At 69.5% G+C, this 57,671-nt stretch carries 42 protein-coding genes and 1 pseudogene (1 of these 43 running past the window's edge); 17 read left to right on the top strand and 26 right to left on the bottom strand.

Going from position 1 to position 57,671, the window contains the following annotated elements; all coding sequences use genetic code 11:
• From AB0K21_RS34770 to AB0K21_RS34745, 6 genes are all read right to left on the bottom strand, one after another.
• Positions 1 to 1,078: the 5' portion of a GAF domain-containing protein gene (locus AB0K21_RS34770; protein ID WP_343966210.1), read on the bottom strand. The gene continues 623 nt to the left of window position 1, outside the view; the window shows 1,078 of its 1,701 coding nt (coding positions 1-1,078); it begins with the start codon at positions 1,076 to 1,078; its stop codon lies beyond the left edge, outside the window.
• Positions 1,079 to 1,147: 69 nt separating this feature from the next.
• Entirely contained in the window at positions 1,148 to 1,702 is a 555-nt protein-coding gene (locus AB0K21_RS34765) for a hypothetical protein (protein ID WP_343966208.1), read from the bottom strand.
• A gap of 172 nt (positions 1,703 to 1,874) precedes the next feature.
• Entirely contained in the window at positions 1,875 to 2,726 is an 852-nt protein-coding gene (locus AB0K21_RS34760; protein WP_343966206.1) for a universal stress protein, read from the bottom strand.
• A 183-nt stretch (positions 2,727 to 2,909) separates the two neighbouring features.
• Positions 2,910 to 3,947 (bottom strand): zinc-dependent alcohol dehydrogenase family protein, encoded by a 1,038-nt coding sequence (locus tag AB0K21_RS34755; RefSeq protein ID WP_343966204.1) that lies wholly within the window; start codon positions 3,945 to 3,947, stop codon positions 2,910 to 2,912.
• A 59-nt stretch (positions 3,948 to 4,006) separates the two neighbouring features.
• Positions 4,007 to 4,873 (bottom strand): universal stress protein, encoded by an 867-nt coding sequence (locus AB0K21_RS34750; RefSeq protein WP_364155884.1) that lies wholly within the window; start codon positions 4,871 to 4,873, stop codon positions 4,007 to 4,009.
• 76 nt (positions 4,874 to 4,949) lie between these two features.
• Entirely contained in the window at positions 4,950 to 5,837 is an 888-nt protein-coding gene (locus AB0K21_RS34745) for a universal stress protein (protein WP_343966200.1), read from the bottom strand.
• Between the two features lie 295 nt (positions 5,838 to 6,132).
• Here AB0K21_RS34745 and AB0K21_RS34740 point away from each other — a divergent pair, with 295 nt between their 5' ends.
• Both AB0K21_RS34740 and AB0K21_RS34735 read left to right on the top strand, forming a co-directional pair.
• Positions 6,133 to 8,235 carry a glycoside hydrolase family 65 protein gene (locus AB0K21_RS34740; RefSeq protein ID WP_343966198.1) on the top strand — a complete coding sequence of 701 codons (2,103 nt, stop codon included), beginning with the start codon at positions 6,133 to 6,135 and terminating at the stop codon, positions 8,233 to 8,235.
• Positions 8,236 to 8,343: 108 nt separating this feature from the next.
• Positions 8,344 to 8,985, top strand: a complete 642-nt coding sequence (locus tag AB0K21_RS34735) for a response regulator transcription factor (RefSeq protein WP_343966196.1) — start codon at positions 8,344 to 8,346, stop codon at positions 8,983 to 8,985.
• 12 nt (positions 8,986 to 8,997) lie between these two features.
• On the opposite strand, the gene AB0K21_RS34730 is transcribed toward AB0K21_RS34735, so the two are convergent.
• Positions 8,998 to 10,698 carry a GAF domain-containing sensor histidine kinase gene (locus AB0K21_RS34730; RefSeq protein ID WP_343966194.1) on the bottom strand — a complete coding sequence of 567 codons (1,701 nt, stop codon included), beginning with the start codon at positions 10,696 to 10,698 and terminating at the stop codon, positions 8,998 to 9,000.
• 139 nt (positions 10,699 to 10,837) lie between these two features.
• Between AB0K21_RS34730 and AB0K21_RS34725 the strand changes: the two genes are divergently transcribed.
• Complete coding sequence (locus AB0K21_RS34725) at positions 10,838 to 11,713, top strand: universal stress protein (protein WP_343966192.1); 876 nt, start codon at positions 10,838 to 10,840, stop codon at positions 11,711 to 11,713.
• 190 nt (positions 11,714 to 11,903) lie between these two features.
• Here the strand turns inward: AB0K21_RS34725 and AB0K21_RS34720 are convergent, their stop codons facing one another.
• Both AB0K21_RS34720 and AB0K21_RS34715 read right to left on the bottom strand, forming a co-directional pair.
• The gene (locus AB0K21_RS34720) at positions 11,904 to 12,452 is read right to left on the bottom strand and encodes a dihydrofolate reductase family protein (RefSeq protein ID WP_343966190.1); all 549 of its coding nucleotides are present in this window, start codon (positions 12,450 to 12,452) and stop codon (positions 11,904 to 11,906) included.
• Positions 12,453 to 12,556: 104 nt separating this feature from the next.
• Positions 12,557 to 13,153, bottom strand: coding sequence for an NAD(P)H-dependent oxidoreductase (locus tag AB0K21_RS34715; protein ID WP_364155880.1), 597 nt, complete (start codon positions 13,151 to 13,153; stop codon positions 12,557 to 12,559).
• 149 nt (positions 13,154 to 13,302) lie between these two features.
• Here AB0K21_RS34715 and AB0K21_RS34710 point away from each other — a divergent pair, with 149 nt between their 5' ends.
• Positions 13,303 to 16,563, top strand: a complete 3,261-nt coding sequence (locus AB0K21_RS34710; protein WP_364155878.1) for a BTAD domain-containing putative transcriptional regulator — start codon at positions 13,303 to 13,305, stop codon at positions 16,561 to 16,563.
• 152 nt (positions 16,564 to 16,715) lie between these two features.
• On the opposite strand, the gene AB0K21_RS34705 is transcribed toward AB0K21_RS34710, so the two are convergent.
• Genes AB0K21_RS34705 through AB0K21_RS34690 form a run of 4 tightly spaced genes read right to left on the bottom strand, consistent with a single transcriptional unit; the run spans position 16,716 to position 19,150 of the window.
• Entirely contained in the window at positions 16,716 to 18,002 is a 1,287-nt protein-coding gene (locus AB0K21_RS34705; RefSeq protein ID WP_343966182.1) for an ArsB/NhaD family transporter, read from the bottom strand.
• Entirely contained in the window at positions 17,999 to 18,460 is a 462-nt protein-coding gene (locus tag AB0K21_RS34700; RefSeq protein WP_030914291.1) for a CBS domain-containing protein, read from the bottom strand. Before AB0K21_RS34700 ends, AB0K21_RS34705 begins: the two co-directional genes overlap by 4 nt.
• 44 nt (positions 18,461 to 18,504) lie before the next feature.
• Complete coding sequence (locus AB0K21_RS34695) at positions 18,505 to 18,771, bottom strand: hypothetical protein (protein ID WP_343966179.1); 267 nt, start codon at positions 18,769 to 18,771, stop codon at positions 18,505 to 18,507.
• A 34-nt stretch (positions 18,772 to 18,805) separates the two neighbouring features.
• Positions 18,806 to 19,150, bottom strand: a complete 345-nt coding sequence (locus AB0K21_RS34690) for a hypothetical protein (protein WP_343966177.1) — start codon at positions 19,148 to 19,150, stop codon at positions 18,806 to 18,808.
• 171 nt (positions 19,151 to 19,321) lie between these two features.
• On the opposite strand from AB0K21_RS34690, the gene AB0K21_RS34685 reads away from it, so the two are divergent.
• Both AB0K21_RS34685 and AB0K21_RS34680 read left to right on the top strand, forming a co-directional pair.
• On the top strand, positions 19,322 to 20,323 hold the full coding sequence (locus AB0K21_RS34685) for a HAMP domain-containing sensor histidine kinase (RefSeq protein ID WP_343966175.1): 1,002 nt from the start codon (positions 19,322 to 19,324) through the stop codon (positions 20,321 to 20,323).
• Positions 20,320 to 20,970: a response regulator transcription factor gene (locus AB0K21_RS34680; protein WP_030914300.1), complete on the top strand. Its 651-nt coding sequence runs from the start codon at positions 20,320 to 20,322 to the stop codon at positions 20,968 to 20,970. Before AB0K21_RS34685 ends, AB0K21_RS34680 begins: the two co-directional genes overlap by 4 nt.
• A gap of 49 nt (positions 20,971 to 21,019) precedes the next feature.
• Here the strand turns inward: AB0K21_RS34680 and AB0K21_RS34675 are convergent, their stop codons facing one another.
• The gene (locus tag AB0K21_RS34675; RefSeq protein ID WP_343966170.1) at positions 21,020 to 22,021 is read right to left on the bottom strand and encodes a hypothetical protein; all 1,002 of its coding nucleotides are present in this window, start codon (positions 22,019 to 22,021) and stop codon (positions 21,020 to 21,022) included.
• A gap of 3 nt (positions 22,022 to 22,024) precedes the next feature.
• The gene (locus tag AB0K21_RS34670; RefSeq protein WP_364155874.1) at positions 22,025 to 22,531 is read right to left on the bottom strand and encodes a CBS domain-containing protein; all 507 of its coding nucleotides are present in this window, start codon (positions 22,529 to 22,531) and stop codon (positions 22,025 to 22,027) included.
• A gap of 405 nt (positions 22,532 to 22,936) precedes the next feature.
• On the opposite strand from AB0K21_RS34670, the gene AB0K21_RS34665 reads away from it, so the two are divergent.
• Positions 22,937 to 23,608, top strand: a complete 672-nt coding sequence (locus AB0K21_RS34665; protein WP_364155872.1) for a pyridoxamine 5'-phosphate oxidase family protein — start codon at positions 22,937 to 22,939, stop codon at positions 23,606 to 23,608.
• 150 nt (positions 23,609 to 23,758) lie between these two features.
• Positions 23,759 to 24,784, top strand: a complete 1,026-nt coding sequence (locus tag AB0K21_RS34660) for a sporulation protein (protein WP_364155870.1) — start codon at positions 23,759 to 23,761, stop codon at positions 24,782 to 24,784.
• A gap of 89 nt (positions 24,785 to 24,873) precedes the next feature.
• Here the strand turns inward: AB0K21_RS34660 and AB0K21_RS34655 are convergent, their stop codons facing one another.
• Entirely contained in the window at positions 24,874 to 26,373 is a 1,500-nt protein-coding gene (locus AB0K21_RS34655) for an MDR family MFS transporter (RefSeq protein WP_364155965.1), read from the bottom strand.
• Between the two features lie 147 nt (positions 26,374 to 26,520).
• On the opposite strand from AB0K21_RS34655, the gene AB0K21_RS34650 reads away from it, so the two are divergent.
• Entirely contained in the window at positions 26,521 to 27,117 is a 597-nt protein-coding gene (locus tag AB0K21_RS34650) for a TetR family transcriptional regulator (RefSeq protein WP_343966161.1), read from the top strand.
• A gap of 75 nt (positions 27,118 to 27,192) precedes the next feature.
• Here AB0K21_RS34650 and crcB read toward each other — a convergent pair whose 3' ends face one another.
• The 3 genes from crcB to AB0K21_RS34635 are packed head-to-tail and all read right to left on the bottom strand — an operon-like array spanning position 27,193 to position 28,372.
• Positions 27,193 to 27,567, bottom strand: coding sequence for a fluoride efflux transporter CrcB (gene crcB / locus AB0K21_RS34645; protein WP_343966159.1), 375 nt, complete (start codon positions 27,565 to 27,567; stop codon positions 27,193 to 27,195).
• Positions 27,564 to 27,905, bottom strand: a complete 342-nt coding sequence (locus tag AB0K21_RS34640; RefSeq protein ID WP_343966156.1) for a DUF190 domain-containing protein — start codon at positions 27,903 to 27,905, stop codon at positions 27,564 to 27,566. Before AB0K21_RS34640 ends, crcB begins: the two co-directional genes overlap by 4 nt.
• The gene (locus tag AB0K21_RS34635; protein ID WP_343966154.1) at positions 27,902 to 28,372 is read right to left on the bottom strand and encodes a CrcB family protein; all 471 of its coding nucleotides are present in this window, start codon (positions 28,370 to 28,372) and stop codon (positions 27,902 to 27,904) included. Before AB0K21_RS34635 ends, AB0K21_RS34640 begins: the two co-directional genes overlap by 4 nt.
• Positions 28,373 to 28,619: 247 nt before the next feature.
• Between AB0K21_RS34635 and AB0K21_RS34630 the strand changes: the two genes are divergently transcribed.
• The 4 genes and pseudogenes from AB0K21_RS34630 (at position 28,620) to AB0K21_RS34615 (ending at position 39,203) form a co-directional block, all read left to right on the top strand.
• Entirely contained in the window at positions 28,620 to 29,534 is a 915-nt protein-coding gene (locus AB0K21_RS34630; RefSeq protein WP_343966152.1) for a DMT family transporter, read from the top strand.
• Positions 29,535 to 29,598: 64 nt separating this feature from the next.
• Positions 29,599 to 31,171 (top strand): annotated as a pseudogene (locus AB0K21_RS34625) (IS1182 family transposase).
• A 488-nt stretch (positions 31,172 to 31,659) separates the two neighbouring features.
• Positions 31,660 to 38,511, top strand: a complete 6,852-nt coding sequence (locus AB0K21_RS34620; protein ID WP_343966150.1) for a DNRLRE domain-containing protein — start codon at positions 31,660 to 31,662, stop codon at positions 38,509 to 38,511.
• A 92-nt stretch (positions 38,512 to 38,603) separates the two neighbouring features.
• Positions 38,604 to 39,203: a hypothetical protein gene (locus AB0K21_RS34615; protein ID WP_343966148.1), complete on the top strand. Its 600-nt coding sequence runs from the start codon at positions 38,604 to 38,606 to the stop codon at positions 39,201 to 39,203.
• A gap of 337 nt (positions 39,204 to 39,540) precedes the next feature.
• Here AB0K21_RS34615 and AB0K21_RS34610 read toward each other — a convergent pair whose 3' ends face one another.
• The gene (locus AB0K21_RS34610; RefSeq protein ID WP_343966146.1) at positions 39,541 to 39,840 is read right to left on the bottom strand and encodes a transposase; all 300 of its coding nucleotides are present in this window, start codon (positions 39,838 to 39,840) and stop codon (positions 39,541 to 39,543) included.
• 424 nt (positions 39,841 to 40,264) lie between these two features.
• Entirely contained in the window at positions 40,265 to 43,162 is a 2,898-nt protein-coding gene (locus AB0K21_RS34605; RefSeq protein ID WP_364155865.1) for a BTAD domain-containing putative transcriptional regulator, read from the bottom strand.
• Positions 43,163 to 43,370: 208 nt separating this feature from the next.
• Here AB0K21_RS34605 and AB0K21_RS34600 point away from each other — a divergent pair, with 208 nt between their 5' ends.
• Entirely contained in the window at positions 43,371 to 44,327 is a 957-nt protein-coding gene (locus tag AB0K21_RS34600; protein ID WP_364155863.1) for a M23 family metallopeptidase, read from the top strand.
• Between the two features lie 78 nt (positions 44,328 to 44,405).
• A complete protein-coding gene (locus AB0K21_RS34595; RefSeq protein ID WP_364155861.1) occupies positions 44,406 to 45,839 on the top strand; it encodes an N-acetylmuramoyl-L-alanine amidase in 1,434 nt (477 codons plus the stop codon).
• Between the two features lie 83 nt (positions 45,840 to 45,922).
• Here the strand turns inward: AB0K21_RS34595 and AB0K21_RS34590 are convergent, their stop codons facing one another.
• A complete protein-coding gene (locus AB0K21_RS34590) occupies positions 45,923 to 46,810 on the bottom strand; it encodes a hypothetical protein (RefSeq protein ID WP_343966135.1) in 888 nt (295 codons plus the stop codon).
• 369 nt (positions 46,811 to 47,179) lie between these two features.
• Here AB0K21_RS34590 and AB0K21_RS34585 point away from each other — a divergent pair, with 369 nt between their 5' ends.
• A complete protein-coding gene (locus AB0K21_RS34585) occupies positions 47,180 to 48,004 on the top strand; it encodes a putative protein N(5)-glutamine methyltransferase (protein ID WP_364155859.1) in 825 nt (274 codons plus the stop codon).
• 215 nt (positions 48,005 to 48,219) lie between these two features.
• On the opposite strand, the gene AB0K21_RS34580 is transcribed toward AB0K21_RS34585, so the two are convergent.
• The 3 genes from AB0K21_RS34580 to AB0K21_RS34570 all read right to left on the bottom strand — a co-directional run bounded on the left by AB0K21_RS34580 (position 48,220) and on the right by AB0K21_RS34570 (position 54,110).
• Positions 48,220 to 51,096, bottom strand: coding sequence for an FAD-binding and (Fe-S)-binding domain-containing protein (locus AB0K21_RS34580; RefSeq protein ID WP_364155857.1), 2,877 nt, complete (start codon positions 51,094 to 51,096; stop codon positions 48,220 to 48,222).
• 111 nt (positions 51,097 to 51,207) lie between these two features.
• Entirely contained in the window at positions 51,208 to 52,311 is a 1,104-nt protein-coding gene (locus AB0K21_RS34575; protein ID WP_343966129.1) for an enolase C-terminal domain-like protein, read from the bottom strand.
• Complete coding sequence (locus AB0K21_RS34570; protein WP_343966127.1) at positions 52,308 to 54,110, bottom strand: thiamine pyrophosphate-requiring protein; 1,803 nt, start codon at positions 54,108 to 54,110, stop codon at positions 52,308 to 52,310. Before AB0K21_RS34570 ends, AB0K21_RS34575 begins: the two co-directional genes overlap by 4 nt.
• Before the next feature lie 119 nt (positions 54,111 to 54,229).
• Between AB0K21_RS34570 and AB0K21_RS34565 the strand changes: the two genes are divergently transcribed.
• Positions 54,230 to 55,966: a glycoside hydrolase family 15 protein gene (locus AB0K21_RS34565; protein WP_364155854.1), complete on the top strand. Its 1,737-nt coding sequence runs from the start codon at positions 54,230 to 54,232 to the stop codon at positions 55,964 to 55,966.
• Positions 55,967 to 55,969: 3 nt separating this feature from the next.
• Here the strand turns inward: AB0K21_RS34565 and AB0K21_RS34560 are convergent, their stop codons facing one another.
• Positions 55,970 to 56,974 (bottom strand): SDR family oxidoreductase, encoded by a 1,005-nt coding sequence (locus tag AB0K21_RS34560; RefSeq protein ID WP_343966122.1) that lies wholly within the window; start codon positions 56,972 to 56,974, stop codon positions 55,970 to 55,972.
• Between the last annotated feature and the right edge of the window lie 697 nt (positions 56,975 to 57,671).

Raw genomic sequence — 57,671 nt, 5'->3', positions numbered from 1 at the left:
CGGCCAGTTCCAGGGCCACCGCCGCCTGGGCGGCGAAGGCGTGCAGGGTACGCAGCTCCGACTGGACGAACGGGGTGCGGCCCGAGCGCTTGCCGAGTGACAGCACACCGCGCGCGACACCTGCCGCACCCAGCGGGACGGCCCCCACCGGGCCCATCGGCAGATGATCGGAGAACACGTTCCGCAGTTCGCCGGCCTCGTCCGGATCGTTGACCATGAGGGGCTCGCCGTCGGCGAAGGACCGTCCCGCCAGGGAGCCGGCGACCTGGATCTCCACCTGCTCCAGTTGCCCGGCGTTCTCGCCGTCGGCGATCGCCACCCGCAGCAGCTGCCCGCCCGCCTCCGGCAGCAGGATCGCCACGACGTCCGCGCCGGTCATCTGACGGGCGCGCCTGGCCATCAGGGTGAGGACCTCCTGGGGGTCCGCGCCGGACAGCAGACTGGTGGTGATCTCCGAGGACGCGGCCAGCCACGTCTCCCTGCGGCGGGTCTCCTCGAACAGGCGGGCGTTCTCGATCGCCACGCCGGCCGCGGTGGCCAGCGCGACGACGATCGCCTGGTCCTCCTCGTCGAACTCGCCGCCACCGCGCTTCTCGGTGAGGTAGAGGTTGCCGAACACCTCGTCGCGCACCCGGACCGGCACCCCGAGGAAGGAGCCCATGGGGGGATGGCCCGGAGGAAAGCCGTAGGACTCGGGATGGTCGGAGATGCGCGTCAGGCGCAGCGGTCGCGGCTCCTTGATCAGCAAACCGAGCAGGCCGAGGCCGTGCGGCCAGTGCTCGATCCTGGCGATCTCCTCCTCGCTGAGCCCGACCGGGATGAACTGCACCAGCGTGTTCTCCTGGCCGACCACGCCCATCGCGCCGAAACTGGCGTCCACCAGCCTGGTCGCGGTCTCGACGATGCGGCGCAGCACCGTCTCCAGGTCGAGGTCGCTGCCGACCGCCACGACCGCCTCGAGCAGGGCGTGTACGCGGTCGCGGGTGGCGAGTACCGCTTCGAGCCGGAGCTGTAGCTCCGACAGCAGTTCGTCCAGCCGCATGTTCGGAAGCAGGGGATGGGAGTCGGTGTCTGCCATGTTCGGGAGTCTCGCACCAAGACGGCAAAACGCCCACCCCGATCATGGGGTGGGCGTCTTGGGGCCCGGTCAGCGCAGGAAGGGGTAGTTCCGCACCAGGGAGGTGCTGCTCCACCACCTGCCGATGCCGAGGGTGTCACCGGCGCCCGCCATCGCCAGTCCGGCGAGCACGACGATGTAGACGATGTGGTCGTCCATGAACGGGTTGGTGGCCAGGGGCAGCTCGGCGGCCCACATCAGGATCAGCATCAGGCTCCCGGCGACGGCGGCGATCCGCATGCCGGCCCCCAGGATGAGGGCGACGCCGACCCCGAGCAGGCCGAGCATGAACAGCCAGTCGACCCAGACCTGCCCGGCCAGGCTGGAGAAGAGGCCGCCGAGGGCGTTCTCACCGGTGCCCTTGAGGAACCCGGTCGTTGGACTGCCCCCGGCGATCCAGGCGCGGTCGGCGGGGGTGGCGAATCCCCAGCCGAAGGTCTTGTCGAGGAACGCCCACAGGAAGATCCATCCGATCGAGATGCGCGCGATCGCCCAGACGTAGTCGACCGGACGCGTCGCCGCCGAAGGGGTGACGTTCGTGGCGGACTGCTTGGAGGGAACGTCCCGACCGTGCCTGGTGGCCATGACGGCCCCTTTCGGTAGTTTTTCGCGGTCTCTGTTGTGTCTTCATCACATCGTTTTTCAGGGTCGCCACGCAGTGCCGTACGGCTCGCTCCCGGACTGCGAAGGTCATCGTGTTCATGGGACCTTCGGCCTCTCACCCCGCGAACCCTGCCAGGACCCCGCCGACCCCCTGCTAGGACCTGACGACGGCGACGGAGCAGCGGGCGTGGTGCAGGACACCGCGGCTGACCGAACCCAGGAACAGCGAGCCGAGGGCACCGCGGCCGTGGGAGCCGACGACGAGCAGGTCGCAGGTATCGGAGGCGTCACTGAGGGCCTCGACCGCGTGGGCGCGGCGCACGTCCTCGATCACCTTCACCTCGGGGTACCTCTCCCGCCACCCGGTGAGCCGGTCCGTCACGAGCTTGTCGTGGGCGGCGCGGAACTCGTCCATGTCATAGACGATCTCCGGGGCGTAGATGTGCACCGGCACCTGCCAGGCGTAGAGGGCGCGCAGGGTGCTGCCGCGCAGCCTGGCCTGCTCGAAGGCGTAGGCGAGGGCGGGCTCGCAGGCCTCGGAGTCGTCGAGGCCGACCGTGATCTCGCCGTGTGTCCCGGTCCGGCCCGGACGGACGACGACGACCGGGCAGTGCACGTGGCCGGCGACGTGGACGCTGACCGAGCCGATCACGGCTCCGGCGAACCCGCCGAGTCCCCTGGTCCCCACGACGAGCTCCGTGGCGTCCTTTCCCTGCTCGCGCAGGACCAGCGCCGGCGATCCATCGATCAGCTTGGTGGTCACCTCGATGCCGGGTTGCCGGGAGCGGGCCGTCTCCTCCGCGGCGGCCAGCACCTTCCGGGAGGACTCGGTCACCGCGTCCTCCCACTCGGGGGCGGGGAACTTGGGGATGTCGTTCGGCCAGCGCTGCACGGCGGTGACGATGCGCAGTGGCAGGCCCGTCCGGGCGGCGTCGTCAGCCGCCCACTCGACGGCGGCGGTCGCGTTACCGGAGCCGTCGGCTCCAACAATGATCAGGTTAGACATCGATCCTCCTTATTCCCATAAGACCTTTGCCAAACCTGCCGATCCCAGGGCCGGAAGTCCCTTTCGGCCCGCGTGGCGGCAGGGCCTTTCGTCACCCCGCGGCGAAACCGGACAGCGCCGCGGCGTCGAGGAGAGGCTGCGGGAAACCCCGTCTCCCGGCGCCGGCGACGTCCGCCGACCGGGTCAGCCGCGGGTGAGCACCACCTTGAGCGCCCCGGTCTCCTGGGGGTGGGAGAACACCTCGTAGGCCTTCTCCATGTCGTGCAGCGCGAAGTGGTGGGTGACGAACCTGCCGCCGTCCAGCAGGCCCGCCCCGAGCATGCTCAGCAGCGTCGGCGTGGAGTAGGTGTCGACCAGGCCGGTGGTGAAGGTGAGGTCGCGTGCCCACAACTCCTCAAGGTGCAGGGTGACGGGCCTGCCGTGCACGCCGACGTTGGCGACGTGGCCGCCCGGCCTGACCAGGCGGGCGCAGAGCTCGAAGGTCTCCGGCACGCCGACGGCCTCGATGGCGACGTCGGCGCCCAGGCCGCCGGTCAGCTCGGCGACCTTCCCGGCGGGATCACCGTCCGCGCCGATCACCACATCCGCCCCGAAGCGGGTGGCCGCCTCCAGCCTGGCCTCGGCCAGGTCGACGGCGATGACGCGGCTGGGGCTGTAGAGGCGGGCGGTGGTGATCGCGGCCAGGCCGATCGGGCCCGCGCCCACGACGACCACGGTGTCGCCGGGGGCGACCCTGCCGTTCAGCACACCGACCTCGTAGGAGGTGGGCAGGATGTCGGCCAGCATGAGCACGGCCTCGTCGCCGATCCCCTCGGGCACGAAATGGGTCGAGGTGTCGGCGAAGGGAACGCGTACGAACTCGGCCTGCGTCCCGTCGATGTGGTGGCCGAGGATCCAGCCGCCGCCGCCCAGGCACTGCCCGTAGGAGCCCGTACGGCAGTAGCGGCACCGCCCGCACGCCGAGACGCACGAGACCAGGACGCGGTCGCCTGGCTTCAGCGCGGCCCCGGCGCCGACCTCGGTGACCGTGCCGACCGCCTCGTGGCCCAGGATCCGGCCCGGCTCGACGGCCGGCACGTCCCCTTTGAGGATGTGCAGGTCGGTGCCGCAGATCGTCACCGCGTCGACGCGGACCACCGCGTCCGTGGGCGTCTGGACGCCCGGCTCGGGGACCTCCTGCCACGATCTCCTGCCGGGGCCCTGATAGACCAGCGCTTTCATGATCCACCCCTTCGCCTCTCGCCGCCGTCAGGCGGATGTGGCCCTCTCCGGCCGTCCGGTCAGGTGTGCCGGGGTGTCGTGACGGCGGGTGTCACGACCAGCGGGCAGACGGCGTGCTGCAGCAGCGAGTGGCTGACCGAGCCCAGCAGCAGTCCCGCGAGGTCCCCGCGACCACGTGATCCCACGACCAGCAGATCGGCCTGTGCCGAGGCGTTCTTCAGCACATCCACCGGATGCCCTTGCTCCATCTGCTCGGTGACCTTGACATCCGGATAGCGCTCTCCCCAGCCGGCCAGCGCCTCGGCCAGCAGCCGCCGTTCCCCCTCGGCCGCCTCCTCGGCGGACGTCGGGGCGAACGGCCTTCCGCCGACGACGGGCTGGTTCCAGGCGTGCACCGCCCGCAGGCCGGCACCGCGCAGGGACGCCTCGGCGAAGGCGAACTCGATGGCGGACGCGCCCGCCACGGAGCCGTCGACTCCGACGACCACCTCACCGCCTGGCCGCGCGGGCGTCCTCCGTATGACGGCGACCGGGCAGGCGGTATGCCCGGCCACGCCCAGCGCGACCGACCCCAGCAGCATGCCGGAGAAACCGTCCCGGCCGTGGCTGCCGACCACCAGGAGGTCGGCGTCCTGCGCGGCCTTGATCAGGACGCCCCTGGGGTCGCCCGGCAGCAGCGACGACTCCACCCCGACCCGGCTGTCCTCCTCGCGGGCCCGGTTCAGCGCGTCCGTCAGCATGGACGTGGCCCCGTCGCGCATCCACCGGCCGACATCGGCGTACGGAGCGTCCTCGGTCATCTCCAACGGCCAGGCCACCATGACGTGCACGACGCGCAGCTCGGTGTCGCGTAGCCCGGCCTCCCGCACGGCCCAGCTCACCGCCTCAAGCGCGGCCTGTGAGCCGTCGACTCCCACCAGGATCATGTTGTTCCCCCTTCGAACCTCCGGCCGCCCCCGCGGCAGAAAGCCGGTGCAGGTCTCCTACCCCCGTGGCCTCCGGTCACCCGGATGAGGCGCGCGGCCCCCGGCCGGTGGACCTGGTCGATCTGACGACCGCGACGGGGCCGCGAGCATGGTGGAGAACCTCGCGGCTGACCGATCCCAGAAGGACCGAGCCGACGGCACCGAGGCCGCGAGAACCCACCACGAGCAGGTCCGCCCGTGCCGAGGCGGCCAGCAGTGTCGGCACCGGGCGCGCACGCGTCACCTCCGAGACGACCTCGACCGCGGGAAACCGCTCCTGCCAGCCGGCGAGCCGCTCCTCGGCCATCCGGCGCTGTGCGTACCGGATCTCTTCGGTGTCTTCGGCCGCCTCCGGCGAGAACGCGTGGGGCATCTGCCAGGCGTAGACCGCGCGCAGCCCGCATCCGCGCAAGGCGGCCTGCTCGAAGGCGAACCCGAGGGCGGGTTCGCACTCGGCGGAACCGTCGACACCCACGACCACCTCGCCGTACGCCTCGGCACGTCCCTGCCTGACGACCACCACCGCACCACGTACGTGGCCCGCCAGCCGGACGGGAACCGAGCCGAGCAACGATCCGGCGAAACCGCCCAGGCCACGGTTGCCGACCACCAGTTCGATCGCCGTTTCCGCCTGCCCGCACAGAACGTCGGACGGCGTCCCCTCGATCAGCTCGGTGGTCACCCGGACATCCGGCCTCCGCTCCGTCGCCGCCTTGGCCGCTTCGGTGAGCACCTGCTCGCCGAAGCACGCCAGCCGGCCGGGCCGGGCCGGCGCGGGAAACTCGACAAGATCGTGCGGCCAGCGGTCCATGGCGTGCACGATCCGCAGGGACACCCCCCGGCGGACGGCGTCGTCGACCGCCCACTCCAGGGCCGCGGTGGCGGCGGCCGAGCCATCCGTTCCGACAGCGATCGATTCGGTCATCACTTCCCCCGCTGCCCATCGGATCGCGGCACCTGCGGTTCTCCCAGGGACGATCGTCCCCGGACGTGGGGACCTTTGTCCCCTTTCGCATGCAATGCCAGACCTTCCGACGAAGGTCCCTGCGCCATAGGGCCGATCAGCCCTAAAACCGCCGTGAACAGTGCCGTACCGTGCAGACGGAAGGGGATACTCATGACTCTCCCGGCAGTCAGGGCAGGCCGCTTCGACTCCGCTCCCATCACCGGCGTCGGCCTCGTCACCGATCTGGCACAACCACAACTTCACGGGAGAAGACGTGAACCCCTGGCTCCTCACCTATGACGGCTTCGACCCCGCCCGGGAGGGGGTGCGAGAGGCGCTGACGACGCTCGGCAACGGCTACTTCGCCACCCGGGGCGCCGCGCCGGAGTCACAGGCCGACGGGGTGCACTATCCCGGCACCTACGTCGCCGGCTGCTACGACCGGCTCGTCTCCCAGGTGGCGGGACACCCGGTGGAGAACGAGGACCTGGTCAACGTGCCGAACTGGCTGTTCCTCACCTTTCGCGCCGAAGGCGGCGACTGGTTCGCTCCCGGCACCGCCGAGATCCTGACCTACCGCCACACGCTCGACATGCGCCAGGGAACTCTCACCCGGTTCCTGCGGATACGCGACCCTCAGGGCCGGGTCACCCGAGTGGAACAGCACCGCCTGGTCTCGATGGACGACCCACACCTGGCCGCCCTCACGATGACGATCGTTCCGGAGAACTGGGACGGAGCGCTGGAGATCCGCTCGGCACTGGACGGGCGCGTCACCAACGCCGGAGTCGCCCGCTACCGCGAGCTGGAGGGCCGGCATCTCGTCCCGATCTGCGGGCACGCCGCCCACGGCGTGATCGAACTGCTGACCCGCACCGCCACCTCCCGCGTGGAGATCGCACTCGCCGCCCGCACCACACTGGCCGGCGGGCGCTGCCGCGCCGACGTCGAGGAGGGCTGGGTCGGCGATGACCGCACCGTCGAGGTGAAAGCCGGTGACGAGGTCACCGTGGAGAAGATCGTGGCCCTCTACACCTCCCGCGACAGGGCGATCTCCGAGAGCGAGGCCGCCGCGAGAAGCGCCGTCGTGCGCGCGGGCGGCTTCGCCACCCTCCTCAAGCGGCACATCCGGGCCTGGGACCGGCTGTGGCGGCGGGCGCACGTCACCGCCCAGGACACCGAGGTGCAGCAGATCCTCAACCTGTACGTCTTCCACCTGCTGCAGACGGCCTCCCCGCACATCGCGGAACTCGACACCGGCCTACCCGCCCGGGGCCTGCACGGCGAGGCCTACCGAGGCCACGTGTTCTGGGACGACCTGTTCGTCATCCCCTTTCTCGCCCCGCGCCTGCCCGAAATCACCCGGGCACTGCTCAGGTACCGGTGGCGCCGCCTGCCCGAGGCACGCTGGGCCGCCCGCGCGGCCGGATACGCCGGAGCGATGTTTCCCTGGCAGAGCGGCAGCGACGGCCGGGAGGAGACACCGCGCCTGCACTTCAACCCCCGTTCCGGCCGCTGGCTCCCCGACCGCTCACACCTGCAGCGCCACGTCGGCCTGGCCGTCGCCTTCAACGTGTGGCAGCACTACCAGGCGACGAAGGACACCGCCTTCCTGGCCGGTTTCGGCGGCGAACTGCTGCTGGAGGTGGCCCGCTTCTTCGCCTCACTCGCGACCTGCGAGAAGGGGCGCTACGCGATCCGCGGCGTGATGGGCCCGGACGAGTATCACGACGGCTACCCCGACCACGCCGAGCCCGGACTGGACAACAACGCCTACACCAACGTCATGACCGCCTGGTTGATGCGCCGGGTCCTGGACATGATCGGCCTGGTCGGCGCCGAGGGGGTCGGCGAACAGGAGATCGAACTGTTCACCGCCATGACCCGGCGGATGCGGGTGGACTTCCACGAAGGGGTGATCAGCCAGTTCGAGGGATACGCGGGCCTGGAGGAGCTGGACTGGGCCGCCTACCGGAAGAAGTACGGAGACATCCGGCGGCTGGACCGCATCCTCGAAGCCGAAGGCGACACGCCGAACCGGTACAAGGCCTCCAAACAGGCCGACGTGCTCATGCTCTTCCACCTGCTCGGCGAGGAAGGGCTCGACGAGATCCTGACCGGCCTTGGCTACGAGTGGAACGCCACGATGGCCAAGGACACCGTGGACTACTACCTGGCCCGCACCTGCCACGGCTCGACGCTGAGCGCCGTCGTCCACGCCGGAGTGCTGGCCCGCCTGCGCCCCGGCGCCTCGCACCCCTTCCTGGTCGAGGCGCTGAACAACGACGTGCGAGATCTCCAGGCGGGAACCACCTCCGAGGGAATCCACCTGGGAGCGATGGCCGGGGTGGCCGGCCTGTTCGAGGCGAAAACCTGATCATCCGCCCTCGCCGCCGGCTCAGCACCGAAGACATCCGCGCTCACCGCACGATGGCGGGGATCCTCGTCCTTACCACCGGCACTCCGGGAAGGATAATCTCAGGACATGATTCGCGTGTTCCTGGTCGACGATCACGAAGTGGTACGGCGCGGCGTGGCCGCACTGCTGGAGTCCGAAGGCGACATCGAGGTGATCGGCGAAGCGGGGACCGCCGAGTCGGCGATAGCCCGCATTCCAGCGCTGCAACCGGACGTCGCGGTTCTGGACGTGCGCCTGCCCGACGGCAACGGGGTGGACGTGTGCCGTGAGGTCCGCTCCAAGATGCCGGGACTGGCCTGCCTGATGCTGACCTCCTTCGCCGACGACGAAGCCCTGTTCAACGCCGTGATGGCGGGCGCCTCCGGCTACGTGCTCAAACAGATCCACGGCTCGGACCTGGTCGGCGCCGTACGCACGGTGGCGGGCGGCGAATCGATGCTGGATCCGCAGACGACCTCCGCCATGCTGGCGCGGCTACGCGAACAGGCCGTCAAGAAAGACCCGCTGGCCGCTCTTTCCGACCAGGAACGCCACATCCTTGAACTGATCGGCGAAGGCCTGACCAACCGGCAGATCGGCGAGCGAATGTACCTCGCCGAGAAAACGGTCAAGAACTACGTCTCCAACCTGCTGTCCAAACTGAACATGCAACGCCGCACCCAGGCCGCCGCCCTGGTGACACGGCTGAAGACCAACCACCCCGAATAAGCGGACCTCCGGCTAGGTGAGGGACGCGCTCCAGATCAGGCGGGTCCCCGCCTCCGGAGAGGACTCGACCGAGAAGGAGCCGCCAAGCCGTTCGGCCCGCTCCTTGAGATTACGCAGCCCACTGCGCCTGCACCCCCCTGGCACCCCGGCCCCGTCGTCCACCACGGTGAGAACGAGCCGATCGCCTTCGATCTCAACGGTCACCTCGGCCCTGGAGGCCCTGGCATGCCGCACGATGTTGGACAGAGCCTCCCGCAGAGCGGCCAGCAGGTGCTCCGCGACCCGCTCCGGCACGCCACTGTCCAGCGGACCCTCCATCATCAGGCCCGGCATGAACCCCAGATGGGCCCGCGCGTCCTCGACCAGTTCCACGATCTGCGCGCGCAGGCCGCGACCGCCTTCCTGAAGGGGGGCCTGCAGGGCGAAGATCGTCGAGCGGATCTGCCGGATGGTCCCGTCCAACTCGTCGATCGCGTTGCGCAACCGCTCGGAGGCCTCGGAGCGCTCCACGAACCGCGCGGTGCCCATCAGCGTCATGGCGACGGCGAACAGCCGTTGAATCACCACGTCGTGCAGATCCTTGGCGATCCGGTCCCGATCCTCCAGCAGGCTCAGCCGCTCGGCGTCCACCCGCCTCTCCGCCAGCTCCAGGGCGACCGCGGCCTGCCCGGCGAAGGAGTGCAGGGTGCGCAACTCCGCCTGGCTGAACGGGACACATCCCGGATGCTTGCCCAGCAGCAGCACACCCCGCACCCCTCCGGCCGCGCCGATCGGCACCGCGGCCACCGTACCCGGCGAGACACGGCCGGCGATCACGGTCAGAATCCCCGCCTCGGCCGAATCGGTGACCATGAGCGGCTCACCACTGGTGAAGGCCAGACCGGCGAGAGAGTCGGCGACAGGGGTCTCCGCATGGGCCGCCTGCTCCCCACCCGGCCCATCGGCGACAACCGCGCGCAGGACCTGCCCGCCCTCCTCGGGCAACAGGACCGTGACGAGATCGGCACCGGCCATCCGCCGCGCTCGCCGGGCGATCAACGTGAGCACCTCTCCCGGCTCCGCCCCCGACAGCAGGCTGGTGGTGACCTCCGCCGAGGCCTGCAGCCACATCTCCCGCCGCCGGCTCTCCTCATACAGCCGGGCGTTCTCGATCGCGACACCGGCGGCGGTGGCCAGCGCGGTCACGATCGCCTCGTCCTCGTCGTCGAACTCTCCTCCCCCACGCTTCTCCGTGAGGTAAAGATTTCCGAAAACCTCCTCACGCACCCGGATCGGCACCCCCAGAAACGACCCCATCGGCGGATGTCCGTGCGGAAAGCCGTGCGACTCCGGATGATCACAGATGCGGGCCAGCCGCAGCGACTGCGGTTGCCTGATCAGCAGGCCGATCAGGCCAAGGCCGTGCGGCCAGTGCTCGATGCCCGCGATCTCCTCCTCGCTCAGCCCCACCGGGACGAACCGAACGAGTGTGTTCTCCTCACCGATCAGCCCCAGGGCGCCGTAGGTGGCGTCGACAAGGGAGATCGCGGTCTCCACGATCCGGCGCAGCACGGTCTCCAGATCAAGCTCACCGCCCACCGAGACGACCGCGTCCAGCAGTGCGTGCACCCGGTCACGGGTGGCGAGCACCGCCTCCAGACGCACCCTCAGCTCCGACAGCAGCTCGTCCAGCCGCATGTGCGGTACCAAGGCGCCGGGTTCGAACTCCCCCATACTGCGAAGTCTCGCACCCCGGCACGGAAGATGCGCTCACTTCAAGATCAAAAAGCGCCGGACCAGCGGAGACGTGGTTACACCGTGGGTACATAGCCTCATACGCGCGCGATCCGGCTTCCGTCCCAAGGTGGTGCTCATGGCAGAACCCATCATCGTCGGCGTCGACGGCTCGGACTCCTCACTCCAGGCCGTGACCTGGGCGGCACGAGAGGCCGCCCTGAGGAACGCGCCCCTGCGCCTCGTACACGTCACCCTCCGCTGGGCCTACGACGTCCCCCTCGTCCCGCAGCCCGCCCACTGGGGACCGGCGGCGGAGTCCACCGCCCGGAGGCTGCTGCGCCACGCCTCCGAACAGGCCCGCGCCGCCGCCCCCACCGTGACGGTCGACACCGAGATCGCCGACGGTGCCACCGCGGAGGCGATCATCGCCGCGGCCGGGACCGCACAGATGATCGTCGTCGGCAGCCGGGGCCGCGGCGGATTCGCCGGGCTGCTGCTGGGCTCGGTCAGCCGCGCTCTCGCCGATCGTTCCCCCCGCCCGGTGGTGGTCGTGGGCGAACCCCGCACCGAGCACGGCACCGAGATCGCCGTCGGCGTCACCGGACGCCCCGGCCAGGAAGGCACCCTGGAGTTCGCCTTCCACGAGGCCACGCTGCACGGCCTCCCCCTGCGGATGGTGCACGCCTGGACCCATCCGGCCGTCCGGGCCCCCGGCGACATGCAGCCGCTCGTCTTCGACCTCGAAGGCGTCGGCCAGGAGGAGGCACGCCTGCTGGCCGAGTCCATCGGCGGCTGGCGGGAGAGGTTCCCCGACGTGCCCGTCGTCGAACAGGTGGTACACGAACATCCGGCCAGGGCGCTCATCGACGCCTCGGCCTCCGCCGAACTGGTCGTCGTGGGCGCCCCCGGGCCGGCGAGGATTCTCGGATCGACGGTGCACGCCCTGCTCCCCCATGCCCACGCGCCCGTGGCCGTCGTCCAGCAGGCGCCCCCGCCCACGCGCCGGGCTTGAGCTCTCGCTTCAGCTTGCTGGTTTTATGAAGCTTTTTCCTGCTTTTAGTCATTAAATCCCAGCCAGCGGCTTTACATTGTAGATTAATAAATATGGCCGTTCCACCCGACGGAGTCGGGTGGAACGGCCACCTGGAACCTCAGGCCACCCGGCCAGGAGAGCAGGGCCGTCTCCCCTGGCCGGGTGTCGCTCAGCCGTCGTTAACCGGCCGGTAGGTGAGGATGACGACTCCCGAGTCGAACGTCGCGGTGTCCGTGAGCTCCAGGGTGGCCTCGGTGCCCTCACGGAACAGGCGCTCCCCCTGGCCACGGACGACCGGGCAGAGCCAGATCCGGTACTCGTCGAGGAGACCGTGCTCCATGAGCGTGTCGGTGAGCCGGCCACAGCCCCAGATCAGGATGTTCCCGCCGAACTGCTCCTTCAGCTTGGCCACCTCGGTGACGAGGTCGTCTCCGTGGATGATCGTCGAGTTGTTCCACCCGGCCTTCTCCAGGGTCGAGGAGACCACGTACTTGGGAATGCTGTTCACCCGGTCGGCGTAGGGGTTGCCGCTCATCGACGGCCAGGCCTGCGCCATGCCGTCGTAGGTGGCCCGTCCGAGCAGGAGGGCCTCGGCGGCGAAGACCAGGCCGAGGGCGTACTCGCCGCTCCCCGCGTTCGCGTACTGCATGGACCACAGGTGGGGGTTGTCGATGAAGCCGTCGAGCGTCGCGTAGGTCGAAGCGATGATCTTACCCATTGGTCTCTCCGTGGTTCCGGCGTTCGGCGAACGCGCTGTTGATTCGAAACGCCCCGCGGCCTTCCGCGGCGCGAGGGATCTCCGACGGCTGTGTGCCGCCTGGTTCAAATGGTGTAGGGGCGTTTGGCGCGGGCCTCGCGTAGTGCGTGGGCCCACCAGATCAGCTGGTCCAGAGTGGTCTTGACCGCGGTGTCGCACGGCGCGCCGGCCCTGGGCCAGTTGCCGTCGGCGGCGAACTGCTCCCAGTAGCGGGGCAGCGCGACACCGTCGCGGATGACCACCGCGTGCAGCTCGGTGAACACCTCACGCAGCTGAGCGGCGGCCAGCAGACCGCCGGAGTCGTTGCCGTAGGAGACGAACGCGACGGGCTTGGCCCGCCACTCCGGGTAGAACCAGTCGATGGCACTCTTGAGCGGAGCGGGAAAGCTCCGGTTGTACTCGGGAGTCACCACCACGAAAGCGTCGGCGTCGGCCAGGCGCGGCGCCAGCGCCGCCACCGGGGCGGGCGGCGCCTCGTCCTCGTCCGTGAGCGTGCCGGGCAGGGCGACCTCGGCCAGATCGATCAGGTCGATCTCCAGATCGGCCCGCCTGCGCGCCCGTGCCACGAACCAGGCCGCCACCGTGGGGCCGAACCGGCCGCGACGGGTGCTGCCGACGATGACCGCCACCCTCAACCGGTCACCCTCGTGCGTCTCCGCCATCTCCGGCCTCCTTCGCTCCCGTGTCCGGCTCGATGTGCTCCACCCTGCCGGGAGGGACTTACGGTCTCCTTCTCGCGGGCTTACCGTCGGCCGTTGTGATCGACATAAACCCGGCAGCCGTCCCTCTATGCCGGACTATCGTGTCGATCATGCGTTTTGGGATACTGGGGCCGCTGGCCGTGTGGACGACGGACGGCCGGCCCGTCACGGTCCCCGGAGTGAAGGTCCGCGCCCTGCTGGCCGACCTGCTCCTGCACGAGGGACGCCCGGTGCCCGCCGACCGGCTGATCGACGACCTGTGGGGCGAGGAGCCGCCGGCCAATCCCGCAGGCGCCCTGCAGGTCAGGGTCTCGCAGCTACGGCGCGCGCTGGAGGACGCCGAACCCGGTGGCCGGGAGCTGGTCGCACACCACCCGGCCGGATATCTGCTGAAGGCCGACACCGACGCCGAAGGCTTCCGGTCGCTGGTCACCGAGGCGGGAAGGACCGGCGACCCGCGGACCAGGGCGGCGCTGCTCACCGACGCGCTCGCCCTGTGGCGCGGCCCCGCCCTGGCCGACTTCGCCGACGAACCCTTCACCGGCCCCACCGTCGCGCGCCTGCACGAGGAGTTGCTCACCGCCCACGAAGACCACGCGGAGACCCGCCTCACCCTCGGCGAGCACGCCCGGCTCGCCGCCGAACTGGGCGACCTGCTCACCCGGCATCCCCTGCGAGAACGGCTGCGCGCCGCCCACATGCGCGCCCTCTACCGCTCCGGACGGCAGACAGAGGCGCTCCGCAGCTACGAGGAACTCCGCGACCGGCTCGCCGACGAACTCGGTCTCACCCCCGGCGCCGACCTCGGCGCCCTGCATCGGGCCATCCTCACCCAGGACCCCGCCCTCGACCCGCCGGCGCCCCCTGTCGCGGCCGGCCCGGCCACCAACCTGCCCACCCCTCTCACCCCCCTGATCGGCAGGGACCGCGCGGCCACCGAGATCCGTGCCCTGCTGGGTACCAACCGGCTGGTGACCCTCACGGGGCCCGGCGGAGTGGGCAAGACCCGCCTCGCCGTCAAAGTCGCCGGAAACCTGACCGTCCCCTTTCCCGACGGCGTGTGGCTGGTCGAGCTCGCCTCGTTGGACCCGTCCGGGATGTCGGACGCGGTGTCCCGGCTCGCTGAAACGATCATGACGGTGCTGGACGTCCGATCTCCCCTCACCCCGTCGGAGCCGACATCCCCTCGGGACCGGCTCACCGGCGCCCTGCGCTCCCGGCGGCTGCTCCTCGTACTCGACAACTGCGAGCACCTCGTCGAACCGGTCGCCGAACTCGTCCGGCACCTGCTTGGCGCCATCCCCACGCTGTGCGTCCTCGCCACCAGCCAGGAACCGCTCGCGCTGACCGGCGAGATGATCTGGAACGTCCCACCCCTGGACACCCCCCGCCTCGCCGACACCGACCTGCAGGCACTGCGAAAGACCGGTTCCGTGCAGCTGTTCGTCGCCCGGGCATCCGCCGCCGGCAGAGACTTCGTCCTTGACGCCGACACCGCCCCGGCGGTCGCGACGCTCTGCCACCGTCTGGACGGTATCCCGCTGGCTCTGGAACTGGCCGCCACCAGGGTCCGTGCCCTGGGAGTCCACAACCTCGTCGACCGCCTCGACGACCGCTTCCGCCTCCTGGCGGGCGGGCACCGCGGCGCCCCACCCCGCCAGCAGACCCTGCACGCCATGATCGACTGGAGCTGGCAGCTCCTCACCCCTCCGGAACGTCTCACCCTCCAGCGCCTGGCCGTTCACACCGGCGGCTGCACCCTGCACGCCGCGGAGAACGTCTGCGCCGCCGAGGACCTCGCCTCCGCCGACGTCCCCAACCTCCTGGCACGCCTGGTCGACCGCTCCCTGGTCACCGTCGTCCACGCCGCCGACGGCCCCCGCTACCGTCTCCTGGAATCGGTCGCCGCCTACTGCGCGGAACATCTCCGCCGGACAGGCGAGCTCGAACGCCTGCGGCAACGCCACCGGCACCACTACACCGACCTCGCCGAACAGGCCGCGCCGTACCTGTACGGACACCGGCAGCAACACTGGCTGCACCGCCTGGACGCGGAGACCGCCAACATCCGCACCGCGCTCGACACCGCCCTCGGCGAGAAGGACGCGGCCGGCGCGCTACGCCTGGTCAACGCGATGGCCTGGTACTGGTTGCTGCGTGGACGGCTGACCGAGGCCCGGCGGTCCCTGGCCGCCGCACTGGCCCTCACCGAGGAGACGCCCGCCCCCCGGGCCTCCGCGCTCCGCGCCGGCGCGCTGGCCTGGGAGACCGGGATCGGTTTCCTCCACGGCGACGTCGCGGACCGGGAGGATCGCCGCCGCGCGGTCCTGTCGATGTACGAGGACGCGAACGATCCCGCCGGGCGCGCCAGGGCCGAGTGGTTTCTGGCCCACACCGGCATCGACCTGGGCGACCTGTCGGCCGCGGAGGACCTGCTGGACCGAGCGCTGCCGGCCTTCCGGGCGACCGGCGACCGGTGGGGGACGGCCGCGGCCCTCGCCACCCGGGCCAAGCTCGCGCACGTACGAGGTGACCCGGCCGCGCTCGGACGCGACGGCGAACGGAGCGCGGAGCTGTTCGGCGAGCTCGGCGACCGCTGGGGCAGGCTGGAGGCCACCGGCTGGCTCGGCGCTCTGGCCGAGATGACCGGTGATCTCCAGCGGGCCGACCGGCTGCACCGGGACGGCCTGCACATGGCGGAGGAACTCGGCCTCTGGCCCGAGGTCGCCGGGCGGCTGGCCTGGCTCGGCTGGACCGCCCTGCAACGCGGCGACTACACCCAGGCCAGGGAGACCTGCGAACGGGCGCTACGGCTGGCGGCCGAGCAGGGGCACCGGACCGCGCAGATCTTCGCCACGATGGGACTCGCCTTCGCGGCCCGCAGGGAGGACCTTCTCGATCTCGCCGAGACCCACCTGCGCGACCTGCTGAACGGCGCCCCCGAGCAGAGCGCGGAGGAGACTCCGCCCCCGTACCTACCCATGATCATGAGCGAGCTGGGATTCGTCGCCGAGCAGCGTGGCGACGCCGCCGCGGCCCTCGCCTCGCATCTGAGGTCCATCGACCTCGCGGCCAGGTTCGAGAGCTCCCGGGAGATGCCCGGCACCCTGGAGGGCCTGGCCGGGGCACTGACCCTCGCCGGAGACCACGACGCCGCCGCCCTGCTCCTGGGTGCGGGGGCTGCGGCCCGTGCCTCGAACTCCCCGCCGCCTCCCACCGAACGCGGCGACATCGACCGGATCACCACGCGGGTGCGTGAGGCGCTGGGCGCGGACCGCTTCACCGCCGGCTTCGAACGCGGCGGCACTCTCACCGCTCAGGAGATACGCTCCCTGCTGCCCCCGCCGGCCGTGGCGCGACCGAACCCGTAACGGGGCCCGGCCTCGGATGTGAACGATTTTCACAGATTCACCATGCGAAGCGACGACTCGGAGACGTGGACGACGCCCCCGAGTCGCCGGAGTCTCATCCGCGAAATCCCCGGCCCGCCGCGGGTGGTGGAACCCGCGGCGGGCCGTCGCGATCACATGAAGTAGCGGAGCCAGACGTACGCCCAGGCCATGAGCGTGCTCAGCACCGTCACCACGATTCCATACTTGGTGAACTGCCAGAAACTGATCGGGTGGCCCGTCCGCGCCGCGATGCCGATCGCCACCACGTTCGCGCTGGCCGCCACCGCCGTGCCGTTGCCACCGAAGTCGGCCCCCAGTGCGAACGCCCACCACAGCGCCTGTCCGGTCGCCGCGTCGGGAGCCTGCGCCACGATCCCCTCGACGATCGGTGCCATCGTCGCGACATACGGGATGTTGTCGAAGAACGCTCCCAGCACGCTGGAACCGAACAGCAACGACGTCGCCGCGAGGAAGTAGTCGTCGCCGACCGCCTCGATCGCCCATGTGCCCACCGTCGCGATCACGCCGGTCTCGACCAGACCCGCGACCATCACGAACAGTCCCATGAAGAACACCAGCGTCGGCCACTCGACTTCCGCCAGCACCTCGGAGACCGAGACCCGCGACAGCAGGAGCATCACGCCCGCTCCCACGAGCGCCACGATGGACGGCTCGATGTGCAGCACCGCGTGCAGCCCGAACCCCACCACCACCGCGGCGAGCACCGCCAGGCAGCGCACGAGCAGCTTGGGATCGGTGATCGCCCGCCGCTCCTGCAGTGCCATCACCGCGGCGACGTGCTCGGGGTTGTACTGGAAGGACCCTCTGAACAGCACCTTGGTCAGCAGCACGAAGGCGACGAAGATGACGACCACGATGGGCGCCATGTGCACCAGGAAGTCGTTGAACGTCAGCCCCGCCCTGCTGCCGATGATGATGTTGGGCGGATCTCCGATGAGGGTCGCCGCACCGCCGATGTTGGAGGCCAGCACCTCCGCGATCAGGTACGGCTGGGCCGGAATCCGCAGCCGGTCGCACACGACCACCGTGACCGGCGCCACCAGCATGATCGTGGTGACGTTGTCGAGGAAGGGCGAGGCGATGGCGGTGATCACCATCAGCATGACCATGAGCCGGTAGGGATCGCCTTTGGAACGTTTCGCCGCCCAGATGGCCAGGTAGTCGAAGATCCCTGTCTGTTTGATGATCCCTACGATGATCATCATTCCGAGTAGCAGGAAGATGACGTTCCAGTCGATGCCCTCGTGCTCGGAGAAGAACACCTCGGAGCCCGGTATCAGCCCCAGAACCGCCATCGCGCCCGCGGCGACAAGGACCACTTTGACCTTGTTCGCCTTTTCGGTGGCGATGAAGAAGAACGCGACGAGGAAGATCCCAAGGGCGAGCAGCGCGCTCAAGACTCACCGAGGCCGAAGACGGCCAGGCTGGTGAGCAGCCGCTCCAGGGTGATCGCCCCGGCCAGCGAGCCGTCACGTTCCACCACTGCCACGATCGGGCTGCGTATCCTGGCCATCAGCGCGGCCACCTCGAGCAGGTTCGCGTCCACCGGGACGGTCACCGGCCTGGCGTGCTCGCGCGGCAGGCAGTCACCGACCGTGCGATTGCCCAGGTCCTGCCAGAACTGGTCCGCGTAGGCCTCGTCGATGGTCCTGGCCAGCGCGGGATCCTCCTGGTAGGAGCCGGGCACGGCCAGCCTCAGCACCTGGGTGCCCGGAAGCACCAGCTTGGGCCGCGAGCGGTCGTCCACGATGATGAGCCCGGGCAGGCGGCCGATCACCATGACCCGTACGGCCTTCGCGACGGAGTCACTCGTGGTGACCGTCGGAAGGCTCACCGCGATGTCGCGCGCTTGCATGGCACCTTCCTGTCGGGTGAGATGGCGCACCGCGGGCGGCGTGCTCACGGTGTCCCTCCTGCTATCTCGGCCATCCGCTGTTCGAGAATGGCCAGCCTGTCGTCCACTGACCGGCTGTGCAGAACCTGGGCGATCTGATCGGCCTCGTCCTGCGCCAGTTGGATGGCCTGCGAGGGCTCATCGCCCCCGCCGTATACCAAGATCCGCCGGGATCCGTTCCTGTCCACCATGACCGCCAGGTTCTGGCCGTCTCGGGTGGCGAAGTGGAACAGGACCCCTTCACCGGGCACGGTCGTACGTGTGATGTTCATATCGGTGGTCACTCCCTTCCACTCGAAGCCGCGGTCACGAGGCGAGTCGTTCCGCCCAGCGGATCAGGTCCTCCTGGAGTCGCATCTCGACACGGGTGAGTGCCACGAGCGTCACCTCGACGCCCCAGTGGCAGGTCCCGCCATAGGCGTCGCCGGCGAGATCGACACGCCGGGACAGCCGCGACAGATCGCGCTCCCCGACGTACCGGCGGATCTCGGCCTCGGCCGCGGCCAGCATGGCGGCGCCCGGCGAACCCGGATAGGAGGCGCACGCCGCGGGATCGGTGACCAGCGCCCGGGCGACCGCGTTGACGGTTATCGTGACACCGTCACGGGTGACGGCTTCCAACCAGAGGATGCCGACATCGTTGGTACTCATCGCCTCTCCTGCCTGTTGGTGTCCGCCGCCCCTCCATCCCATCGCCGCCACAGCTCTGTCACCATCAGGGCCAGCACCCATCTGATCAGGGGTGGAACGTGCAGAAACGGCACGAGAAGATGGGAGACGCCCCCCATGGACAAGCCGTCCGGCGGCCGGGAGGCTGATGAGATGAACGAGCGCACCCAAAAGGTGGCAGGAGCACGCAGCCCGGCGCGCATCCTGTTCAAACGCCTGTTCGTGATCAACGGACTGGTCTTCACGGTCGGCACGCTGGTGCTCGCCCTCTCCCCCGCCACCGTGTCCTCACCGGTGCTGCTGACCGAGATCCCGGTGCTGACGGTCGGCCTGGCGCTGATACTGGCCGCCAACGCGCTGCTTCTGCGCACCAGCCTGGCCCCGCTCGAGGCGCTCACGACCCTGATGCAGCGGGTGAACCTGCTGCACCCGCTGGACCGGCTGCCCAGCGACGGCAACGGCGACCTGACCCACCTGATCGACACGTTCAACGCGATGCTGGACCGGCTGGAGGCCGAGCACAGCGCCAGCAGCGCCCACGCCCTGGCCGCACAGGAGGGCGAGCGACGGCGCATCGCCCGCGAGCTGCACGACGAGATCGGCCAGAGCCTCACCGTGGTCCTGCTGAGCCTCAAGCACGCCGCCGACCGTGCACCCGACGAGCTACGCGAGGAACTGCGCGGGGTGCAGGAGAGCGTCCGCGCGAGCCTGGACGAGGTGGGGCAGGTCGCCCGCCGCCTGCGCCCCGGCGTACTGGAGGATCTCGGCCTGCAGAGCGCCCTCAACGCGCTGAGCAGCGACTTCTCCCAGAGCAGCGGCGTTCCGGTGACCCGCAGGGTCGATCCGGAGCTGCCCTCGCTGAGCGAGGACGTCGAACTGGTCATCTACCGCATCGCCCAGGAGGGCCTGACCAACGCGGCCAGGCACGCCTGCGCCTCCCGGGTCGAGCTGTCCCTGACCGCGGGGCCCGGCGGCCTGGAGTTGCGCATCGCCGACAACGGCCGCGGTGGCGTGCGCCAGGACGGGGCGGGGATCCGCGGGATGCGCGAGCGCGCCATGCTCATCGGCGCCCGCCTGACCGTGACCTCTCCTCAGGGCGGCGGCACCGACGTCCGGCTCACCGTGCCGGCCGAGAACGAACAAGGAAGCCGATGAACCCCACCAGGATCCTGCTGGCCGACGACCATGCCCTGGTCCGCCGCGGGCTGCGGCTGATTCTGGACGCCGAACCCGACCTCACCGTGGTGGCCGAGGCGGCCAACGGCGCCGAGGCGGTGGAGGCGGCCGTACCTGAGGCGATCGACCTGGCGATCCTCGACATCGCGATGCCGCGAATGACCGGCCTGCAGGCGGCCCGCGAGATCTCACGGCGCGCGCCCGGCATCCGGCTGCTGATCCTGTCGATGTACGACAACGAGCAGTACTTCTTCGAGGCGCTCAAGGCGGGGGCCTCGGGGTACGTGCTGAAGTCGGTGGCCGACCGCGACCTGCTGGAGGCGTGCAGAGCGGCGATGCGAGGCGAGCCGTTCCTGTATCCGGGCGCCGTCACCGCCCTGATCCGGCACTACCTGCAGCGCGACAGGCTGGGGGAGGCGATTCCGGAGAGCATCCTGACCCCACGCGAAGAGGAGATCGTCAAGCTGATCGCCGAGGGCAACTCGGCCAAGCAGATCGCCGAGACCCTGTTCATCAGCGCGAAGACGGTCGATCGGCATCGAGCCAACATCCTGCAGAAACTCGGCATGCGCGACCGGCTCGACCTCACCAGGTACGCCATCCGCGCGGGCCTGATCGAGCCGTGAGGGCATCGGTGGACCTGGCCGTCCCCGCGGCTCCCTCGCGGCCCTCGGATCAGCCCGGCCCGTCTTCTTCCAGTACGTCGGTGACCGGCCGCCGGACGCCCTCGCTCTCGTCGGAGGTGAAGCCCAGGCGCATGATCATCTGAGGGTGCTCGCCCGACAGCAGTTCCTGCCGCAGGAACTCCCGCAGGTGGAACATCTCCAGCGCCTGGGTGTGGAAGGCCGCGCTGACGTCGTAGGCGGAGGCGTGAAGCAGGACCCGCTGCAACGCCTGGCCCGCCGCGATCCAGTCCTCACGGGAGTCCCCCGGCGTGGTCAGCACCGCCACGGTTCCGGTGAAGGTGGAGTGGAACTGGTCGGCGTCGTCGCCCCAGGGGTGGCCGTGGGCGTAGTCGCGCTGGGCGAAGTGCGGGTGGGTCCGTCTGGGCTCGCGCGGGTAGGCCCGCGCCGGAACCCCGTCCTTGCGGGGGCTTCCCGGCGGCTGGGCCCAGCGGATCATCTCCAGGGTGAACAGCCGGTCCTGGGACTGCACGTCCTCGGCGGCGCAGGTGAGCGCGGCGAGCACTCGGACGGCGGCCTCGGACCTGACCGGCGTCAACCGCGCCCTCTCGGCGTTCGCCTGGCAGGCGAACGCCTCGATGAGACGGTCCGCCACGGGCACCTCGGCGAATCCGGCGCGGTGGGTGCGGCGGCGTTCGATCTCGGCGTGCAGCAGCCGGGTGTGCTCGTCCGGGGCGACGGTCGCCCCCATCCGTACCGTCGCCAGCAGGGCGGGACGGTCGGGGTCGGGCAGCACGCGCACCTGCGGTTCACAGCCGAGCACCCGCAGCGCGAGCCGTACGTTCATCAGGGCGGCACCGCAGCTGATCAGCATTTCCCGGCCCTCGGGATCGCCGAGCCGTAGTTTCCGCTCGCTGTCGGCCCGCAGGGCGATCTCCTCACCGTCGACGGTGAAGGACCACGGTTGGGTGTTGTGCACCGATGGTGCCCACACGGCGGCCTGTACCGCCGTGTGGATCGCCGAGGTGATCTCCTCGTTGGTACGAGCGACCATGACTCAGCCTCCGTCACGGGTAAAGGGATCGTCAGCCCCGCGAGACCTGGGCAGGACGGGGACCAGCCGGAACATCCCCGTCATCAGCTCCGGCGGCTCCTCCTCCTCGGTGATCAGGCCTGCCACGGCCCGCAACACGTCGGTGACGGTCACCATGCCCACCAGCCTGCTGGACTCTCCCAGAACAGGAATCGCGTCGACACCGGCGCCGATCATGGCCGCCGCCGCGTCGGCCAGGCGCGCGTCGAGGGTGGTGTGCGGGCAGCGGTGCTCGGCCAGCAACGAGTGGACCTGAGCGTGCGACTGCTCGACCGGGCCGCCTGACCAGCGGGCGGCGAGATCCTCCTGGGTGAGGACACCGCGCAGGCAGCCGTTACGGTCGACGACCGGCAGGTGATGGACACTCGCGCGACGCATGATCTCCCAGGCCATGAGCGGGGACTCGTCGGGTTCGACGACGACCAGCGTCCGGCTCATCACCCGCGCCACCCTGAGGCTCTGCACGTCCATCACGCCTCACCCCGGGCATGACGTGTCGTCGAACCCGGCATGGCGTCGCCGGCGGCCCACGAGGAAGGTGAGCCTTCCGTGCCCACCACCATCCGCACTGTCATCTGCTCCTCCTCCACCCTCTCCCCTCCATCAGACCGGTTCCCCATATTCTCCGCAGTGGCCGAAAGGCCCGCTCGCCGGGGACTTCCGGCCCCATCTTCGTACCCTGCCCGTGGTGGAATACCGGCTGAGGGGAACATCCTCCGCGGGGGCGATTCGCCCTGAGGCGGCCCGCCGCCCTGCCGGGTACTGTTTTCCTCTCGGAAGAGGGGAGGGGCGGTGGCCGGAAAACCCGCGAAGCCCCTGCACGGTCGGCTTGACGACGCCAGATCTTTGCTCGTTCTGTTCTAGTGGGAGATTTTGATGACCGAACATATGGCAACCCCGGGCGACCTGGGCCGCCGGCTGGCCAGGCGACGTGAGGAGCTGCGCCTGAGCCGCGAGCAACTGGCCGACCGGGCCGGCATCGACCCCGGATATCTCGGCTACCTGGAGGAGGCCGCCGCCTCCCCCACCACCGACACCGTGCGCAAACTGGCCAACGCCCTGGACACCGGCATCGAGGACCTTCTCGGCGCGACGATGAACCTGCCCTCCGGGCACGGCCGCCCCGCCCCCCATGCCCACCTGGAGAAACTGCAGCCCGACGAGTGCCTGCGGCTGATCGCCCCCGGCGGTGTCGGCAGGGTCGCCTTCGAGGAGCCCGCGGGACTGACGATCCTGCCGGTCAACTACGTACTGCACGACAACTCGGTGATCGTCCGCACCGCGGTCGGCGGTCCCCTCGACAGCAACCTGCGCACCGGCGTTCGGGGGGTCGAGTTCAAGATCTCATTCGAGATCGACCGGATCGACGAGACCGCCCGCGAAGGATGGAGCGTGCTCATCCGAGGTGGCGCCCACCATGTCTCCGCCGACGAGCAGGCCGAGGCCGCCGCCTCGGGAGTCGAGCCCTGGGCGGGCGGCGACCGCGAGCTCTACCTCAGGATCGTCCCCAGTGAGATCACCGGACGGCGCATCCGGCACGCTCCGTGACAGCCGGCGGGACGTTCGCCCGCCGCCGGGTCGGCGGCGGGCGGTACCTCCGTTCCACCGGCGCCGGCTGACAGGCGGCCCGGGAACCCAGGCCGCCTGGTGATCGTTTGCTCTTCGGTCATGTTCGACGAACAAACAGGAGAGGAAACCGTGATCTTCAAACGGATGCTGGGAGCCTTCGGTGTCGGGGCCCCGTCGGTGGACACCGTCCTGTCCACTCCGCGCGTGCAACCCGGCGGGCTGCTGCGCGGCGAGGTAAGGATCAAGGGCGGGGACTTCGACGCCGACATCGAGTACATCGCGCTTGGCCTGGTCACCCGGGTGGAATCTGAGCACGGCGAGGGTGAGCAGATCGGCCTGATGGAACTTCACCGTACGCAGGTCTCTGGACCGTTCCGGCTGCGCAGCGGAGAGGACAGGACCGTTCCCTTCCAGTTTCCCGTCCCCTGGGAGGCACCGATCACCGAGATCGCCGGGCAGCACCTGCACGGCATGGGCATGGGGGTGCGCACCGAGCTGGCGATCGCCGCGGCGGTCGACAAGGGCGACATGGATCCGGTCGAGATCGAGCCGTTGGCCTCCCAGGAGGCCTTCCTGCGGGCATTCTCCCAGCTTGGCTTCCACTTCAAGAGCGCCGACCTGGAGCATGGCCACATCTACGGGGTGAGCCAGCAGCTGCCGTTCTACCAGGAGATCGAGTTCTACCCGCCGCCCGCCTACTCCGGGCAGATCAACGAGGTCGAGCTGACCTTCATCGCCAACCCCGGCGGGCTGGACATCGTCCTGGAGGCCGACAAGCGGGCCGGCGGCCACGGTTCCGGCGGTGACGCCTTCGGCCGCTGGCAGACCAGCCACCAGGAGGCGCCGCACCGCGACTGGGCCTCGGAGATCAACGGCTGGCTGGCCGCGCTGTCCCAGTACTCCCATGGCGGCGGCCACTACGGCGGTCACGACCCGTACGCCCACCAGGGCGGTCACCCCGGGGGTCACTACGGGGGGCACCACGGGGGGCACCACGGGGGGCACCACGGGGGGCACCACGGGGGGCACCACGGGGGGCACGGTGGTCCGGGTATGGGGGCGGTGGTGGCCGCCGGCGCGGCCGGCCTGGTCGGCGGCTACGTGGCCGCCGAGTTGGTCGAGGAGATCTTCGAGGACGAGGAAGAGGAGGAGTGACCGTGCCGGGTCCCGCCCGGTGAGCCCCGGCGGGACAGGACGGTGACGGCCCGCCCCGCGACCTCGCGGGGCGGGCCGTCGTCACCCGCTCAGTTCGCCAGGTCCACGGTGTCGCGCAGCTTGACCGGCTTGAGGAAGAGCACCGCGACGACGCCCACCGCGGCGATCGCGGCGGAGATCAGGAAGATGTGCCCGGTGGCGTCGCCGTACGCCGCGCGCACGACGGTCCTCGCGGCTTCGGGCAGCGCCTCAAGGTTGAGGGTGCTGCCTCCGGAGCCGGACGGCCGGATGCCCGCCTTCGCGAAACCCTCGGCGATACCGGTGGCCACCCGGCTGGCCAGCACCGCGCCCAGTACCGAGACTCCGATGGTGCCGCCCAGCGAGCGGAAGAAGGTGATGGCGCCGCTGGCGGCACCCAGTTCCCTCAGCGGGACGACGTTCTGGATGACCAGCACCAGGTTCTGCATGGACATGCCGACGCCGATGCCGACCAGCAGCATCGCGGCCGAGATGAGCGCCAGCGGGGTCTCGTGGTCGATGAGGGACAGGCCGAGGAATCCGAGGGTGAGCACCACGGAACCCGTCACGATGTACGGCTTGACCTTGCCGCTCTGGGACACGAGCCGCCCGGAGACCGTGGAGGAGAGCAGCACGCCGAACATCATCGGGATGGTCAGCAGCCCGGCCTGGGTGGGGCTGTAGCCACGACCGATCTGGAAGTACTGCCCCAGGAAGACCGCTCCGCCGAACATCGCCATGCCCACCGCGAGGCTGGCCACGATGGCCAGGGCGGGGGTGCGCCTGCGGACGATGTGTATCGGCACGACCGGCTCGCCGACCCGTGACTCCACCCAGGTGGCGACGGCCAGGATCAGAATCCCGCCGCCGGCCATGACCGCGGTCTGCCAGGAGATCCAGTCGAAGGAGTTGCCGACGAAGGTGATCCAGATGAGCAGGACGCTGACGCCCGCGGCGATCAGTGTGGCGCCCGCGTAGTCGATCTTGACATTCGGGCGGCGGACCGAGACCACCTTGAGCGTCTTGTGCAGCAGGACGAAGGCGATCGCCGTGAACGGCACGGCGATGAAGAAGCACCAGCGCCAGCCCAGCCACGAGGTGTCGGCGATCAGGCCGCCGAGGAGCGGGCCGCCCACGGTGGCCACGGCCATCACCCCGCCCAGGTAGCCGTTGTAGCGCCCTCGCTCCTTGGGGCTGATCATCGCGGCGATGATGACCTGGACCAGGACCTGCAGGGCGCCCATGCCCAGGCCCTGGATGGCGCGGAAGGCGATGAGCTGGCCGGCGTTCTGCGCGAACCCGCAGGCCAGCGAGCTGAGCATGAAGATGACGATGGAGATCTGAAGGAGCAGCTTCTTGCTGAACAGGTCTGCCAGCCGGCCCCAGATCGGGGTGGAGGCGGTCGCGGCGAGCAGTGACGCGGTGATCACCCAGGTGTACTGGGACTGGGTCCCGTCGAGCGCGCCGATGATCTGCGGCAGCGCCACCGACACGATCGTGCCGCTGATCATCGCCACGAACAGCACCAGAAGCAGGCCGCTGAGCGCTTCGAGAATCTGCCGATGGGTCATCGGCTCCGTGCTTTGCGGCGTGACCGCTTGGGTGCTCACACAACCTCCATGTACGGGTAACTGGAACGGGCCATGACACCATACATGCCCACTGAGAAACTTTGCCCACTGGGCACGTACGGTGTCAGGCGTTAGGCTGTCCGTGTCATGCAGATCACAATGGGGTTGCGCGAGCGCAAGAAGGCCGAGACGCGGCAGGCGGTTCACGAGGCCGCGCTACGGCTGACTGTGGAGCACGGCCTGGACCACGTCACCGTCGAGGCCATCGCCGACGCCGCCAACATCTCACGGCGAACCTTCTCCAACTACTTCGCCGGCAAGGAGGACGCCCTCCTCTACGGCGACGAGCAGCGCATCCGCCTGCTGCTCGAGCGGGTCCGCACCCGCCCCGCCGAGGAATCGGCCTGGCGGGCACTGCGCGGAGCGGTACACGATCGCTACTGCGAAGGGGACGGCCCGGAAAGGGAGTGGGTGGTCCGCGCCAGACTCGCCAAGAGGCACCCCTCGCTCCTGGCCAGGCAGTTGGCCAACCACGCCAACCTCGAACGCGAGCTCGCCCAGGTCATCGCGGAGCGCGGCGGCGACTCTGCGACCGGTACCCGAGCCCGGGTGACGGCGGCCGCCTTCCTGGTCGCGCTGCGCATCGCCACGCACATGTGGACCGAAGAGCAGGAGACCCGGCTGCTGTGCGAGATCATGGACGACGTCCTGGACGAGATGGCCCGGCCTTTCGACCGGGAGTGAGACGCACCGCTCCCGAAGACCCGGCCGTGGGCGGGGCCGGCCGTACGAGGTTCCCCGGCCCTTCGCGCGGGCGGCTCACCCGAAGATCGTCTGGGCGAGGGTGAGACCGGCGAACACCGCTGCCAGGCCGGCGACGATCGAGGCAGCGATGTTGGCCACGGCGAAGAGCACCGCGCCGGTCTCGGCCAGCCTCAGCGTCTCGTAGGAGAACGTCGAGTACGTGGTCAGCGCCCCGCAGAAGCCGGTGCCCAGCAGCGACCATATGCCGGGGCCCACCGCCCCGGACAGCGCGGCCCCGGCCAGGACGCCCAGGATCAGCGAGCCGGCCACGTTGACCGCGAAGGTGCCCCAGGGGAAGACCGTGTCGTGGCGTGCCTGCACGGCCCGGTCGGTCAGGTAGCGCATCGGCGCGCCGACCGCGCCGCCGAGCAGCACCAGCAGCCAGTTCACCTCGCCCGCCCGCCGCGGGGGCGAACGACCTCGACCTCGTCCAGAACGGCCAGGCTCTCGGTGAGCAGGTCGTCCAGCCGGGGCAGGAAGCCGCGGATCCGCTCCTCGGTATCGATGATCACGATGGTCACCGGCAGGTCGTCGGTCATCGACAGCAACCGGGTGGTGTGCACGACCGAGCCGGCTCCGAAACCCTCCACTCCGTGGAAGACCGATGCCCCGGCCAGCCCGGCGGCATGGGCGCGGTGCACGATCTCGCTGTACAGGGGGCGGTGGTGCCAGGTGTCGGTGTCGTCAACGAAGATCGTCAACCGCAGCGCCCGTCCAGGCGGGATCATCGCGCCCTCCTCGCCGCCGGTACCAGAAGCCGCCGGGTGGCCCACGCGCCGGCGACCACCGCGGCCAGGGCCGCCAGGAGCGTCGCCGCCAGGTAACCGAGTGCCAGGCCGGTTCTGCCGCCGGTGACTAGGCGCTCGATGTCCAGGCAGTAGGTGGAGAAGGTGGTGAACCCGCCCAGCACTCCGGTGGCGAGGAACGGCCGCACCCAGACCGGCGCCGTCCACACCTCGGTCAGCGCCACCAGCAGGACCCCGATCAGCAGGCAGCCCGCCACATTGACGCAGAACGTGGTCCACGGGAAGGAGCCGGCCGCGGTCGGCCACAGCAGGGCGGCGCCGTAGCGGGCGCCCGCGCCGATCGCGCCACCGACGGCGATCACCGCCAGGACACCGTGGTGCGAGCGACGCCGCTCGGGGGGATCGACGGGCTCGGTCACTGTCTCGAACCTCGTCTGTTTCGAGCGCATGCCTCTCCCTGCGCGTGGTGTACGCCCGGCATGACCGCGGACACGACCTGTCACGAACAAGGACCGTTGGCGGCGGGATGCCGTGCCGCGGCCGGCATGGATCCTCGGCCCTGCTCAGCCTAGCGCGATCACGTCCCGATCACCGTCACCGCCGCTCAGGACACCGCGCGGCAGGACCTTCGGCCGCCGAAGGTACCCGATGACAGGGATGAGGTCCCATAGGTCACAATGATCGCCGGAGGTGGTGATGGTGATGCGGCGCGGGGTCGCGGCGATCCTGATCTCGGCGGCGGCGTTCGGGCTCATGCCCGTCTTCGCCTCCTTCGCGTACCGCACGGGGATGTCGGTGACGACGCTACTCATGCTGCGGTTCGCGATCGCGTCGGCGCTGTTCCTGGGATGGCTGGGAGTGCGCGGCAGGCTCGGGCGGCTGACCGGACGGCAGTGGGCGACCCTCGCGCTGCTGGGCGGCGGCATGTACGCGGCCCAGTCGCTGCTGTACTTCACCGCGGTCCAGCGCATCTCGCCGGCTCTCGCCGTACTGCTGCTGTACCTGTATCCGGCGCTCGTGTCCGTGCTGTCGGCGGTGGTGGAGCGCACTCGCATGAGCTGGACCGTCGCCGGGCCGATCCTGGTGTCACTGGCCGGGCTGACCCTGGTGGTGGGCCGCCTGGACACCGGCCTCGACGTTCCCGGCCTGCTCGCGGCGACCGGGGCCGCCGTGGCCTACGCCCTGTACATCATCGTGGGCAGCCGGGTCTCCGCCTCGCTGTCCCCCTCGGTCACCACGGCCTACCTGTCGATGTTCGCCACCGGCTCGTTCGCGCTGCTCGGGCTGGCATCGGGCGGGCTGGACCTCGGCTTCGCGCCGGCGGGGTGGGTCTGGGTGACGGCGGTGGCGCTGGTGTCGACGGTGCTCGCGATCGCCCTGTTCTTCGTCGGGGCCACGACGCTCGGCCCGGTACGCGCGTCGATTCTCAGCATGCTGGAGCCCGTCGTGACGGTGCTCGCCACCTGGCTGCTGCTGGGCGGGACCCTGACCTGGCAGCAGCTCGCGGGGGGCACGGTGGTGCTGGCCGGCGCCCTCTGGGGCATCCTGGCGAGTTCGGCCCGCGGCACCTCCCCGGCTGCGGAGAAGACCGCCGTGCAGGCGTCCTCCTAGAAGCCCACTGAAGATCTCGCGTTCTTGCTCCGTCCTGGGAGAGGTCACGCCAGACTTCTTGGTCATGCAGGGTGAGTGGGCCGGAGAACCGATCGGACCGGATGTTTGGGCGACCTGCCGGGAGCTGATCCCGGCAGGAAGCGTGTTCGCATTCCTGGCCTCGCATCGCGAGGCGTTGTTTCCCGGAGCGATGTTCGCGGACATGTATCCGTCCCGAAACGGACGCCCGAGCATGCCGCCGCAGGTGCTGGCCGCCGCGATGGTGTTGCAGACCCTGCACGGGCTGTCGGACTTCGACACCGTCCAGGAACTGCGCTGTGACCTGCGGTGGAAAGCCGCCTGTGGCCTGGGACTGTATGACACCGCCTTCGATCCGTCGCTGCTGACCTACTTCCGGCGGCGGCTGGCCCGCAACCGCCCCCAACCGGATCTTTGATGCGGTGCGTGCGGTCGTGACGGCGACCGGGGCGCTGAAAGGACGACACCGCAGGGCGCTGGATTCGACCGTGCTGGATGACGCGGTGGCCACCCAGGACACCGTCACGCAGCTGATCGCCGCGATCCGCGGGGTGATCCGTGACGTCCCCGGCGCGGGCGAGGTCGCCGCTTCGTGCTGCACCGCCCATGACTACACCGATCCGGGCAAGCCGGCGATCGCCTGGAACGATGAGCAGGCACGCGTGGTGCTGGTGGACGCGCTGGTGGGGGACGCGATCCGATTACTGGCAGGCCTGCCCGAGCAGCCCTTGGGCGAGCAGGGCGCGAACGCGGTCGGCATCTTGGCCCTGGTCGCGGGCCAAGACGTCGAACCCGCCGACGACTCCGACGGCCGGGACGGACGATGGCGTATCGCCCGGCGCACCGTGCCCGACCGGATGATCTCCACGGTCGACCCCGAGTCCCGGCACGTGCACAAGACCCGCACCCACCACCAGGACGGCTACAAGGCCCACCTGGTCGTTGAACCGGAGACCGGCCTGCTGACCGCGGTCGCCCTGTGGCCCGGCGCCGGTGCCGCCCATCACAAGGCGGTGGTGGCTGTGGACCTGCTCGCCGGAGAAGACCGGCCCGTCGACGTCCTTGCCGATGCGGCCTACTCCACCGGTCCTTGCCGGCGGGAACTCCAGCAGGCCGGGCACCGGCTGGTGATCAAACCGGCGCCGCCACGGCCGGCCGTCCCCGGCGGATTCACCCTCGATGACTTCGTCATCGACACCGCCTCCGGCGTGGTCGTCTGCCCCGCCGGTCAACGCGCCACTTTGGGCGGTGACACCATCAAGAAGCGGGCTGTCTTCGGTGAGGCATGCGCGGGCTGCCCACTGCGTGAGCGCTGCACCACCGCCAAGAAGGGGCGAGTCGTGCAGATCACCCCTCACCACGACCTCCTCGTTGCCGCCCGCCGTCAGGCCGCCACCGACCCGGCCTGGCAAGCCGACTACCGCCGGTGGCGGCCCCCGGTCGAGCGCGCGGTCGCCTGGATCGTGGCCCGCGGCAGCCGACGATTGCGCTATATCGGCACCATCAAGAACAACGCCTGGCTCCATACCCGGGTCGCCGCCGTCAATCTCCGCACGCTCATCAACCTCGGACTTGCCCGGACCGGCGATAGGTGGACACTGGCCATCACACCGGTATAGGAACGCCACGCCACGGTCATGCTGTCGCCCCCACCGGGGACATCACAGACCCCCTGGGGGGCATCACAGCAAGATCTTCAGTGGGCTTCTAGGCGACGTTCCTCACCGGAAGTACAGATCCACCCCGGTCCTGGCATCAGGGGCAGGGCCGACGATCCCGGCTTCCCCACAGGGCGTTCGCTACCTCCAATGAGGAACGGAGCACTAGGTGCAAGAACCCAGCTCAGGACGAGGTCGACGTTGCGACCGAGCGGCCTGTCATGCCGCTACTTTACTCTTTCTTTAAGTGATCTTTACTGATAACTTCCTGCCCAAAATGCCAGCTTTGGCAGCCTGTACACCTTGGTGCGGGCTCCTTGGCATGCCTACAGAAAGAGCAACAGTCAGTGACACCAGACGCGGGGCAGCGAGGCTTATCCCTCACAGCCGCACACACGCGACGCCGAGGCTTCCTCGGCCGCGCCGCAGCCATCGGCATCGCCACAACTATGGTGATCAGCCTCGCCGCCGTACCCTCCTGGGCGCAGGAGCCCACCCCGCCACCCACACAGTCACCAGCGGAAACCAGAAGCCCGCAGCCCTCCGGCACCAGCTCAGGGGACAAGGTCCTCGATGCCGCCAAGAGCAAGGCGGCCAGGTCCGGCAAGCGGGTGGAGATCCCGGAACGCAACACCGAGACCACCACGGTGTACGCCAACCCCGACGGCAAGACCGTGCGCGTGGAGCTGTCCACCGAGCCCGTGCGCGTCAAGAAGGCCAACGGTGAGGGCTTCACCCCGATCGACACCACACTGGTGCAGCAAGACGGCGTCATCAAACCCAAGGCCATCAAGGGCGACCTGACCCTGTCGGCGGGCGCGGACACCGTCCTGCTGAAGAGCAAGACCGCTCAGGACACCACCGAGATCGAAGCCCCTGGCGGCAAACTGCCCAAGCCCACGCTGAAGGGCAACACCGCCACCTACCGGTCCGCCTACGGCAAGGGCCGCGACCTGGTGGTGACCGCGAACGCGACTGGGTTCCAGCAGCAGATCACCATCGCCGAACGGCCCACCGGCCCGGTCTCCTTCCGTGTCCCGTTCGACCTGCCCAAGGGCATGTCCTTCGGAAAGAACGCCGCAGGCCGGCCCACCATCATGGGCAAGGACGGCAAGACACTGACCGAGGTGCGACCGACACTGCTGCGGGACGCCAAGGCCGCCGACACAGGCGCCCCGCTCGATGCGGGCAAAACCGGCAAGGCCGCCGTCACCCTCGCCGAAGACGGCAAGACCCTGGTCTTCACGCCGGACGCCGCGTTCCTGGCCGATGCGGCGACGACCTACCCGGTGACGATGACCGCCGCGGCCTCTGACTGGTACGAAGGCCACACCGGCGGTGGCATGGACGCCTACATCAATGATGTCGACCTCACAGACAGCTGGGACACCTTCGCCGATTCCGAGATCGTGGTCGGCAAGTCCTACGCCAGCAACATCGCCAAGCGCTGGCGCGGTTACCTCAAGTTCCCCAACATCCCCGCCGAGTTCGCGGGCAGCACGGTGCAAAACGCCGACCTGCACCTGTGGAACCACCTGTCCAACACCTGCGGTACGTCGGTCGGTTCCGGCATCACAGCGCGGCGGATCACCTCCGCCTGGGATGACATGCTGCTGTACTGGAACAGCCAGCCGTCTGTTACCAGTGCGGGCGCGGACACCGAGTACGGCGCCTACAGCGAAGACTGCAACTACGCCTGGAACCTGACCCACTCACTCAACGGTATTGCCCAGGCATGGATCGACGGTGCCACCAACTACGGCATCCAGCTCACCACAGGTAACGAATCCGAGTTGCGAAACTGGCGGCGCTACGCCTCCGAGGACGCCGGTGGCTGCAGGACCACGCCACTGGAAGACTGCAAGTTCGAACTCCACCCGCCCATCCTGACTGTGGACGTCGAACTTCCATCGCCGCCACTGTTGGACGACGTCTTCATGTTCACCGACACACAGTTGACGACTATGCCTGAGTATGAGGAAGCTCTCGCCATGTCGGGCTATGTGCCTGAGGAGCCTGAGCCGGTCAACGTCACTGAGCAACTGGCCGACAAAATCGCTGGGCAACGTGACGGCCAAGCCAACGTGGTGGGGACGGACGACCTCCCCCCCATAGAGGTTGACCCCGGGGACGACACCGAAGGCATCATCCCAGTAGTGACAGGTGTTGAACCTGCTGACGGCGCCAAGGATGTACCGCTGGACGCGTCAATCAAGGTGACGTTCTCTGAGGCAGTCGCCGATGACAGCGTGACAGTCAAGGACGCCAGCGGCACACAGGTCGTGGGGACGTCGGTCTATGACGACACCCGCACGGTGCTGACCTTCACCCCTGCACAGGCATTGAAGCCGGGCACAACGTACACCGCTGAGGTATCAGAAGCCAGCAACTCGTGGGAAATCCCCATCAGCCCGTATTCGTGGTCTTTTACCACACTTATCCAGTCGGCGGGCCACTGGACCTTCGATGAAGGAGACGGCCGCACGGCTGCGGACTCTTCGGGAAAGCGCCACGATGCGACGCTGAACGACACAGCGACGTGGATCGCCGGCAAGAGCGGGAACGCGGTCTCCAACGTGCCGTCGCAGGCGCGGATCGCCGCCTCCCAGGCGGCGGCCACGCAGGGTAAGACCGTCGAGGTCGCCGACGAGACGACCGCGACCAGCATCACCTACGCCCAGCCCGACGGGAGGACTTACAAGACCGAGGTCACGGCCGGTCCGGTGCGGACCAGGCAGGGCGGCGGCTGGGTGCCGATCGACACCACTTTGGTCGAGCAGGGCGGCAAGCTGCGGCCCAAGACCCTCGCCGAGGGAGCGCTGGTGGAGCTCTCCGCCGGTGGCACGGATCCGTTCGTGAAGATGTCCGCCGACGGGAAGTCGTACGCGCTGCGCTGGCCGACACCGCTGCCCAAGCCGACCGTCAAGGGCAGTGTGGCCACCTACACCGACGCCGCGGGCGTGGGCGCCGACCTGGTGGTGACGGCGTTGCCGGCCGGGTTCCGGCATGAGGTGGTGCTGCGCCAGCGGCCGTCCAAACCGCTGGAACTGCGGATCGGCGTCGAGGACGACGGTCTGACCCTGACCGAGGGCAAGGGCGGCCGGCTGCTGCTGAAGGGCAAGGACAAGAAGCTGGTCGCCGCGGGGACCCGGCCGATCGTGTCGGACGGCAGCGGCAAGGGCCGGCCTGCGTCGGCCAAGCGCGGCCAGGCCGGGACGGACCTGGTCACCAAGAACGGCCGCACCGAGCTGGTGGTCAAGCCGGACCAGACGTTCCTGGCGGATGCCGGCACAACTTACCCGGTGCGTGTGGCCGCGGCGGTCACGCTGCCGCTCGGCGCCGACATCGAGGTCAGCACGTACGACACGGTCGATTCACCTGCGTTCCCTGACAATCAGTACCTCACCGCCGGCACCATGACGGACGGGTTCAAGGCCCGGGTGCATCTGCGGTTCGACACCACGGGTCTGCAGGGCAGCACGGTGACCGCCGCCACGCTGTCGATGAACACCATCGACGCCCACAACTGCGGCGCCGCGCTCGCCAACGGCATCCAGGTCGCCCGCCTGACCGGCGCCTGGGACCCGGACAACCTGTACTGGGCCAACAAGCCCGCCCACTCCACCGAGGACGCCTCCACCAACTTCAAGGGCGTCACCTCCGACTGCGCCACCTACCCGGACAGCATGGACTGGAACGTCACCGGCATCGCCCAGGACTGGGCCGCCGGCGCCGCCGACTACGGCCTGGTGCTCAAGTCGCCCGGCGAGACGAACATCAACAACTACCGGGTGTTCACCTCCTCCGAAGACACCGACTTCAACCTGCCGCCTAAGCTGACCATCACCACCAGCGGACCGGCATCGCAACCGACCGTCTCCGCCCCGGCCATCACACCGGCGCAGACCGTGAACGGCACCACGGTGACGACCTCGCTCACCCCGCAGCTCGCCGCCACCGTCGCCGACACCGCGAGCGGCAACCTCACCGGCCAGTTCGAGGTCGAACACGACCCGGCCGCCACCGGGCAGGGCAGCGGCCAGATCTGGACCGGAGCCTCGCAGACGGTCACCTCCGGCGGCCAGGCCACAATCAACATCCCCGTGGGCACGCTGACCGACGGCTGGAAGATCCGCTGGCGGGCCCGCGCGGCCAACGCCGCCGCCTCAACCACCTCGCCGTGGTCGGCCTGGCAGACGGCCACGGTCGACGTGCCCAACCCGACGGTCGGCGCCTTCCAGGTCACCCCCTCCCAGATGGTCGACGGCATCACCACGGCCACCAGCCTGACCCCCGCCCTGCGTGCCACGGTCACCGACCCAGCCGCGCAACCGGTGCGGGCGGAGTTCGAACTCGAACACGATCCCGCCGCCACCGGGCAGGGCACCGGCCAGATCTGGGCCGGCGCCGTGGACAACGTCGCCTCCGGCACGCAAGCGTCGGCCACCGTCTCCGACGGGAAGCTGACCGACGGGTGGAAGGTGCGCTGGCGCGTCCGGGCCCTCAACACGGTGAGCTCGCCGTGGTCGGACTGGCAGAATCTGACGATCGACGTGCCGGATGCGGTCTCCGAACCGGCCGTCGGGGCGCTGCAGGTCAGCCCGTCCGAGCAGGTGGACGGCGTCACCGTCACCCCCACTCGCACTCCGGCGCTGCTGGCCCAGGTGAGCGACCCGGCCGGCAAACCGCTGCGCGCGGAGGCCGAGATCGAGCACGACCCGGCCGCGCCCAGCGGTCAGGGCAGCGGCCAGATCTGGGCCGGTAGCGCCGACAACGTCCCGGCGGGCACCCAGGCGACCATCACGGTCCCGGCGGACAAGCTGGCCGACGGGTGGAAGGTGCGCTGGCGGGCCCGCACGGTCTCGGCCACCGCCACCTCCGCCTGGTCGGACTGGCAGTCCTTCACCGTCAGCCTGCCCAAGCCCACCGCCACCGACCTGACCATCACCCCGTCCAAGGTGGTGGACGGCGTGACGGTGACCACCACGCTCACCCCCACACTGCAGGCCACCCTCACCCACCCGACCGGCCAAGCGCTGCGCGCAGAAGCCGAAATCGAGCACGACCCGGCCGCACCGCAGGGGCAGGGCACCGGCCAGATCTGGACCGGCACCGTGGACGGTGTCGCCTCCGGCACCCAGGCGAGCATCGCCGTACCGGCGGACAAGCTGACCGACGGATGGAAGATCCGCTGGCGACTGCGCGCGGTCGCTGGCGACGCGGCCTCGGCCTGGTCGGACTGGCGGCAGGTCACCGTCGACGTCACCCAGCCGGGCGAGGAGCCCCTGGCGCAGACCTCCGGGCCGGTGATCCGCACCGACCAGAGCTTCACCGCCGCCGCCTGGCTGCGCTGGAGCGACAAGGACGGCGACTACACCGTCCTTGAGCAGAAGGGCACCCACCAGGCGCCCTTCCGCCTCGGCAACACCCCCGACCACGGGTTGGTGTTCACCTTCACCAGCGCCGACGCCGCCGACGCGACGGTCGAGGGCGTCCTGTCCGAGGTTGAGCCGCCGGTCGACGAGTGGTTCCACCTGGCCGGCGCATACGACGCCGCGGCCAAGACCGCCTCGCTGTACCTCAACGGAACCCTCATCAAGACCGACCCCGTCGGCTTCGCGACGTGGAACGCGGACACCGCCATGAGCCTGGGCAGCAAGGTGAAGGGCGGCCTTGACGATGTCCAGGTCTACCAGCGGCCCCTGGCTGCCAATGACGTAGCCGCTCTCATCGCGAGGACGAACGGGCAGACCGCCCAGAACGTGAACTCTCCGAGCCGGCCCGTGCAGGCCGCCGCTCCCACCGCGAACAGCGCTGCACAATTCGATTACGACCACCTGAATTTGGAGGACTGTCTCCAGACCCCCAAGCATCCGACCATTGACTATGCCCGCATCCAAGAACGCCCGTTCTCTTCCTGCTGGACAACCTGGGTCAGCATGGGAACGTACGAAGCGACCGAGGATGGCGACGGCCCGGACGGAAAGCGGTGGGTCAAGGCCAGCAATAAAGTCGGCACGAGCAAGAGCGGCGGCAGGGCCGGCATACTGGCCTCCATTCTGGAGATGGCCGAGGAAGATACTCTGGACCACCCCAGTGAAATATTCTTCCAGTTCCGTGCCACCTGGGTGCTCAACAGCTACGTGGGGAACAAGGCGGGCACGGAGGTGGCCAACGCAGAAGGCAGCGGCCTGAAGCCGCAGAACATGAAGCTCTTCGTGCGGCTGACCGACTTCGCTCTGTATTGGAACGGAAAAAGATACCCTCTGGACGAGAGGACCTCGACAGAAATCCAAGGGCTCCAGCTGACATTCGAAGCGCAGACCGAATCGGCTAATTTGACGCCTTGCCGGTCCGTCACCGGAAGTACCACGAAGACAATCAAACAATGGGAAGAAACCAGTAGTGCCATGTTCCTGCTGGAAAGCAATCCCATCGCAGGAGGAAGTAACGCGATATGTACGATCAAGCCCACGCTCACTCGTTTTCATAACAATCGTTCAGATCTTCCTCTGTGGAGCTACGAAATAGTAGGAACGGCGGGGAAGCGGCTCGGCGTAGCCCGACATGGCTATGCACGGCTGCCGGGGGACCTCAGCACCCTGGCGGCCCCCTACTACCGGTGCGATCGGGATAAGGTGATCAATCACACCGGCGGATGTGTCAACGACAGGGCACACCGGGTCTTCGAAATGTCAGAAAGCAAGAACCCTGAATTCGCCGAAGTCACCAGGCACATCAAAGCTGCCCTGGACCCGAGCATAAACGGGCTCACATCCCCCCCGCTTCGCCCAGGACACGACTGGTCAAAGCCGGAGTACCCGCCCTCGAAGTACTGGACCGGAAGCGAGCAACCCAAGACAATCCCCGGAAACTGGAACGTCGCCTCCAGTCCGCCGCTGCACAAGCGCCCGGCAGGCACCACCAGCTTCAACAGGAATTTCTTCTCCAACCTTGAAATGTACATGGATGTCGGAACAGGCACCCCAATGCACTGGAGTAAAACACCCATAACCAATTACTGCAAATACTACTTCAGAGACCAATATCCAAAGGCGGAGAACAACGAAGGGATGCCCTGGTCCGGCGGCAGGACGCGGGACACCAGATTGGAATGCGACGAGTACCCCTTCGCCTCGACCTACCAGGGGGCAGCTGGCAACGGAAGAGGGACTGGCCACTACTCCATCAGGGCCGTTAACGGCGGACATAATGAACGGCATGGCAACGCACTGAAGGCGTTCTATGACAAATATCATGTCGCCACCCATCACGCCTTCTGGGTGAGCATCGTGCCGTAGCCGTCATCCCCCTCGGCGTATCAAAGTGGGGGTGTGGATCGTACATGACCCACACCCCCACTTTTCGCAAGCCAACCAACAAGAGGTGAACAATGCAGAATTCCTATCGCGCCCTTCCCGAGGAAAGCCAGTGGGACCTACTGACCGAACATGGTCTAGAATCGTGGTTCAGCTGCCAATGGGTGAACACAGAAGACAGCAACGAGATCACCCGACGGCTGGGTGTCGATCCCCAGAACGGCACATTGTGCGACTTTCAAACAGCCATGCAATCATACGAAACCAGCCCGGAAAAACTGATCGTCTGGGTGGGAGAGCACTCAGCCGGCTGGTCCGCCATCCTCACCATCAGCGGCGGAACGGTGCCGCCACAGCTGGTAGAGGCGCTGAGCGCAGACGGACAACGCGTACTCGAAGCCTATTATGTGGAAGAGGCCGATCCCGGCAAAGTGCTGTACACATATGACAGCGAATACATCGGAGAGGTATTCCCTCCTTCCTCCCCTGGGGGATGGATGGAGGTCCCTGAGTTCGAGGCGCACGCGAGCGGACTGGAACTCAGCGATGAAATCAGCGACGCTGAAGCCTTTGACCGCTATATGTGCATGGTAGGACGGATCACCGGCCGGTTCGTCGACCGGGCTTGGTTCGCATCAACACGAACCCTGTACCACGTTCCACATGGAGCATGACGTCAATGAACGCGTATGAGTTTTTCCAGAACGTCAAACGACACTTCGCTCCCCTGGAGGCGGTACCGGCAGGCCCCGCCGGTACAAGCAAGTCCTTCGGGTGCGCTCCTTCTGAGCGACCGAGCTGATCAGGCGGTGAGCTCTGCGCCTTGCCGAAGTCTCCATCCGTGCACTCAGCCTCGATCTTTCGTGATCAAGGATTGGTCGGCTGAGCGGGTCGGCTGAGGGTTGATTACGGGTGGTGGTCAGCGCGCCGGCCCGGCTGTCGCGTCGGGTGGGCGGGGTTCCACGGGCCCGTGGGTGTCCTTTCCTGGTCGTAGGGTCGGTTGATTGCTGGTCAGGGTGGGGCGGGCAGGGCTTGCAGGCGGGTCAGGGCGGTGAGGGTGTCGCGGGCCCAGGGCCATCGGGCGGCCAAGCGCAGGCGCACGCGTCGGCCACCGCGGACCAGTCGTCCGGCCACGGCGAACAGCCGCAGGCGCAGGCATTTGGGCTCGTAGCTGCGGGCGGCAGTACCGGGCAGGGCGGGCATCTGCATCCAGGTGAGCGGTTCGCAGGCCAGGGCGACGAGCTCGCACCAGATCTGGTTGCGGGCGAAGTGGTGCAGGGGCAGGTTGGCCAGGACGGGGTCGGCTCGCATTCGCTCGAGCCGGGATTTGATCCCCCACAATGTCGAGTTTCGGAAGGTCTTACATGCGTGGGCGCAGGTAGCTGCCTCTGCGGTAAACCCGGCCATGGTGTCGAGTTCGCCGCGAAAGAAGCATTTGACCTGCGAAGACGTGATGAACCCGGCATCATCGAGGAGCTCGTTCCAGGTGTCTAACCTCTCGATGATGCCGAGTTTGCCCTGAGGGCGTGACCTGACCTACTGAAACGTGATGAATTCCGCCGTGGGGCGGATTTTCGCATCCGGTTTCCGCGAAGAACGGGTCATACAGGCGAGCCAGCTAGTGCGACGTTCCTCACCGGAAGTACAGATCCACCCCGGTCCTGGCATCAGGGGCAGGGCCGACGATCCCGGCTTCCCCACAGGGCGTTCGCTACCTCCAATGAGGAACGGAGCACTAGTTCGGTACGTCCCGAGCACCGGCGCCCACGGCGAGGTCGGCACCTCCTCGCAGTTCGCGACGGAGCACGAGGGCGTGGTGCAGGTAGTTACGCGCCAGGCGGGTGCGGCCCGCCGAGCGGTGCAGCTCGCCGAGTGTCTGGACCGTGGCGGCCTCCCCGCTCCGGTCTCCGAGCCGCTGGAAGATCAGCAAAGAGCGCTCCAGCTGGTCGGAGGCGTGCGACCGGTCACCGCGGACCACCTGCAGGCCGCCCAGCCCCTGCATGGCGTAGGCCCCGCAGTGCAGGTCGCCCAGGCCTTCGAAGATGTCCAGCGCGCGCCCCTGGAAGCGCATCGCCTGGCCGGGGTCCGCCCCCAGATCGTGCAGCCGCCCGAACTGCATGGACACGCAGCCCTCGCGATGGGAGTCGCCGATCTCCCTGGCCAGCCGCAGCGCCGCGTCCAGCCAGTTCGAGGCCTGCCGCAGGTCGCCCAAGGCCAGGCAGGCCCGTCCGATGGCCTGCCGCGCGTAGGCCTCGCCGCTCTGGTCTCCCATGGCGAGGAACAGGGCCAGAGCCTGCCGGAAGTATCCGAACGCCCGGAGATTCTCGCCGCAGAACTGGTTGACCGCCCCCAGCCCGCAGATCGAGGTCGCCTCCCCCCGTCTGTCCCCCAGCTCGTGGAAGATCCTGAGGGATCGCCGGAACATCTCCGTCGCCTCGGCGTAGCGGTCCTGGTAGAGACTCACCTGGGCCAGGCCCCGGAGCATGGCCGCCTCGCCGAGGCGGTCCTTGGCCAGACGCGCGGCCTCCAGGGCGATCCGGTGGGTGGAGCGCCACTCGTCGAAGTGGCAGCGCAGGTCGAAGTAGGGCACGAGTGCCGCGGCGAGTCCCCACGCCGATCCGGCCGGCCCGGCGTCGGCGGCGAGGCGTACCGCTCCCACCAGTGCGTCGTGCTCGGCGTCGAACCAGGACAGCGGGTCGGCGGTCAGGCGGCCGAGGGTGTCCTCGGCCAGCTGCCAGCGGGGGGCCGAGGCCGAGGTCAGGCTGAACAGCGTGGTCGGCAGCCGGGCGGTCGCGCTCTCGGTGGTGGCCGTCCACCCGCCGAGCACCCTGATGAGCGCGTGCCGGTCCGAGGCGCCACCGGCCTTCTCCTTCGCGTTGCAGCGGACCAGGTCGTGCAGCCGGTAGCGCGGCTGGCCGATCGGGTCGGTCCCGACCAGCTGGAGCAGGTTGGCGTCGACCAGGACGTCCGTCACCTCGTCGGCCCGGTGCCGGCCCAGTGCGGCGTCGACCACCCAGCCGGGCACGGACTGCGGGCCCAGGAGGCCGAGCACCCGGAAGGCACGTGCCGCGTCCTCGGGCAGCAGCCGGTAGCTACGGTCCAGGCTGACCCGCACCCCCAGATCCCCGGCGCGCAGCTCGCTGAGCCGGTTCGACTCGACCTCCAGCCGCTGCCGCAGCACGCCGAGCGACCAGCCGGGCCGGCCCGCCAGCCGTGCCCCGGCGATCCTGACGGCCAGCGGCAGGTGGCAGCAGGCCGCCAGGATCGCCGAGGCGGCCTCCCTCTCCTGTTCCAGCCGCTCGGGACCGACGATCGCGGCCAGCAGGTCCTCTGCCTCCCGCGGCGACAGCACGTCCAGTTCAAGCCGGAGCGCCCCGGGCAGTTCGGTGATCCGCCGCCGGCTTGTCACCAGCACCGCGCAGCCGCTGCCCGGCAGCAGCGGCCGTACCTGGGCGGCGTCCGCGGCGTCGTCGAGGAGGACGAGCATCGGACGTTCGGCCAGCAGGGACCGGTAGAGCGCGGCACGTTCGCGTTCGGTGTCCGGCAGGTCCGCCGTGTCGGCCCCCAGCGCCCGCAGCGCCTCGGCCAGCAGCTCACCGGGGTCCGCGGGCACCGGGGCGGTCCCACGGAGATCGAGGTAGAGCTGCCCTGCCGGATATCCGGCCCGTACGGCATGCGCACAGTGCACGGCCAGCGCCGACTTGCCCACGCCCGGCGCCCCCGTGACCACGACGATCGAGGGCGGTCCGGCCGGCGGGCGCTCGGTGAAGGTCAGCGCCCTCGTGAGGACGGCGGCGCTCTCGGCCCTGCCGGTGAAGTCCGGCACGTCAGGGGGGAGCTGCCGGGGAGCGGTGCGAGCCGCGGGATGGTCCGGCACGGCCACGGCGGGCAGGGGCTCCCCCGCCAGGATGGCCGAGTGCGCCCGGCGCAGATCCGCGCCGGGTTCGACGCCGAGCTCGGTGACCAGTTGCCGCCTGACCATGGTGTAGGTGTGCAGGGCCTCGGCCTGCCTGCCGCTCCGCTGCAGGGCGATCATCAGCTGCCGCCAGAGATCCTCGCGGAAGGGGTGCTCCTTCAGCAGCCCGCGCAGCTCGCCGATCGCGCCCGCGTGGTCGCCTCGCTCCAGTTTCAGAGCGACCAGTTCCTCGGCGGCGCCGAGCCGTGCCTCCGCCAGTGACTGCAGGCGCCCGTCCCAGAGCGGGCTGCCCGGTAGGTCGGCGAGCGGTGTCCCGCGCCACAGCGCGAGCGCCCGGCGGAGCCGGTCGAAGGCCTCGTCGGTACGGCCCGCCGCGCGCGCCTTGGCGAGCAGGTCCTCAAAAAGCAGCATGTCGAGCTGCTCGGGTGCCAGCTCGATCACGTATCCGGACGGGCGGGCCTGGATCCGCGCGCCCGCCGCCGCCAGTACGCCCCGGAGCGAGCTCACGTAGGTGCGGAGGTTCGCCTGGGCGGACCGTGGCCGCTGCCGGGGCCACAACACCTCGACGAGGAGGTCCGCACCGACCACGCGGTCCGCGTTGAGCAGCAGCGACGCCAGCAGGACTCTGGGTTTCGTACCGGCGATGCGCAGAGACCGTCCCGAACTCCGGACGTCGAGGGTACCGAGCACGTTGAACGTGGGTTTATCGACCACCATGACCGCATTTACTCCTCTTGTGGAGGCGCTGCAACCATTCATCGGACTGTGTCGTACGAGTCGGATAGGTCTTTATATCGATTTTGGATGATTTTTGTATCACCAATCCGGACTCTGGACCCCGGCAAGAGCCTTTCGGAGAGAACTAACAGACAGTGCACGGCATCGGTCAGGGCGCTGCCCGCCGGGCCTGCGGGAAAGGATCCGCATGAGACTCAACGGGGTACTCACGGTGGGGTTCGCCCTGCTACTCGGTCTCGCCGGCGGCGTCACGACACCGGCCGCCGGTGCGACGGCACCGGGGGACCCGGGCCCGGCCGACAGCGCGGCGGACCCCGCGCCGAGCGACGAGATGAGCATCCTGGCGACCAACTTCCAGCTGCCCTTCCCCTGCGGACAGGCCTGGACGGGCAACTCCAGCGCCAGCAGCGCGCACCAGTCCTGGGAGATCGACTTCAACCGGGGCAGCTCCGCCGACGCCGACCTGGGCGACACCGTGGTCGCCGCGGCGGCGGGCACGGTCTCCATCTCCGCCCACCAGGGATCGACCAACGGCTTCGGGAACCTGGTCAAGATCGACCACGGCGGCGGCTGGTCCACCTACTACGCGCACCTGAACTCGCGCTCGGTGAGCGCGGGCGCCTCGGTCTCCCAGGGCCAGAAGATCGGCACGGTCGGCAAGACCAGCAAGCCCGGCAACAACATCTCCGCCCACCTGCACTACGAGGTCCGCCTGGGCACCGGCTACCCGTCCAACATCCAGAAGGCCGTCTTCAACGGGTCCACATTCGGCTACCCCGCCCAGACCGTGACCTCCAGGAACTGCGGCGGCTCCACCAACCCGTACACCCCGCAGGAGGTGTGCGGTTCCGGCTACGACGTGATCGACTCCGCGGCGCTGGGTTCGGCGGGCACCGTCTACCTGCTCTACAACAACTCCACCGGCTACAACTGCGTGACCACGATCAAGAGCACTTCCATCGGCACCGCGAGCGCCACCAGCGCCTACCTGGAGGTGCAGGGCGCCACCCGCGTCACCGACTCGGGCGACTTCGCCTACTACGCCGGCCCGATACGCGCCTCCGGGGCCGGAAAGTGCGTCAAGTGGGGCGGCAAGGCCGGCTCCACCGGCTACGACAGCCCCTTCGAACACTGCGGTAGCTGATCCACCGAAGGGGCCGTCTCCGTCCCCACCGGGCGGAGACGGCCCCTTCGACGTCCCCCACCTGCTTGAGGAGAATCCGTGAAGGCCCGACTCCGCCGTTCGGCCGCGCTGCTGGCCGGCTCGCTCGTCCCCCTGGTGCTCCTGGCCGGCCCGCCCGCGAGCGCGGCTCCCCCCGACCCCCTGGCCGACGCCTTCACCCGCGCGGCCGCGACCTACGAGGTGCCCCGCGACCTGCTGGTCACGCTCGGCTACGCCGAGACCCGTCTCGACGGGCACGGAGGTGAGCCGAGCGCCAGTGGCGGCTACGGGATGATGCACCTCGTCAGCAACCCGACGGTCCACTCCCTGGAGCAGGCCGCCAAGCTGACCGGACAGCCGGTCTCGGCACTGAAGAGCGACGACGCGGCCAACATCGCGGGCGGCGCCGCGGTGCTGCGCGCCTACGCCAACGAGCTCGGACTGGACGCCGCCGCCCGCAAGGACGCCGGGAAGTGGTACCCGGCGGTGGCCAGGTACGGCAACGCCTCCTCCTCCGAGGTGGCCCGGCTGTACGCCGACACCGTCTACGAGTTGCTCGCCTCGGGTGTCAGGGCCGCCACGCCGAACGGTACCGTGACCGTCCGGCCGCAGGTGGTGCGACCCGAGCGGGGCGCGTACGCCAAGGCACCGGACCTGGACAGGACCTTCGCCGCCGCGGCCGTGGACTATCCGGGTGCCCACTGGGCGGCCGCCAGCTCGTCCAACTACGCCGTCTCCAACCGGCCCGCCAGCAACGCGATCGACCGCATCGTCGTCCACGTGACCCAGGGCTCCTACGCCGGCACCATCTCCTGGTTCCAGAACCCCGCCGCCCAGGTCTCCGCGCACTATGTCGTGAGTTCCTCCGACGGCGACATCACCCAGATGGTCCGCGAGAAGGACAGGGCCTGGCACGCCGGAAACCACAACAGCCGCTCCGTGGGCATCGAGCACGAGGGTTACGTCGACAACGCCTCCTGGTTCACCGACGCGATGTACCGTGCCTCGGCCGCGCTGACCCGCTCCATCGCCGACCGGTACGGCATCCCCAAGGACCGCACCCACATCGTCGGGCACGTCGAGGTGCCGGGAGCCGACCACACCGACCCGGGACCCAACTGGAACTGGACCAGGTACATGCAGTTCGTCACCGGCGACACCGGCGGCGGCAACCCGCACACCCCGCAGTCGGTATGCGGTTCCGGCTACGACGTGATCGACTCCGCGGCGCTGGGTTCGGCGGGCACCGTCTACCTGCTCTACAACAACTCCACCGGCTACAACTGCGTGACCACGATCAAGAGCACTTCCATCGGCACCGCGAGCGCCACCAGCGCCTACCTGGAGGTGCAGGGCGCCACCCGCGTCACCGACTCGGGCGACTTCGCCTACTACGCCGGCCCGATACGCGCCTCCGGGGCCGGAAAGTGCGTCAAGTGGGGCGGCAAGGCCGGCTCCACCGGCTACGACAGCCCCTTCGAACACTGCGGCTAGCGGACGTGACGGGAGAAGCGGGACCGTGCCGGCCTGAGCCGGTTCCGCTTCCGGTCCCGGTTTCGCGGCTCGCGATCGCCAGGTCAGATCCTGGCGTTCCGACGCAGGATGTCGATGGCACGGACCGTGATGTGGCCTCGCCAGTCGAGGGAACCCGCGGGCGAGATCCTGGCGTAGTCGACGGCCCAGCCGCCGTCGTCCTGTTGCAGACCGGCCAGGCGGTCGAGGTCGGCGGAGATCACCTCGGGGGCGAACAACTCCCGCGCCGGCCCCCCGGGGTAGGGGGCGAAGTCGAGCGGATACAGCGTCTCCTCCTCGGTACCGCCCTCGACGTGCAGCCGGCCGTCGGCGGGAAGGTGCTCGCCGAGGCGACGCAGGAGATCGGCCGCCTCGGGCAGGCGGCCGTGCACGACGTCCAGGAACCGCACCGCGAAGGCCAGCACGTACGCGGAGGGCGCCGTCTCGATCGTCTCGATCTCGGTCAGGCAGTATCTGGTGGCCCGTGCCAGCCAGGAATGGGCGGCCACGGCGGGATCATGGACGGCGACGCGATGCGCGACGGCGGCGGACACCGCGGTGATCTGCAACGACGACACCGAGGGGTCGGCGTCCCGCCACCAGGGGGCGCAACCGGCGGTGCCGGTCAGCGGCAACACGAACGGCAGGCCTCCGTCGGGCAGGGACACCGACTCCAGCCAGTCGCACAGCGCCACGGCCCGCGGCGTGGTGGCGGGGGCGATGTCCTCGAACACCTCGAAGGCGTGCGCCGCGGCCCCGGGCTGGCTCTCGCCGGAGCGCAGGTCAGGCTCCAGACCCCAGCCGTAGCCGCCGTCGGGGTTGCGATAGCCGTCCAGGGCGGCCAGCACGGCGGCGGGGCCCTGCCGGTCCCTCAGCACCTCGAAACGGCGGCGGTCCAGGACACGCGCGTGCGTGGCCATGAAGGCGTCCGCCGCGGCAAGATCGACGTTCATCCAGTTTCTCCCGGTATGTGAATGGCGGTGAAGCGGGAGACCGGGCCTGTGCGGGCCCGCCCCCGGTTCCAGCCATGGGCGGCCGATCAGGCGTTCATCCTGCTCCGGCCGCCGGGCCGGCGTCTTGCAGGAATCGGTCATCGGGGCGACACGCGGGCGGCGGGATCCGCTCACCCGCTGTTCCGGCTCAACATAATGTGTTTGCGCCGCTCTCCGGCTCGGATAATGTTGCCGTCTCCAGCAATGGACCCATCGAGGAGGTGAGACCCATTACCGCTGTGTCAGGTCGGGTGCTCTCATCTCACGACCGTGCGGTTCACCGGGCATAGGTGACCGGGAGAGCACCCTTCGGCATCCCGAAAGGCTCTCGTGTCCTCTCCGCTGTCCCCCTACCCCCAGTCCGTCATCGTCACCAGGCTCCGGGCCGCCGGCTGCGTGTTCGCCGAGGACGAGGCGCACCTGCTCGTCTCCACGGCACGGACCCCGTCCGACCTCACCGCCATGGTGGACCGCCGGGTCGCCGGTCTGCCTCTCGAACACGTTCTCGGCTGGGCGGAGTTCTGTGGCCTGCGGATAGCCGTGGACCCCGGAGTCTTCGTACCCCGGCGGCGCACCGAGTTCCTCATCCACCAGGCCGTCGCCGTCCAAGACCGGCAGGCCCCCGCCCGGACGCAGGTCGTCGTCGACCTGTGCTGCGGCTCGGGCGCGGTGGGCGCCGCGCTGACCGCCGCGCTGGAGCGGGTCGAGTTGCACGCCGTCGACATCGACCCCGCCGCGGTGCGGTGCGCCCGCCGCAACGTCGCCGCCACCGGCGGTCAGGTGTACGGAGGCGACCTCTACGCGCCGCTGCCCGGCACACTGCGGGGGCGCGTCGACCTCCTGGTCGCCAGCGCGCCCTACGTACCCACCGAGGCGATCGGGCTGCTGCCCCCGGAGGCCCGTATCCACGAGCCCCGGGTGGCACTCGACGGCGGCGAGGACGGCCTGGACGTCGTACGGCGCCTGGCCGCCGCGGCGCCGCTGTGGCTGGCGCCGGACGGCCACCTGCTGGTCGAGACGAGCGAGCGCCAGGCGCCGCGAACCGCCGAGGCCTTCGCCCGCAACGGGCTGATCCCGAGGATCGCCGGTTCCGCGGAGCTGGACGCCACAGTCGTCATCGGAACCAGGCCCACCTGCCGGTCCCCGCGCCGCTGAGCCGGACGGGGCCGGTACCCGTGCCGTTCGGGTACCGGCCCCCCTCGCCCGGGGGCCCGGACGGCCCTGACCCGCGCTCTGCCTGAGCGTGGGCCCGCCGGACCTCCACGGCCCGGCCAGACCCGGCCAGACCCGGCCAGAAGGGTCAGCCGAGGACGCGTAGCCGAAGGCTCGTCGCTCCGGACACCTGGGTCAGGCCGAGGCGCTCCAGCAACTCATCGGTGCGCCGTGGGCGAGCGGACCTTCCCCGGCTGCGGCCGGCCGGGCTTTTCCCGGGTGCCGGGCCCGCGGGGTCGCAGCAGTACCTCGGCGAGGAGTTCGGCGAGGTGGACCGGCTGTGCGCGGGTGCCGGACTCGATCTGGGTGCGGCAGGAGAAGCCGTCGGCGAGGATCCTGGTGTCCCGGCCGGCGTCGCGTACGGCGGGCCACAGGCCCAGTTCGGCTATCCGGGTCGATATCTCGTGGTGCCCGCGTTCGAAGCCGAAGTTGCCGGCGAGGCCGCAACAGCCGACATCCAGTACCTCGACCTCGACCCCGACGCGTTCCAGCAGCCTGGTGTCGGCGTCGAAGCCCCAGATGGCATGTTGGTGACAGTGCGGCTGGGCGATCGCGTGGATCCCCGTGCCCGGTGGCGGAGCGGTCGGCACCCGGTCCACCAGCATCTCCGCCAGCGACCTGGTCTGTTCGCCCAGCAGTTTCACGTCGGGGTCGCCGGAGAGCAGTTCGGGCGCGTCGGAGCGCAGGACGGCGGCGCAGCTGGGCTCCAGCGTGACGACCGGCACCCCCCGCCGCAGCCGGGGGGCCAGCGCCGCCACCGTCCGGCGCAGGACGCGCTCGGCCATGGCGAGCTGGCCGGTGGAGATCCAGGTGAGCCCGCAGCACAACGGCACCGGCGGCACCTCGACCCGGTATCCGTACGCCTCCAGCAGGTGCACCGCCGCCTTGGCCGCGCCGGGGTTGAAGTTGTCGGTGAAGGTGTCCGGCCACAGCACGACCTGGTCCCCCTCGGCCATGGGCCGGTCCCTGAACCAGTCGGTGAAGCGCTGGGCGGCGAACCTCGGCAGCTCGCGGCGCCGATCCACGCCACCGGCCAGCTTGACGATCCGGCCCAGGCCGGGCGCGTGGGTGAGCGCGTTGACCGCCCCGGGCGCCACCGAGGCGAGCCTCGCCCACAGCGGCAGCCAGCCCATCGAGTAGTGCGCGGCCGGCCGCGGCCGCCGACGGTAGTGATGGGAGAGGAACTCGGCCTTGTAGGTGGCCATGTCCACGTGGACCGGGCATTCCCCCCGGCATCCCTTGCAGGCCAGGCACAGGTCGAGCGCCTCGTGCACCTCCTCGGAACGCCAGCCGCCGGTGATGGTCTCGCCGCGCATCATCTCCATCAGGATGCGGGCCCGGCCGCGGGTGCTGTGCTTCTCCTCCCGGGTGACCCGGTAGCTGGGGCACATCACCCCGCCGGAGCTGGAACGGCATTTGCCGATGCCGACGCAGCGGGCGGCGGCGTGGGTGAACCGGTGGTGATCCGCCGGGTAGTCGAAGTGCGTCCTCGGCTCCTTCGGGTGATAGTCGAGGTGGTCGAGGTTCTCGTCCAGCCGGTACGGTTTGACGATCTTGCCGGGGTTCATTCGCCAGGTGGGATCCCAGATCCGCTTGAAGTCGGCGAACAGCTGGACGATCTCGTGGCCGAACATGATCGGCAGCAGCTCTCCGCGGGACTGCCCGTCGCCGTGTTCGCCGGACAGCGACCCCCCGTAGGAGGCGACGAGGTGCGCGGCCTCCTCCACGAACCGGCGGTACTTCGCCACCCCCTCGGGATCGTCCAGATCGAACGGCGTGCGGGTGTGCACACATCCCTGCCCGAAATGCCCGTAAAGAGAACAGTTGTGGTAGTCGAACCTGCGCAGAAGTTCCTGGAAGTCGCGCAGGTAGTCGCCGAGCCGGTCCGGCGGGACCGCCGCGTCCTCCCACCCTTCGTGGGTGTCCGGGTTGTCCGGCGGGTAGGCGGTCACCCCCAGCCCCGCCTCACGGATCCGCCACATCCGCTCCTCGTCGGCCGGATCGTCGAAGTAGGCGGTGTGCGCGCGCCCGGCGCTCTCGGCCAGTCTCCGGGCCCGGTCGTCGGCCTCCTGCCGGGTGGCACCGCCGAACCGCACCATCAGCCAGCCCGACCCCTCGGGGAGCCTGTTCAGCACGTTTTCGTCGGCGACCCGCTCCACCCTGGCCAGGTCCATCAACTCGTGGTCGAGCCCCTCCAGGGCCAGTGGCCGGTGCGTCACGATCTCCGGCACCATGTCGCCGGCCGTGGCGAGGTCCGGGTAGCCCAGCACCACCAGCGACTGGAACGGCGGCACCTCGAACAGCCTGATCTCCGCCCGCAGCACCGTGACCAGCGTCGACTCGCTGCCCACCAGCGCCTGGGCCACGTTGAAACCCTTCTCGGGCAGCAGCGAGTCCAGGTTGTAGCCCGAGACGCGACGCGGGATGTCCGGGTAACGGGTGCGGATCAGCGCGAGGTGCTCATCGCGCAGTTCCCGCATCGCGCGGTAGATCTCCGCCCTCCGGCCGCCCTGCCCGAGGATCCGCGCGTACTCCTCGTCGGAGGTCTCACCGACCCACATGCGCAGGCCGTCGTAGGTGAGCACCTCCAGGCGGATCACCGAGTCGACCATCTTCCCGTACGCCTGCGCCGAGGCCCCGCACGAGTTGTTGCCGATCATCCCGCCGATCGTGCAGGTGTCGTGCGTGGCAGGCTTCGGGCCGACCATCAGCCGACGGTCCGCGAGCCGGGCGTTGAGGTCGTCCAGGCAGGCGCCCGGTTCGACCAGCGCTCGCTCGCCGTCCACCGACAGCAACCGCGTGCAGTACTTCGACCAGTCGATCACCACACCCTCGTTGCAGCACTGCCCGGCCAGGCTGGTACCGCCGCCGCGGGAGTGCACCGGCACCCCGTACTCGTGGCAGACGCGTACCGCCCAGACCGCGGCGTCGACGGTGCGGGGCAGCACGACCACGGACGGCGTCTGCCGGTAGTTCGAGGAGTCGTGGGCGTAGGCGGCCAACGTCCCCTCGTCGCACCGCACCTCTCCGTCCACCCGCGCACTAAGATCACGATAAAGTGGCACGTTTACTCACATACCCGACATATCGCCAAAGGAGTGGCAACGTTCCGGCATGAATCAGACCTTGCCGAAGGCCGGGCACTATCAGCCGACCCGGTACGGCTCGGCGTCGGCGCGGCGCAGGGTGAGGCCGAGGCCGGGCGCCTCGGGGCTGGGCCGGACGCTGCCGCCACTCGGATCCAGCACGCCGTCGAAGAACATCGACTCGATGCGCACATGGTCGTGGAACCATTCCAGGTGGCGCAGGTTGAGGGTGGCCGCGGCGGCGTGCGCGTGCAGGTGCGGCGCGCAGTGACCGGAGATCTGCAGGCCGTGCGAGGCCGCGACGGCGGCGACGCGGAGCCATTCGCTGACGCCCCCGCAGCGGGACACGTCGGCCTGCAGGCAGTCGACCGCCCCCGCCTGGCACATCCGCCGGAAATAAGTAAGGTCGCACCCGTATTCTCCGGCCGCGACCTCGGGCAGGACCGCGTCACGGACCGCACGCAACCCGTGGAGATCGTCTGAGGAGACCGGCTCCTCCAACCAGCGCACGTCCAGGTCGGCCGCCTCTCCCATCACCCGGACCGCCTGCTTGACGCTGTAGGCACCGTTGGCGTCGACGAACAGCCCGACCTCGTCGCCGACGACCTTTCTGGCCAGGCGCATCCGGTCCAGATCCCGGCCGGGGTCGGCGCCCCACGACTCACCGATCTTGATCTTCACCCTGGGAATCCGCCGCTCCTGCGTCCAGTGGACGAGCTGCCTGGTCAGCCGCCGGTCGTCATAGGTGGTGAAACCGCCGCTGCCGTAGACCGGAACCTCCTCGTGCACCGCGCCGATCAGCCGGTACAACGGCAACTTGAGCAGACGGGCCTTCAGATCCCACAGCGCCACGTCCACGGCGGAGATCGCGTATCCGGCCACTCCCGGCCTGCCGTCGTTACGGACGGCGCGGACCATCGCCCGCCACGCTCCGGCGACGTCCAGAGCGGCACGGCCGAGCAGCACCGGGGCGAGCCGGTCGCCGATGACGGCGGCGCAGGCGGCGGGCCCGTACGTCCAGCCGAGGCCGGTGACTCCATCCGCCCGCACCCGCGCCAGCACCATCGTGGTCGAATCCCACGCCAGCGTCCCGTCGGCCTCGGGTGAGTCGGTCGGGACGGTGTAGACGCTCGCCTCGGCCGACTCGATCGGCGGGTCGATCACCTGCCGCCGCCGTCACGGTGCGGGAGGAACTCCTGGGCCTTGGTCTTGATCCCCTCCTTGATGACCCCCCAGCGGTTCTCGTCGCCCCGCAGCAGCGCCTCGGCGGCGTCCTTCATCTGCTCGAAACTCGCGTGCGGCGGGATCGGCGGCACGTCCGGATCGACGTGCACGTCCAGCAGCACGGGCCGGTCGGCACCCAACGCCTGCTCCCAGGCCGGCCCGATCTCCTCGGGCCGCTCGACGGTGACGGCGCCCAGGCCGAGAGAGGCGGCGAAGCCGGCGTAGTCCACGTCGGGCAGGGTCTGCGACTGCGGGAACTTGGGCGCGCCCTGCATGGCACGCATCTCCCAGGTCACCTGGTTGAGATCGTTGTTGTGCAGCACCGCGACGATCAGCCGCGGATCGGACCACTCCCGCCAGTAGCGCTTGACGGTGATGAGCTCGGCCAGGCCGTTCATCTGCATCGCGCCGTCACCGGCGAACACGATCACCGGACGGTCCGGACAGCCGAACTTGGCGCCGATCCCGTACGGCACGCCCGGCCCCATGGTGGCCAGCGTGCCCGACAGCGAGCCGCGTATCTCGCCGCGGAAGCGCAGGTTACGGGCGTACCAGTTGGCGGCCGAACCGGAGTCGGCGGTGACGATCGCGTCGTCGGGCAACCGCGCGGACAGCTCGTGGAACAGGCGCATCGGGTTGATCGGCTTGGCCTCGACCATCGCCTCCATCCGCACGGTCTCCCACCACCGCTCCACATCGGACTCGATGCGCTCGCGCCAGGAGCGGTCCTCCTTGGGCACCAGCAGCGGGATGAGGGCCCGCAGGGTGATCGCGGCGTCTCCGACCAGGTTCACCTCGTAGGGGTAGCGCATGCCGATCTGCTTGGGATCGATGTCGATCTGCACGGCCCGCGCCTGGTCGAGGCCCGGCATGAACTGGGTGTAGGGAAAGCTGGAGCCGACGGTGAGCAACGTGTCGCAGCGGTTCATCATCTCGTAGCTCGGCCGGGTGCCCAGCAACCCGATCGAGCCGGTCACGTACGGCAGTTCGTCCGACAGCACGTCCTTGCCCAGCAGCGCCTTGGCCACGCCCGCCCCCAGCAGTTCGGCGACCCGCTGCAGTTCCTCACGTGCCCTTCTGGCGCCCGAACCGGCCAGGATCGCGACCCTCTCACCGGCGTTCAGCAGGTCCGCGGCGTAGCGGAGCGCGGTGCCGTCGGGAGAGATCGCCGGCCAGTCGACGCCCAGGCTGGAGGGCACCATCTTGAACGCGTGGCCCGGCGCGGAGTACTCCAGCTCCTGCACGTCGGCGGGCAGGATGACCGCGGTCGGCGCCCGCTCGGCCAGCGCCACCCGGATCGCCCGGTCCAGCACATTCGGCAGTTGCTCGGGCACGGTGACCATCTGCACGTAGTCGCCCGCCACGTCCTTGTACAGCGACAGCAGGTCGACCTCCTGCTGGTAGGAGCCGCCCATCGCGCTGCGGTTGGTCTGGCCGACGATCGCCACCACCGGGACGTGGTCGAGCTTGGCGTCGTAGAGCCCGTTGAGCAGGTGGACGGCGCCCGGTCCCGAGGTCGCCGCGCAGACGCCGAGGCGTCCGGCGAACTTGGCGTAACCGACCGCCTCGAACGCGCTCATCTCCTCGTGCCGCGCCTGGACGAACCTCGGCCGGTCACCGGCCCGCCCCCAGGCGGCGAGCAGGCCGTTGATGCCGTCGCCCGGATAGCCGAAGACCCTCTCGACCCCCCACTCACGCAGACGTTCCAGCAGATAGTCGGCAACGGTCATCGACGCCATCGGTCGTCCCCCCAAAGATCAGGCGACAGCCCTCCCCCAGGACGTCCCCCTTGACCTCGCTTACCCGCCGACCAGCCGTTCTACCGTTGCGTTTGACGAACCGGGGGCAAATAGAAGTGATGACAGTGTTCAAAGGCGGCATCCACTCGCTGCGCGAATACGCACTGATCGCCGACGGCGAGCGCGCCGCGCTCGTCGATCCGGACGGGGGCTACGCGTGGATGTGCTTCCCCTCGTGGGACTCACCGGCCGTCTTCAGCGCGCTGGTCGGCGGCGCGGGAGGCTACTGGGTCCGGCCCGAGGACGAGTGGCGGGTGTGGGGAGGGTACTACGAGAGGCGCAGCCTGATCTGGCGGAGCCGCTGGGTGACCGGCGACGGGGTGGTGGAGTGCCGGGAGGCGCTGAGCCGTCCGGCCGACGGCGACCGGGCGATTCTGCTCCGCAGAATCGAGGTGATCAGCGGTCTCGCACGGATCCGTGTCGCTCTGGACATCAGAGCCGGTTTCGGCCGCCATACGATGACCGCGCTGCGCCGTTCGGGACAGCTGTGGACCGGACGCAGCGGCGAGGTCCGCATCCGCTGGGCGGGTGCCGCCCGCGCGGAACCGGTGGACGGGGGCCTGACCATGTGCCTGGACCTCGGAGCCGGCCAGGTACACGATCTCGTTCTCGAACTGTCGGCCGAAGATCGTACCGACCCGCTGGCCGCGGACGCCCTGTGGGCCGCGACCGAGAACGGCTGGCGGGCGAGCGTACCGGCCTGCGACGACACGATCGCGCCACGGGACGCCCAGCTCGCGTACGCGGTGCTGACCGGCCTGACCAGCCGTACCGGCGGGATGGTCGCGGCGGTGACGACGTCGCTGCCGGAGCGGAGCGGCGGGCACCGCAACTATGACTACCGGTATGCCTGGATTCGTGATCAATGCTATGCCGGCCAGGCGGTGGCGGCCCACGGCGGCCGGCTCGAACTGCTCGACGCCTCGGTGGCCTTCGTCGCCGAGCGGATCCTCGCCGCCCGCGAGCATCTGAGGCCCGCCTACACGGTGACCGGTCACCCGGTGCCGTCGGAGGCACCGGCGCCGCTGCCCGGTTATCCCGGGGGGAACATGATCATCGGCAACCGCGTCACCGGCCAGTTCCAGCTCGACGTCTTCGGCGAGGCGTTGCTGCTGTTCGCCGCCGCCCAGCGGGCGGATCGGCTGCCTCCCGAGGCCGTCCGCGCGGCGCGCGTCGCCGTGGCGGCGATCGCCAAGCACTGGCAGGAACCGGAGGCCGGCATCTGGGAGATCGACGACCGGCGGTGGACGCACTCCCGGCTGATCTGCGTGGCCGGCCTGCGGGCCTTTTCCGCCCTCGTCGCGAACACCGCCGAGACGGCCGGATGGCTCTCCCTCGCCGAGACGATCCTGGCCGCCACGACCAGGTCCAGCCTGAACGCCGAGGGCCGCTGGCGGCGCTCCCCCGGCGACGACCGCGTCGACGCGTCCCTCCTCCTTCCGCCGTTGCGCGGCGCGCTGCCCGGCGACGATCCGCGCACCGTCGCGACGCTGGCGGCGGTTCGCGACACGCTCGTCCAGGAGGGGTTCGTCTACCGCTACCGGATCGACGAAGGCCCCCTCGGTGAGGCCGAGGGGGCGTTCACCCTCTGCGGTTTCCTGCTCGCCCTGGCCGAGCACCAGCAGGGAAACGCCGCCCGGGCACTCGGCTGCTTCGAACGGATCCGGTCCGGCTGCGGCACCACCGGCCTGTTCACCGAGGAGTACGACGTGACCCAGCGCCAGCTCCGCGCCAACCTGCCGCAGGCTTTCGTCCACGCCATGCTGCTGGAAAGCGCGACCCGGCTGGCCCGCTGACGCTCAGCGGCGCATCCGGCACAGCAGGCGCAGACCGGCCAGCCCCAGCAGGGCTCCCGCCGCCAGCACCGCGCGATGCTCCGCAGCCCACAGCTGGTAGCTGCGCGGATGGGAGCGCTCGTCGAAGACCCCGTGCGCGCCGTAGTCCCGGCCGTCCTCACCGTCGGCGGGCCGCCACAGGTTGGCGGGCTGGTCGGGGTCACGACGCTGATCCGTCTGCTGGGACTCGAAACCCGTCCTCGCCAGGTAGTGGTCCAACAGCCCGGGAACGACCTTGTTGGCCAGCAGGGTGGCGACGGTGCTGCCACCGACCCAGTACTCCCGGCGCTTCGGATGATCGGCGGCGTACAGCAGCGCCCGGGCCGCGACCTCCGGCTGGTAGATGGGCGGGACCGGCTGCGCCTGTTTCGGCAGGCGGGACAGAACCCAGCCGAACTGCGGCGTGTTCACCGCGGGCATGTGCACGATCGTGACCCGCACCCCGCTGCCGTGGTGCAACAGCTCAGTGCGCAGCGATTCATGGAACCCCTGGATGGCATGTTTCGCCCCGCAATAGGCTGACTGCAGAGGAATGCCACGTTTGGCCAGCGCCGATCCGGTCTGCACGATCACGCCGCGGTCACGCGGCAGCATCAGATCCAGCGCCACCCTCGTGCCGTGGACGAATCCCAGGTAGGTCACCTCCGTGACCCGTTTGAACTCCTCCGGCTCGATGTCGACGAACTCGGCGAACACCGAGCTGAACGCCACGTTCACCCATACGTCGATCGGGCCGAGCTCCCTTTCGGCACGCCGCCCCGCCTCCCGGACCGCGTCGTAGTCGGCCATGTCCGTCGGGAGCGCGAGCGCCTGGCCGCCGGCCGCCGTCACATCCTCGGCCGCCCCTCGCAGCCCGACCTCCCCCCGTGCCAGCAGGGCCACTTTCGCCCCCTGGGCACCGAAGGCCCGCGCGGTCGCACGGCCGATCCCCCCGCTGGCTCCTGTGACCACCACCACCCGTCCGGCCATCGCCAGAACCTCCCACCGACGTTTGAACACAGGACCCACGGCCACACATCCCGCCCGCGCGCTGCCGCGACGGACCCGAACGCGCGCCCCGGCCTCACCGGGCGTGTCGGGGGTGAGCTCAGCGACGCCGGGACCGGTACCGAGAACGGGCCGAGTCGTTCCCCCGGCTGGGCTTCCACCGTTCTCCCGTGATCAGTACGAAGCCCGCGGCGACGGCGGTCAACACGAGGCCCACGAGAAACAAGAGCCACGATTGCGCGATTCCGGCCCCGAGTGCGAAAACCAGGAAAACGATGAACCCGAAACAGGAAACGATCAACTGGATGTTCAGCGGTCGCCCCATACCCGTCCCCTACCCCTGGGGAAGATTCCAACCGCCCCACCAGGTAAGCATGCCGAACACAGCCGGTGCCTTGACCCGATTCCGACTCTTCACCTGAATCTCCCGAGGATGCCCTGGCCTTCGGGCCGGGGAGGAATCGGGAGCGGGAGGGCCGCCCAGGCCCGAGTGTGCCCTGACCGGTCGGTCATGTCGATCGGCTTCTTTCTGAGTTGTGTAGCGGAAACACGGAACGGAAGAACGACTGAATGTCATGCTCATTGCGTGCTGGTGACGGAGATGCTGAAGCTCGCCCCGAGCGCTGAGCAGCGCGAGGCGCTGGCGGCGACGATGCGGGCATGCAACGCCGCCGCCAAC

The organism is Streptosporangium sp. NPDC049248 (genome assembly GCF_040678965.1).
GTDB lineage: Bacteria > Actinomycetota > Actinomycetes > Streptosporangiales > Streptosporangiaceae > Streptosporangium > Streptosporangium fukuiense.
Note: the sequence above shows the minus strand (reverse complement) of the source record. Positions and strands in the feature narration are given on the sequence as shown.

What these genes read in the sequence shown, in the direction of transcription:
- AB0K21_RS34765 (WP_343966208.1), bottom strand. Translation starts at nt 1,702, where the DNA reads ATGGCCACCAGGCACGGTCGGGACGTTCCCTCCAAGCAGTCCGCCACG.
- AB0K21_RS34760 (WP_343966206.1), bottom strand. Translation starts at nt 2,726, where the DNA reads ATGTCTAACCTGATCATTGTTGGAGCCGACGGCTCCGGTAACGCGACC.
- AB0K21_RS34755 (WP_343966204.1), bottom strand. Translation starts at nt 3,947, where the DNA reads ATGAAAGCGCTGGTCTATCAGGGCCCCGGCAGGAGATCGTGGCAGGAG.
- AB0K21_RS34750 (WP_364155884.1), bottom strand. Translation starts at nt 4,873, where the DNA reads ATGATCCTGGTGGGAGTCGACGGCTCACAGGCCGCGCTTGAGGCGGTG.
- AB0K21_RS34745 (WP_343966200.1), bottom strand. Translation starts at nt 5,837, where the DNA reads ATGACCGAATCGATCGCTGTCGGAACGGATGGCTCGGCCGCCGCCACC.
- AB0K21_RS34735 (WP_343966196.1), top strand. Translation starts at nt 8,344, where the DNA reads ATGATTCGCGTGTTCCTGGTCGACGATCACGAAGTGGTACGGCGCGGC.
- AB0K21_RS34730 (WP_343966194.1), bottom strand. Translation starts at nt 10,698, where the DNA reads ATGGGGGAGTTCGAACCCGGCGCCTTGGTACCGCACATGCGGCTGGAC.
- AB0K21_RS34725 (WP_343966192.1), top strand. Translation starts at nt 10,838, where the DNA reads ATGGCAGAACCCATCATCGTCGGCGTCGACGGCTCGGACTCCTCACTC.
- AB0K21_RS34720 (WP_343966190.1), bottom strand. Translation starts at nt 12,452, where the DNA reads ATGGGTAAGATCATCGCTTCGACCTACGCGACGCTCGACGGCTTCATC.
- AB0K21_RS34715 (WP_364155880.1), bottom strand. Translation starts at nt 13,153, where the DNA reads ATGGCGGAGACGCACGAGGGTGACCGGTTGAGGGTGGCGGTCATCGTC.
- AB0K21_RS34710 (WP_364155878.1), top strand. Translation starts at nt 13,303, where the DNA reads ATGCGTTTTGGGATACTGGGGCCGCTGGCCGTGTGGACGACGGACGGC.
- AB0K21_RS34700 (WP_030914291.1), bottom strand. Translation starts at nt 18,460, where the DNA reads ATGCAAGCGCGCGACATCGCGGTGAGCCTTCCGACGGTCACCACGAGT.
- AB0K21_RS34695 (WP_343966179.1), bottom strand. Translation starts at nt 18,771, where the DNA reads ATGAACATCACACGTACGACCGTGCCCGGTGAAGGGGTCCTGTTCCAC.
- AB0K21_RS34690 (WP_343966177.1), bottom strand. Translation starts at nt 19,150, where the DNA reads ATGAGTACCAACGATGTCGGCATCCTCTGGTTGGAAGCCGTCACCCGT.
- AB0K21_RS34685 (WP_343966175.1), top strand. Translation starts at nt 19,322, where the DNA reads ATGAACGAGCGCACCCAAAAGGTGGCAGGAGCACGCAGCCCGGCGCGC.
- AB0K21_RS34680 (WP_030914300.1), top strand. Translation starts at nt 20,320, where the DNA reads ATGAACCCCACCAGGATCCTGCTGGCCGACGACCATGCCCTGGTCCGC.
- AB0K21_RS34675 (WP_343966170.1), bottom strand. Translation starts at nt 22,021, where the DNA reads ATGGTCGCTCGTACCAACGAGGAGATCACCTCGGCGATCCACACGGCG.
- AB0K21_RS34670 (WP_364155874.1), bottom strand. Translation starts at nt 22,531, where the DNA reads ATGGACGTGCAGAGCCTCAGGGTGGCGCGGGTGATGAGCCGGACGCTG.
- AB0K21_RS34665 (WP_364155872.1), top strand. Translation starts at nt 22,937, where the DNA reads ATGACCGAACATATGGCAACCCCGGGCGACCTGGGCCGCCGGCTGGCC.
- AB0K21_RS34655 (WP_364155965.1), bottom strand. Translation starts at nt 26,373, where the DNA reads ATGACCCATCGGCAGATTCTCGAAGCGCTCAGCGGCCTGCTTCTGGTG.
- AB0K21_RS34650 (WP_343966161.1), top strand. Translation starts at nt 26,521, where the DNA reads ATGCAGATCACAATGGGGTTGCGCGAGCGCAAGAAGGCCGAGACGCGG.
- AB0K21_RS34640 (WP_343966156.1), bottom strand. Translation starts at nt 27,905, where the DNA reads ATGATCCCGCCTGGACGGGCGCTGCGGTTGACGATCTTCGTTGACGAC.
- AB0K21_RS34635 (WP_343966154.1), bottom strand. Translation starts at nt 28,372, where the DNA reads ATGCGCTCGAAACAGACGAGGTTCGAGACAGTGACCGAGCCCGTCGAT.
- AB0K21_RS34630 (WP_343966152.1), top strand. Translation starts at nt 28,620, where the DNA reads ATGGTGATGCGGCGCGGGGTCGCGGCGATCCTGATCTCGGCGGCGGCG.
- AB0K21_RS34620 (WP_343966150.1), top strand. Translation starts at nt 31,660, where the DNA reads ATGGTGATCAGCCTCGCCGCCGTACCCTCCTGGGCGCAGGAGCCCACC.
- AB0K21_RS34615 (WP_343966148.1), top strand. Translation starts at nt 38,604, where the DNA reads ATGCAGAATTCCTATCGCGCCCTTCCCGAGGAAAGCCAGTGGGACCTA.
- AB0K21_RS34610 (WP_343966146.1), bottom strand. Translation starts at nt 39,840, where the DNA reads ATGCGAGCCGACCCCGTCCTGGCCAACCTGCCCCTGCACCACTTCGCC.
- AB0K21_RS34605 (WP_364155865.1), bottom strand. Translation starts at nt 43,162, where the DNA reads ATGGTGGTCGATAAACCCACGTTCAACGTGCTCGGTACCCTCGACGTC.
- AB0K21_RS34600 (WP_364155863.1), top strand. Translation starts at nt 43,371, where the DNA reads ATGAGACTCAACGGGGTACTCACGGTGGGGTTCGCCCTGCTACTCGGT.
- AB0K21_RS34590 (WP_343966135.1), bottom strand. Translation starts at nt 46,810, where the DNA reads ATGAACGTCGATCTTGCCGCGGCGGACGCCTTCATGGCCACGCACGCG.
- AB0K21_RS34570 (WP_343966127.1), bottom strand. Translation starts at nt 54,110, where the DNA reads ATGGCGTCGATGACCGTTGCCGACTATCTGCTGGAACGTCTGCGTGAG.
- AB0K21_RS34565 (WP_364155854.1), top strand. Translation starts at nt 54,230, where the DNA reads ATGACAGTGTTCAAAGGCGGCATCCACTCGCTGCGCGAATACGCACTG.
- AB0K21_RS34560 (WP_343966122.1), bottom strand. Translation starts at nt 56,974, where the DNA reads ATGGCCGGACGGGTGGTGGTGGTCACAGGAGCCAGCGGGGGGATCGGC.